The organism is Nostoc sp., assembly GCF_036919815.1.
Lineage (GTDB): Bacteria > Cyanobacteriota > Cyanobacteriia > Cyanobacteriales > Nostocaceae > Nostoc.
The window spans coordinates 1-57,671 of the sequence record NZ_JBALCE010000015.1 but is presented as its reverse complement, the minus strand read 5'-3'; the positions used below and the strand labels follow the sequence as shown (position 1 = coordinate 57,671).

At 43.5% G+C, this 57,671-nt stretch carries 47 protein-coding genes, 1 tRNA gene and 2 pseudogenes; 28 read left to right on the top strand and 22 right to left on the bottom strand.

The features are described from left to right. Positions 1-153: 153 nt before the first annotated feature. The 3 genes from V7K15_RS05330 (at position 154) to V7K15_RS05320 (ending at position 3,962) form a co-directional block, all read left to right on the top strand. A complete protein-coding gene (locus tag V7K15_RS05330; protein ID WP_334903673.1) occupies positions 154-549 on the top strand; it encodes a hypothetical protein in 396 nt (131 codons plus the stop codon). 405 nt (positions 550-954) lie between these two features. Beyond that, on the top strand, positions 955-1,527 hold the full coding sequence (locus tag V7K15_RS05325; protein ID WP_334903671.1) for an HdeD family acid-resistance protein: 573 nt from the start codon (positions 955-957) through the stop codon (positions 1,525-1,527). A gap of 380 nt (positions 1,528-1,907) precedes the next feature. Then, positions 1,908-3,962, top strand: a complete 2,055-nt coding sequence (locus V7K15_RS05320) for a glycoside hydrolase family 10 protein (protein ID WP_334903669.1) — start codon at positions 1,908-1,910, stop codon at positions 3,960-3,962. A gap of 95 nt (positions 3,963-4,057) precedes the next feature. Here V7K15_RS05320 and V7K15_RS05315 read toward each other — a convergent pair. The 4 genes and pseudogenes from V7K15_RS05315 to V7K15_RS05300 form a co-directional block, all read right to left on the bottom strand. After that, a pseudogene (locus tag V7K15_RS05315) lies at positions 4,058-4,210 on the bottom strand (tyrosine-type recombinase/integrase); the annotation flags it as partial. 82 nt (positions 4,211-4,292) lie between these two features. Then, positions 4,293-4,835: a DM9 repeat-containing protein gene (locus V7K15_RS05310; RefSeq protein ID WP_334903667.1), complete on the bottom strand. Its 543-nt coding sequence runs from the start codon at positions 4,833-4,835 to the stop codon at positions 4,293-4,295. Positions 4,836-5,149: 314 nt separating this feature from the next. After that, on the bottom strand, positions 5,150-5,287 hold the full coding sequence (locus tag V7K15_RS05305; protein ID WP_334903665.1) for a hypothetical protein: 138 nt from the start codon (positions 5,285-5,287) through the stop codon (positions 5,150-5,152). A 283-nt stretch (positions 5,288-5,570) separates the two neighbouring features. Then, positions 5,571-6,395, bottom strand: coding sequence for a SirB1 family protein (locus V7K15_RS05300; RefSeq protein ID WP_334903663.1), 825 nt, complete (start codon positions 6,393-6,395; stop codon positions 5,571-5,573). 534 nt (positions 6,396-6,929) lie between these two features. Here V7K15_RS05300 and V7K15_RS05295 point away from each other — a divergent pair. The 5 genes and pseudogenes from V7K15_RS05295 (at position 6,930) to V7K15_RS05275 (ending at position 12,302) form a co-directional block, all read left to right on the top strand. Further along, complete coding sequence (locus tag V7K15_RS05295; protein WP_334903661.1) at positions 6,930-7,664, top strand: hypothetical protein; 735 nt, start codon at positions 6,930-6,932, stop codon at positions 7,662-7,664. A 14-nt stretch (positions 7,665-7,678) separates the two neighbouring features. Further along, positions 7,679-7,789: pseudogene (locus tag V7K15_RS05290) on the top strand (PEP-CTERM sorting domain-containing protein); the annotation flags it as partial. Between the two features lie 248 nt (positions 7,790-8,037). Beyond that, positions 8,038-9,486 carry a F0F1 ATP synthase subunit beta gene (atpD, locus tag V7K15_RS05285; protein WP_334903657.1) on the top strand — a complete coding sequence of 483 codons (1,449 nt, stop codon included), beginning with the start codon at positions 8,038-8,040 and terminating at the stop codon, positions 9,484-9,486. Positions 9,487-9,588: 102 nt separating this feature from the next. Then, complete coding sequence (gene atpC, locus V7K15_RS05280; protein ID WP_334903655.1) at positions 9,589-10,002, top strand: ATP synthase F1 subunit epsilon; 414 nt, start codon at positions 9,589-9,591, stop codon at positions 10,000-10,002. A 149-nt stretch (positions 10,003-10,151) separates the two neighbouring features. Continuing rightward, on the top strand, positions 10,152-12,302 hold the full coding sequence (locus V7K15_RS05275; protein WP_334903752.1) for an SPFH domain-containing protein: 2,151 nt from the start codon (positions 10,152-10,154) through the stop codon (positions 12,300-12,302). Positions 12,303-12,416: 114 nt separating this feature from the next. On the opposite strand, the gene V7K15_RS05270 is transcribed toward V7K15_RS05275, so the two are convergent. Next, on the bottom strand, positions 12,417-13,199 hold the full coding sequence (locus V7K15_RS05270; protein ID WP_334903653.1) for a DUF554 domain-containing protein: 783 nt from the start codon (positions 13,197-13,199) through the stop codon (positions 12,417-12,419). A 41-nt stretch (positions 13,200-13,240) separates the two neighbouring features. Here V7K15_RS05270 and V7K15_RS05265 point away from each other — a divergent pair, with 41 nt between their 5' ends. After that, a complete protein-coding gene (locus V7K15_RS05265; protein WP_334903651.1) occupies positions 13,241-15,073 on the top strand; it encodes a serine/threonine-protein kinase in 1,833 nt (610 codons plus the stop codon). A 36-nt stretch (positions 15,074-15,109) separates the two neighbouring features. Here the strand turns inward: V7K15_RS05265 and V7K15_RS05260 are convergent, their stop codons facing one another. Beyond that, on the bottom strand, positions 15,110-15,409 hold the full coding sequence (locus V7K15_RS05260; RefSeq protein ID WP_334787598.1) for a 30S ribosomal protein PSRP-3: 300 nt from the start codon (positions 15,407-15,409) through the stop codon (positions 15,110-15,112). A 137-nt stretch (positions 15,410-15,546) separates the two neighbouring features. On the opposite strand from V7K15_RS05260, the gene V7K15_RS05255 reads away from it, so the two are divergent. The 4 genes from V7K15_RS05255 (at position 15,547) to V7K15_RS05240 (ending at position 19,244) form a co-directional block, all read left to right on the top strand. Continuing rightward, on the top strand, positions 15,547-16,017 hold the full coding sequence (locus V7K15_RS05255) for a DUF29 domain-containing protein (RefSeq protein ID WP_334903649.1): 471 nt from the start codon (positions 15,547-15,549) through the stop codon (positions 16,015-16,017). A 76-nt stretch (positions 16,018-16,093) separates the two neighbouring features. Then, a complete protein-coding gene (locus tag V7K15_RS05250; protein ID WP_334903648.1) occupies positions 16,094-16,564 on the top strand; it encodes a DUF29 domain-containing protein in 471 nt (156 codons plus the stop codon). Between the two features lie 40 nt (positions 16,565-16,604). After that, positions 16,605-17,408 (top strand): TIGR01548 family HAD-type hydrolase, encoded by an 804-nt coding sequence (locus tag V7K15_RS05245; RefSeq protein WP_334903645.1) that lies wholly within the window; start codon positions 16,605-16,607, stop codon positions 17,406-17,408. 492 nt (positions 17,409-17,900) lie between these two features. After that, positions 17,901-19,244 (top strand): phthiocerol/phthiodiolone dimycocerosyl transferase family protein, encoded by a 1,344-nt coding sequence (locus tag V7K15_RS05240; protein WP_334903644.1) that lies wholly within the window; start codon positions 17,901-17,903, stop codon positions 19,242-19,244. A 19-nt stretch (positions 19,245-19,263) separates the two neighbouring features. Here V7K15_RS05240 and V7K15_RS05235 read toward each other — a convergent pair whose 3' ends face one another. Both V7K15_RS05235 and ruvB read right to left on the bottom strand, forming a co-directional pair. Continuing rightward, complete coding sequence (locus tag V7K15_RS05235; RefSeq protein ID WP_334903642.1) at positions 19,264-20,067, bottom strand: tetratricopeptide repeat protein; 804 nt, start codon at positions 20,065-20,067, stop codon at positions 19,264-19,266. A gap of 133 nt (positions 20,068-20,200) precedes the next feature. Then, positions 20,201-21,301, bottom strand: coding sequence for a Holliday junction branch migration DNA helicase RuvB (ruvB, locus tag V7K15_RS05230; protein ID WP_334903640.1), 1,101 nt, complete (start codon positions 21,299-21,301; stop codon positions 20,201-20,203). 335 nt (positions 21,302-21,636) lie between these two features. Between ruvB and hisF the strand changes: the two genes are divergently transcribed. From hisF to recG, 7 genes are all read left to right on the top strand, one after another. Beyond that, on the top strand, positions 21,637-22,410 hold the full coding sequence (gene hisF / locus V7K15_RS05225) for an imidazole glycerol phosphate synthase subunit HisF (RefSeq protein WP_334903638.1): 774 nt from the start codon (positions 21,637-21,639) through the stop codon (positions 22,408-22,410). A 99-nt stretch (positions 22,411-22,509) separates the two neighbouring features. Next, entirely contained in the window at positions 22,510-22,701 is a 192-nt protein-coding gene (locus V7K15_RS05220; RefSeq protein ID WP_334903636.1) for a hypothetical protein, read from the top strand. Between the two features lie 97 nt (positions 22,702-22,798). Next, positions 22,799-22,871, top strand: a tRNA-Ala gene (locus V7K15_RS05215). 194 nt (positions 22,872-23,065) lie between these two features. Next, positions 23,066-23,860 carry a 30S ribosomal protein S2 gene (gene rpsB, locus V7K15_RS05210; RefSeq protein WP_334903634.1) on the top strand — a complete coding sequence of 265 codons (795 nt, stop codon included), beginning with the start codon at positions 23,066-23,068 and terminating at the stop codon, positions 23,858-23,860. A 217-nt stretch (positions 23,861-24,077) separates the two neighbouring features. Beyond that, on the top strand, positions 24,078-25,022 hold the full coding sequence (tsf, locus tag V7K15_RS05205; protein ID WP_334903632.1) for a translation elongation factor Ts: 945 nt from the start codon (positions 24,078-24,080) through the stop codon (positions 25,020-25,022). Positions 25,023-25,560: 538 nt separating this feature from the next. Further along, positions 25,561-26,370, top strand: coding sequence for a hypothetical protein (locus tag V7K15_RS05200; protein ID WP_334903630.1), 810 nt, complete (start codon positions 25,561-25,563; stop codon positions 26,368-26,370). A gap of 91 nt (positions 26,371-26,461) precedes the next feature. Continuing rightward, positions 26,462-28,945: an ATP-dependent DNA helicase RecG gene (gene recG, locus V7K15_RS05195; RefSeq protein ID WP_334903628.1), complete on the top strand. Its 2,484-nt coding sequence runs from the start codon at positions 26,462-26,464 to the stop codon at positions 28,943-28,945. A 23-nt stretch (positions 28,946-28,968) separates the two neighbouring features. Here the strand turns inward: recG and V7K15_RS05190 are convergent, their stop codons facing one another. From V7K15_RS05190 to V7K15_RS05175, 4 genes are all read right to left on the bottom strand, one after another. Then, positions 28,969-29,910 carry a glycosyltransferase family 2 protein gene (locus V7K15_RS05190; RefSeq protein ID WP_334903626.1) on the bottom strand — a complete coding sequence of 314 codons (942 nt, stop codon included), beginning with the start codon at positions 29,908-29,910 and terminating at the stop codon, positions 28,969-28,971. 538 nt (positions 29,911-30,448) lie between these two features. Further along, entirely contained in the window at positions 30,449-31,795 is a 1,347-nt protein-coding gene (locus V7K15_RS05185) for a glutamate-cysteine ligase family protein (protein ID WP_334903624.1), read from the bottom strand. Positions 31,796-32,354: 559 nt separating this feature from the next. Next, the gene (locus V7K15_RS05180) at positions 32,355-33,734 is read right to left on the bottom strand and encodes an aminopeptidase P family protein (RefSeq protein WP_334903622.1); all 1,380 of its coding nucleotides are present in this window, start codon (positions 33,732-33,734) and stop codon (positions 32,355-32,357) included. A gap of 40 nt (positions 33,735-33,774) precedes the next feature. Beyond that, on the bottom strand, positions 33,775-34,035 hold the full coding sequence (locus tag V7K15_RS05175; protein ID WP_334903621.1) for a hypothetical protein: 261 nt from the start codon (positions 34,033-34,035) through the stop codon (positions 33,775-33,777). 427 nt (positions 34,036-34,462) lie between these two features. Between V7K15_RS05175 and V7K15_RS05170 the strand changes: the two genes are divergently transcribed. Further along, positions 34,463-35,263, top strand: a complete 801-nt coding sequence (locus tag V7K15_RS05170) for a PhzF family phenazine biosynthesis protein (RefSeq protein WP_334903619.1) — start codon at positions 34,463-34,465, stop codon at positions 35,261-35,263. Positions 35,264-35,271: 8 nt separating this feature from the next. Here V7K15_RS05170 and V7K15_RS05165 read toward each other — a convergent pair whose 3' ends face one another. After that, positions 35,272-35,736, bottom strand: a complete 465-nt coding sequence (locus V7K15_RS05165; RefSeq protein WP_334903618.1) for a DUF29 domain-containing protein — start codon at positions 35,734-35,736, stop codon at positions 35,272-35,274. 645 nt (positions 35,737-36,381) lie between these two features. Here V7K15_RS05165 and V7K15_RS05160 point away from each other — a divergent pair. Both V7K15_RS05160 and V7K15_RS05155 read left to right on the top strand, forming a co-directional pair. Further along, entirely contained in the window at positions 36,382-36,753 is a 372-nt protein-coding gene (locus V7K15_RS05160; RefSeq protein ID WP_334903616.1) for a hypothetical protein, read from the top strand. Further along, positions 36,743-37,183: a DUF4332 domain-containing protein gene (locus tag V7K15_RS05155; protein ID WP_334903614.1), complete on the top strand. Its 441-nt coding sequence runs from the start codon at positions 36,743-36,745 to the stop codon at positions 37,181-37,183. The genes V7K15_RS05160 and V7K15_RS05155 overlap by 11 nt, the downstream gene beginning before the upstream one ends. A 34-nt stretch (positions 37,184-37,217) precedes the next feature. Here the strand turns inward: V7K15_RS05155 and V7K15_RS05150 are convergent, their stop codons facing one another. Next, a complete protein-coding gene (locus tag V7K15_RS05150; RefSeq protein WP_334903612.1) occupies positions 37,218-37,832 on the bottom strand; it encodes a TetR/AcrR family transcriptional regulator in 615 nt (204 codons plus the stop codon). A 151-nt stretch (positions 37,833-37,983) separates the two neighbouring features. Between V7K15_RS05150 and V7K15_RS05145 the strand changes: the two genes are divergently transcribed. The 3 genes from V7K15_RS05145 to V7K15_RS05135 all read left to right on the top strand — a co-directional run bounded on the left by V7K15_RS05145 (position 37,984) and on the right by V7K15_RS05135 (position 42,284). Then, positions 37,984-39,693: a M16 family metallopeptidase gene (locus tag V7K15_RS05145; protein WP_334903610.1), complete on the top strand. Its 1,710-nt coding sequence runs from the start codon at positions 37,984-37,986 to the stop codon at positions 39,691-39,693. Positions 39,694-39,740: 47 nt separating this feature from the next. Continuing rightward, positions 39,741-41,249, top strand: coding sequence for a M16 family metallopeptidase (locus V7K15_RS05140; protein ID WP_334903608.1), 1,509 nt, complete (start codon positions 39,741-39,743; stop codon positions 41,247-41,249). 414 nt (positions 41,250-41,663) lie between these two features. Further along, positions 41,664-42,284 carry a Uma2 family endonuclease gene (locus V7K15_RS05135; RefSeq protein WP_334903750.1) on the top strand — a complete coding sequence of 207 codons (621 nt, stop codon included), beginning with the start codon at positions 41,664-41,666 and terminating at the stop codon, positions 42,282-42,284. Between the two features lie 206 nt (positions 42,285-42,490). On the opposite strand, the gene rpmB is transcribed toward V7K15_RS05135, so the two are convergent. The 4 genes from rpmB to gloA form a co-directional block, all read right to left on the bottom strand. Further along, a complete protein-coding gene (rpmB, locus tag V7K15_RS05130) occupies positions 42,491-42,727 on the bottom strand; it encodes a 50S ribosomal protein L28 (RefSeq protein WP_334903606.1) in 237 nt (78 codons plus the stop codon). Positions 42,728-42,905: 178 nt separating this feature from the next. Continuing rightward, positions 42,906-44,897 carry a molecular chaperone HtpG gene (htpG, locus tag V7K15_RS05125; RefSeq protein WP_334903604.1) on the bottom strand — a complete coding sequence of 664 codons (1,992 nt, stop codon included), beginning with the start codon at positions 44,895-44,897 and terminating at the stop codon, positions 42,906-42,908. Between the two features lie 728 nt (positions 44,898-45,625). Next, on the bottom strand, positions 45,626-48,292 hold the full coding sequence (clpB, locus tag V7K15_RS05120) for an ATP-dependent chaperone ClpB (RefSeq protein ID WP_334903602.1): 2,667 nt from the start codon (positions 48,290-48,292) through the stop codon (positions 45,626-45,628). A 720-nt stretch (positions 48,293-49,012) separates the two neighbouring features. Then, entirely contained in the window at positions 49,013-49,447 is a 435-nt protein-coding gene (gene gloA, locus V7K15_RS05115) for a lactoylglutathione lyase (protein WP_334903600.1), read from the bottom strand. A gap of 253 nt (positions 49,448-49,700) precedes the next feature. Between gloA and eno the strand changes: the two genes are divergently transcribed. Next, complete coding sequence (gene eno / locus V7K15_RS05110; RefSeq protein ID WP_334903598.1) at positions 49,701-50,990, top strand: phosphopyruvate hydratase; 1,290 nt, start codon at positions 49,701-49,703, stop codon at positions 50,988-50,990. 523 nt (positions 50,991-51,513) lie between these two features. Here eno and V7K15_RS05105 read toward each other — a convergent pair. Together V7K15_RS05105 and argC are read right to left on the bottom strand one after the other, a co-directional pair. Then, positions 51,514-51,990, bottom strand: coding sequence for a hypothetical protein (locus tag V7K15_RS05105; protein WP_334903597.1), 477 nt, complete (start codon positions 51,988-51,990; stop codon positions 51,514-51,516). 78 nt (positions 51,991-52,068) lie between these two features. After that, positions 52,069-53,127 (bottom strand): N-acetyl-gamma-glutamyl-phosphate reductase, encoded by a 1,059-nt coding sequence (argC, locus tag V7K15_RS05100; protein WP_334903595.1) that lies wholly within the window; start codon positions 53,125-53,127, stop codon positions 52,069-52,071. A 374-nt stretch (positions 53,128-53,501) separates the two neighbouring features. Between argC and ribBA the strand changes: the two genes are divergently transcribed. Then, positions 53,502-55,181: a bifunctional 3,4-dihydroxy-2-butanone-4-phosphate synthase/GTP cyclohydrolase II gene (ribBA, locus tag V7K15_RS05095; protein WP_334903593.1), complete on the top strand. Its 1,680-nt coding sequence runs from the start codon at positions 53,502-53,504 to the stop codon at positions 55,179-55,181. A 201-nt stretch (positions 55,182-55,382) separates the two neighbouring features. On the opposite strand, the gene V7K15_RS05090 is transcribed toward ribBA, so the two are convergent. Continuing rightward, complete coding sequence (locus V7K15_RS05090) at positions 55,383-56,261, bottom strand: peptidoglycan recognition family protein (protein ID WP_334903591.1); 879 nt, start codon at positions 56,259-56,261, stop codon at positions 55,383-55,385. Positions 56,262-56,941: 680 nt separating this feature from the next. Continuing rightward, complete coding sequence (locus tag V7K15_RS05085; protein WP_334903589.1) at positions 56,942-57,388, bottom strand: leucine-rich repeat domain-containing protein; 447 nt, start codon at positions 57,386-57,388, stop codon at positions 56,942-56,944. Positions 57,389-57,671: the final 283 nt, after the last annotated feature.

The window sequence follows — 57,671 nt, the reverse complement described above, 5'->3', positions numbered from 1 at the left end:
AATTCCAAATATTCATGCATCTAACAAGTCACCTCTTCCCCAAGATTTAAAAAGTCTTTCTTTTTTATAAGTGAGATATGCCTTTTGTTAGAAGGATAATTATCTTTTTATAGTTAATCTTTACTTGTACATCCAAAAAACAAGCTAATTGGCATGATAAATTTGATTTCTAGGACGATTGGTCATATCAGTTCCCTGCTTAAAGGACTTCAGGTAAAACCTTTTTTGGCTGTTGTCCTAGTTGGTTTTCTAGTGCTGACGACGAATGTTACTAATGGGCGCAATGACAAAGGATTAGCTGAGAGAGTTCGAGAACAGGTAGAGCAAAATGATGCTCAAAGACCGAAAACAGTCGGTCAGTGGAATAAAGAAGCTCGTGAAACCAAAGGTTCTCCTGGTGAACGACTTCAAAAGATTGGACAGCAGTCAGGAGAAGCCCTTAAAGAATTTGGAGGTGGGTACGTAGAAGGTGCTCAGAAAACTGCTAGTGATGTAGGCGAAAGTGCAGCACAGACAGGCAAAGATATCTCTAACAAAGTTGGACTCTAAATACGTTAGGATGTTCTATTGGCAGCGAGTATTAATAACTTTTCGCCAATAAATGAGTAACAATAGTTACGCTGGTGTCTAAGCACCGAATTCTAATACTTGGGTAACGCGCTTACCCTTCCTGATCACAGATTGTAGCGTTTCTCAGTTGCATAAAATATAGGCATTTAATAGGGTAGCATAGTTAGCTGTGCTACCCTACTGCGTCTTGGATCCAAAGCAGAATTGCTAATGACAATACAGTTGTGATCAGATGATTGGTTTAGTGTCTCAATAGTCGTAAATTTAAGTCATGAGCAGGATTAAGTTAATACTGATGAGTCTATCTTAGGGTTCATGCCCTGTTACCTAGAAATTCCCTAATCTAAATGTAGAGTTGAGTCTAAGAATAGGGAAAAGATTTGTATGACAACGGATGTTTCTAAAGATATTAACAAAAATGTTAATGGGTCACTGATAACTGGTGTTCTCCTGAGTATTTTGGGGATTATTGCGATCGCAGCGCCTAATTTCACTACTCTATTCACCGAAACTTGGATTGCGGCGATTTTAATTTTTGCCGGATTTACCAAGCTAGTTTATGCCACTCAAACCCGTCACCAAGGCGGTTTTATTTGGAAACTTCTATTGAGCGGACTCTATATTGCAACGGGTATAATGCTGTTTGTTTACCCTTATACGGGTGTTCTCACACTAACTCTGTTGCTTGGCACCTTTTTGCTGACTGAAGGCACATTTGAGTTAATTCTGGCATTCCAATTACGTCCACAAGCAAACTGGACATGGATACTAAGTAATGGGATTATTACGCTAGTCTTAGGTGCAATGATTTGGTTTCAGTGGCCTTTCAATGCGCCCTGGTTGCTGGGGACACTAGTTGGTATAAGTATTATTTTCACCGGCGTTTCACGCGTAATGCTGTCATTGAATGCGCGTTCTATCTTGAATCCTGCTGACCAAACTGCAAAAGCCAATTAGTAGAAGGGAGTGGGAAATGGGGAATAGAAAAAAGCAATTACCAATGCCCCATGCCCCATGCCCAAACTTCAAGAGTGAAAGTTTACAAGAGATTGCAGTAGACATATAGCGTTTCCTAATGACATGAAGTACATCATAGCCCCCTCCTCGCTTGCGGGGAGGGGGTTGGGGGTGGGGTTCTTGTACTTCACTCAACTGAGAACCGCTATAGGAGTGAAAAAGAATTGTTTTGACGTAGCAGTGCTACGTCTCTACAAGGGTTCTGGGTAACGCATATTTAATTTCTGGAAATGTCTAGCAGCGATGCCTACGCTGGAGCCAACAAAATTGCTAAATTAACTAAGGAAATTAAAATCAAGGCCAGCTAGCTGCAATCAACAATGGTATCTCTTGCTACTCGCTTCTCGGATATTCAAAACCATTGGGCACGCTTATTTATTACAGCCTTAGCCCAACGTGGTATTGTCAGTGGGTTGCCTAACAGCACCTATCGTCCCGATAACTCACTCACCCGCGCTGAGTTTGCCGCCATCATTGCCAAGGCATTTCCCACAGTTTCCCAGAAGCGGCAGTATGTCCCCTTTGTTGATGTACCCACTAATTATTGGGCAGCAGGTGCCATTCAAGCAGCTTACGAAAAAGCATTTATTAGCGGATTTCCTGATAATACCTTCCGTTCGGCTAACCGAATTACTAAAGCGGAAGTCTTAGTTTCCTTGGTAGCAGGCTTAGAAATTGCCACCAAGGTAAAACCTAATCTCCTCTCACTACTCCCACAAATTTATCAAGATTCTGTTCAGATTCCTGGATATAGTAGAAATCACATAGCTATTGCCACCAGTGCTGGATTAGTGGTTAGTTTCCCAAATGTAAAATTACTTAATCCCAATCTTGCAGCTACCCGCGCAGATGTGGCAGTGATTATTTATCAAGCTTTGGTGTATTTAGGTCAGGCAGAAAAAATTGCCTCTAGTTACGTAGTACAGCCGCCAATACCGACACCAATACCAACGCCAATACCAATACCAACGCCCACACCTGTTGGTAGTGTTAGGGTAAATCATAACCGGGAATTCAGGGGGGCGTGGGTAGTATCAGTGTGGAATGGTGATTGGCCTTCCAAAGCCGGACTTTCTGTTGACCAACAAAAAGCTGAACTTACCGAGATTATTACTAAATTACAAGCGCTAAACTTCAATGCCCTAATCTTCCAGGTGCGACCGGAGGGAGACGCTTTGTATGAATCCCAATTAGAGCCTTGGAGTGCTTGGATTACCGGAACTCAGGGTAAAGCACCAGAACCATTTTATGATCCTTTAGCGTTTGCGATCGCAGAATGTCACAAGCGCAATATTGAACTTCATGCTTGGTTTAATCCCTACCGCGCCAGCACTTCCACCGACCCAGCCAAAACTGTCCGTCCCCACATAGCAGCTACCAATCCAGAAAGCGTTTATTTATGGAAAACTCAACGCTGGATGGACCCAGGACTGAAAATAGTTCAGGACAGAGCTTACAACGTAATTATCGACGTAGTGAAGCGCTACAATGTTGATGGCATTCACTTAGATGATTATTTCTATCCATATCCCATCGAGGGACAGTCTTTTCCCGATGACAAAACCTACGCTGCATATAAAGCAGTTGGTGGTACACTCACCCTTGGCGACTGGCGACGGGACAATGTGAACAAAATGGTACAGCGCCTTTGGCAAGGAATTAAAGCAACCAAACCCGACGTTAAATTTGGTATTAGTCCCTTTGGGATTTATCGCCCTGGACAACCGGCTGGTATTACTGGGTTGGATGCTTACAACGTGCTGTATGCTGACTCGAAGAAATGGTTAGAACAAGGCTGGATTGATTATATTGCTCCTCAACTTTACTGGCGCACAGATCAAACCCAACAAAGTTATTCGGCGTTGCTAAAGTGGTGGACACAGGTAAATACAAAGCAAAGACACGTTTACGCTGGTAACAATTTGACAGAACCAAGCAACAAGAGTCGGGAGAGTGATGAGATTGAAAAGCAGGTGAAAATTAGTCGTAGCCAAGCTGGACAGTTGTCACTAGGGAATATCTTCTTTAATGTCGGTGTTTTGACAGAAAATAGTCAGGGCATTGCTGATAAATTCCAAAGTCTGCTTTATAACAGACCTGCGCTACCGCCAACATTGTCTTGGCAGGATACAACACCACCCCCTCCGCCCATTGGATTACAAGTCAATAACCGCAAACTGAGTTGGCAGCCCGGAGATAATCAGCCAGTTCGTTCTTGGACACTTTATCGGCAGAGTGGCGATACTTGGACAATTGGGCGAATTTTGTCTGCTGGCACAACTTTCGCTACTGTCCAACAAGCGGGAACTTATGCCGTGTGTGCGGTGGATAGATTGGCGAATGAGAGTATGGGAACAGTTATTACAGTTAGTTGAACCAAACTCGGATTTCTCACAAGCCATAAAAAATCTTATTTCCCGACATTTTCCCCCATAGGTGACAGCATCGACAACGCCACCGCTCCCAACACCTAATTGTCAGACACTTCTAAATATCTCTTTTTCTGTTCTAAATTCCGATGTCCTGAGATTTTCTGAATAAATCTCAGTGGGATGCCAGCGTTACTCATCTGGGTTAAAACAGTACACCTGTAGCTATGCGTACTGAGCCGACGATTCTTGCTGGCATGAGCTTTGTAGTTGACCTTTTCACAATCCGCTCATGCCATTTTTCTCCATCTTCACCAAAATTTGCCAACTACCAGTTTAGTTTGCAAATAAAATCTGGAAATTGCTCGTGTATATGTATTCTCGTCCACCCCAAGGAACGTAGCAGGTTTTATTTGGTGGATAGTATTTCCCTGGTGTGTACTCGCCATCAACAACGGCTCGGCAAAAATATAATGTGTTAGTACCATTATCCTCAGTGCCACCTGCAACATTATTACCAACGATGTACCCAGGAAAATTTCCCCATGTCCAGCTATTAGCTTTGTAGAATATGATTGGTGATGTATACGAATATTCTTTACCTCCCCATGAAACGTAGCATCTTTGATTTGGTGGATAGTATTTTCCAGGTGTATACTCCCCATCAACAATGGTTGAACAAATATACAATGTGTTCCTACCATTATCCTCAGTACCACCTGTAATATAACGACTAGAATTACTAGTATTGAGTTTCACATTAGTGCTTGAAACAGCCGCTAATGCAGGTATTCCCATAGAAACTGCTATTCCAACTGCTAGGAGTGTACCGATCCGATTAAATTTTATTAAATTTGTTGCGATCGCTTTCAATTGCATATTTGATAAACTCCTAATTTTATAGTTGTCACTGAATTTAGAAAATCGTAAAATAACCTAAGAATATGAAAAATCAAGCTTTTGAAAAAATGGTAAATAATAAATTAATATTTAAAAATAATCAACTTATTAAAAACCAAATTTAATATTTTCATGTTTTATTATGCGTTCCTAAAAGAAAAATAAAAAGTTACATTATTACAAAATTCAGTAAACCAAAAAGTTTTTAGAAGCCTTACCATCTGGACATTTCAGCTAAAGCCACCTACCTCTCCAATTTAAGAGCAAATCACCTCGCCACTGACTACGCCAATTTAAGAGCCAGCCATTGACCACGCCAGATGGCCACTGCCATACCACTGTTGCAGCGATCGCTGTGGGGAATTGTCTTTTGTGGGAGTGTTGCAGATATTAATCCCAGCAACGGTATAATTTAAGAGCGCGATGCTCAAAAAATCAATTTAGCGAAACTTATCTGATAGAAGAAGATGCCGCGTTTGCTTTTGATAAAATGCAACTCTTCCTGCCTCTGGCTTCATTGCCTGAATAATTCTTCTATGTCCCTGTGTCCCTCAATAATCGAAATAATTTCAATCAAAGAATCGCGGTAGTGGTCTTTTCGCTAGATTTACACAGAATCATCAAAACTGTATATTTGGATTGGTTAACACATAAATTTGCCACAAAACCTCATGCCAAATCAGTAATTTCAATATCAACAGCTAAAATTTTGATTCAACTATTCTTACCCAACTTAGTAAGTAACTGCCGAATCACAGATGCATCCTCGGCATCAGGAACTTTTGCTAAATAATTTTGTAAGTCGTCTACAGCTTGGGGGTAGTAACCAAGTTGATAGTAGATCAAACCGCGATCGCGCAATTCTACAGTTAAACCCGGAAACAGTAACAAAATTCGTTCAATCGCTCCTAGCGTTTTTTCTAAATCTTGTTGTTTGATATAAATAAATTTTAAATTTGTCAGCATCCGTGCCAAAAATTGCCGATGACTGACTACGGCTAAAAATTCTGGTTGTAGCGTCACAGGTTGCTGATAAAGTTGAGACAGTCGTTCCTCGCAATCTTGGGCAAATATTATTTCACCACCATTGAAAGCATCCACAAAAATTTCTATATCTGGAATATCCGGGCGAATCAGAAAATGTCCTGGCATCCCCACACCAACCATCGGAAAATCAATCCGTCGGGCGACCTCCAGGTAAACCAGCGCTAAGGTAATGGGAATCCCCACTCGTCGGTCAATTACATCATTGAAAAAGCTGTTACGCGGGTCGTAATAGTCAATTTTATTACCAGAAAACTTTAAATCTTCGTAGAGATACTGATTAATGCTTTGAACTATCCGCAAAGGATATCGTGAAGAAGGCAGACGTTCTTGAAGCTCCCATGCCATTGTCTGGAGAGCATTGAGGTATTCTTCTGGATCTAGGTTGGGATATTCTTCTTGTGCAATATACAAAGCTGCCTTTGCTAGGTCAATGTGTTCGTCAGACTGCTGAATCTCCTGGTAAAAATATTGTCGTGCTGACGAGAAATTCATAAGGTGTTGCTCGGTGGAAGTGTGAAGATGAAGCGAGAGCGGCTGGGCTGAACTGAAAACAGTTTTTTGTACCTATTTTTATATTAGGGACATTCAGAAAATGTTGATAAACCTATTTTAAAGCAACAACTTAATTTTACAAAGTTTTAGTCAATTATTCACTTCCAATTGCGTATATAAGTCGCCTTACATTTAGCTTTCGGCTACTATTTAATCTAATTTGGAATATATTTGTTATGTGAATATACGCGAGTATTTTCAATACTAAATAAATTTACTAGTAATCTAAGTTAATAAACAAGTGAGGAAAACACTGATAAAAACCTCCTGAAATAACTAGAAGACAAAAGCTAAGTTCTAAGCTTTAGTCATTTTCACTAGTGCTTATATCTGCGATCGCAGCGACAGGCTAAACCCTTACTGATCACAGAGGTAGTTTATGCCTAATTTTGCTGAAAAATTCGAGTGCAATCACAACGGAGTTTCTCAGCATTAATCGACGGTGATTAATTGTCGTTTGGAAGAATATACACCTTGAGAATTTTTGAAGAAACTAGAATTATGAATAAAACCATTGTTTTAAAAATCTTAAATACAATCGGTATAGCATTAACAGCCTTAACCGCAATCGGATTTGCTAGTACAAATTCTGTTAAGGCAGCATCAGTTACAACCCTCTTACAGGATAATTTTAATCAAGAAAATAGGAGTGTCGGCCTTTTAAATTACAATCAGTTTGCCAACTGGAATGTTATAAAACAATCTGTGGACTTGATTGGAAATGGTTATTTTGATTTCCTTCCTGGCAACGGACTATATGTAGATCTGGATGGATCAAGAGGTCAAGCTGGTACACTTCAATCTAAAACAATATTTGACTTTCAAGCAGGAGACACAGTTAACCTCAACTTCCAGCTTGCTGGGAACCAACGAAATGATGTGATTGACCCTACTACCGTATCTCTGGGTAGTTTGTTTAGCGAAACATTCCGACTACCCAAACTTCAAGAGTTTACAAGCTTTACCCGAAGTTTTACAGTTGCTTCTGCAACAAGTGCCAAATTAGAGATCAGCGAGACTGGCGGGGATTATTTTGGATTGCTGCTTGATAATGTCACGTTGACTAAATCAGTTCCTGAATCTGGTTCAATTATCGATTTAGCCCATTCGTTCCTATTGGCATATCGTTTTCAGGTATTGCCAAATCAGTATATTTTGGAGGAACAGAGAATGAGATTGCCTTTGATAATATCACCTTGGGTTCCGTAATCCCTGGTGGGTCTAAATCTGTCCCTGAACCAGGTTCTATATTAGGTCTGTTGGCAGTAGGTGTTTTCAGTGCTAATACGCTACTGAAGCGCAAACAGCAACAAAAAGTCACAGCCAAAATATAAAAGCATAACAAATTTACTTTAGTAACTGCCGTGTCTGCCATTGAAGGATACGGCAGTTTTTTATCTGGAGTTTTCCCCAATCGTGATTATGTCATACAACCTAGCCTAATTTCTAATCCCAAGCTGATTTTTAAGGAATTACTAAGGGAGTTATGTCCCCGTCCGGTGCTAGAGTGAAAGGTGACATTGCTTAAATTTATGTCTTCTCCGACCGTATCTGAAATATAGCTTCAATCATTAGGCGCAGCATGGTCACAACCGCAGAAAAAACAAACATTGGCTACATTACCCAAATCATTGGCCCAGTTGTAGACGTTAAATTTCCCGGCGGGAAATTGCCAAAAATCTACAACGCTTTGAAAATCACTGGCACTAACGAAGCTGGACAGGAAATCAACCTGACTGTTGAAGTACAGCAACTGCTGGGCGACAACCAGGTGCGGACTGTTGCGATGAGTTCCACCGAAGGCTTAATGCGCGGTCTGGAAGTCAGCGATACAGGCGCTTCTATCAGCGTACCAGTTGGTAAAGCCACTTTGGGTCGGATTTTGAACGTCCTTGGCGAACCTGTGGACAACAGGGGACCTGTAAATGCTGAGGCAACTTTACCCATTCACCGCTCTGCTCCCAAATTTACTGACCTGGAAACCAAACCTTCGGTGTTTGAGACTGGGATTAAAGTTGTTGACCTTCTCACTCCCTATCGACGCGGCGGTAAGATTGGTCTGTTTGGCGGTGCTGGTGTTGGTAAGACCGTGATCATGATGGAGTTGATCAACAATATTGCTACCCAGCACGGTGGAGTATCGGTTTTTGCTGGCGTGGGTGAGCGCACCCGTGAAGGTAATGACCTCTACAATGAAATGATTGAATCTGGGGTGATCAATAATGATAACCTCAACGAATCAAAAATTACTCTCGTCTACGGTCAAATGAACGAGCCACCCGGAGCGAGAATGCGGGTTGGTCTTTCGGGCTTGACAGTAGCAGAATACTTCCGCGATGTGAACAAGCAGGATGTGCTGCTGTTTATTGACAACATTTTCCGGTTTGTCCAAGCAGGTTCGGAAGTGTCGGCGCTACTGGGTCGGATGCCCTCAGCAGTAGGATATCAGCCCACATTGGGAACCGACGTGGGTGAACTGCAAGAGCGGATTACCTCGACTACAGAGGGTTCGATTACCTCCATTCAGGCAGTGTACGTACCTGCGGATGACTTCACCGACCCCGCACCTGCTACCACCTTCGCCCACTTGGACGGAACAACAGTACTGTCTCGCGGTTTGGCAGCTAAGGGAATTTATCCCGCAGTTGACCCCCTTGGTTCGACTTCGACGATGCTTCAGGCTAACATTGTCGGTGATGAACACTACAATACTGCCCGGGCGGTGCAATCAACTCTGCAACGTTATAAAGAACTCCAAGACATTATCGCCATTCTCGGTCTAGATGAATTGTCTGAAGAAGACCGTCTGATCGTAGCGCGGGCCCGGAAAGTTGAGCGTTTCTTGTCGCAGCCGTTCTTTGTAGCAGAAGTATTCACCGGTTCTCCTGGGAAGTACGTGAAGCTGGAAGATACGATCAAAGGGTTCAAAAAGATTCTGTCTGGTGAGTTGGATGCTTTACCAGAACAGGCTTTCTACTTAGTTGGCGATATTAACGAAGCGATCGCTAAAGCTGAAAAAATCAAAGGTTAATTATTAGTCATTGGTCATTGGTCATTGGTCATTAGTTCAAGTGCTAATGGCTAATCACTAATGGCAAGTGACAAATGAGGAAGGACAAAGGACAAAAGACAAATGACATTAACCGTTCGTGTAATTTCCCCAGATAAAACAGTCTGGGATGCCCCAGCTGAAGAAGTCGTTTTGCCTAGCACTACTGGTCAACTAGGCATCCTAAGTGGACACGCACCACTTTTAACCGCCCTGGATATTGGTGTAATGCGAGTCCGGGCGGCTAAAAATCAGAATTGGCAAGCGATCGCTCTTTTGGGTGGCTTTGCCGAAGTCGAAGACAATGAAGTGACAATTCTGGTTAACGGCGCTGAACGTGGCGACAAAATTAACCTCGAAGAAGCCCGTGGTGCTTACAACCAAGCACAAGCGCGTCTGAATCAAGTCACAGCAGGCGATCGCCAAGCCCAAATCCAGGCAACCCAAGCCTTCAAACGCGCCCGCACTCGGTTTCAAGCGGCTGGCGGTTTGGTTTAATTTAATTTCTATTTCAAGTTTGTAGGTTGGGCAATGTCCAACCTACAAAATATTTATTAATTTTAAAAAATTACGCCAAGTTTAAGAAATCGAGACAAGTCCTGGTGAAGTGTTAAGTTAACTAATTAGTTGCCCAAATGGCACAAGTTATGAAAAGCTTTTCATCTTCCCTTGGTAAACGTAAACAAAATAAGGTAGCTGCTTTTGCAGCATCTATCGTAGCAACGCTAGCGATGGCTTCGCCAATGTCTTCTCTACGAGAGGCTACGCGAATGACGAACGCTGGTAGTATTCATTCTGCCAATGCTACTCCCGTAAAAATAACTACTGCAAAAGAAATTACTTCCGCGACTATCCAGCTAAATCAGACCAAACCAAATATTGCCCAGTTACAAATTAGCGGGACTCAATATCAAGCTGCTGGGATTGATCCTTTTGTACTAGTTCCCATCCTACTTGTCGGCGGTTTAGTCATATTCGTCCCCCTATTCTGTGGTGGACTGGTGGTGATTGGCGAACGTGAAGTTGGGATTGTGGTAAGAAAATTTACCCTTTCCGGGCGTGGACTCCCCGCGGGCAGTTTGATTGCCCTCAACGGGGAAGCTGGCTTGCAGGCAGATACTTTAGCTCCTGGTTGGCACTGGGGTTATTGGCCTTGGCAATATTCTGTAAAGAAAGAGTCAGTAATTGTCGTTCCCCAAGGGGAAATCGCTTTGATTGTGGCGGCAGATGGAGCATCCAACCCACCAGAGCGGATTTTGGGTAAAATTGTGACTTGTGACAACTTCCAAGATGCCCGGAAATTCCTTACCCAAGGCGGGGAAAAAGGGCGGCAAATGGGTTTTCTCACGGCTGGTACGTACCGGATGAATACTGCCCTGTTTAAAGTCATCATGGCAGCAAATGCCAGCGCTCATGGCATGACTCCAGAACAGTTGCGGGTGTACAGTCTGGCAGCTGACAAAGTTGGCATCGTCACTACCTTAGATGGTGTGCCAATTTCTGCTGGTGAACTCGCAGGCCCGATAATTGAGGAACACAATAACTTTCAAAATGGTCAGAAATTTATTAATGGAGGTGGGCGGCGAGGCTTACAAGAGCAGACCTTGCTTTCTGGTTCTTGGAACTTGAATCCTTGGTTTGTTCAAGTTGAGCAAGTGCCGATGACGGAAATTCCCATTGGGTATGTGGGTGTGGTGATTTCTTTCGTGGGTAAGGCGCATCAAGATGTCAGTGGTGCAGCTTTCACCCACGGTAACTTGGTTAATCAGGGACATAAGGGTGTGTGGGTCGAACCGCTATATCCTGGTAAGCACCCGATTAATTCCCGGATTATGAAGATGGAACTGGTGCCAACGACCAACATAGTATTAAACTGGTCAGGTCGGACTGAACGCCACAGCTATGATGCTCAACTAGCTTCCTTGACAGTGCGATCGCGTGATGGGTTTGCTTTTGATTTGGAAGTAGCACAAATTATCCATGTCGGTGCTTTAGATGCCCCGAAGGTAATTTCTCGCGTTGGGGCAATGCAAAATCTGGTAGACCATGTATTAGAACCGACTATCGGGAATTATTTCCGCAACTCAGCCCAAAACTGTACTGTACTAGACTTTCTGACTGCTCGGAGTGAGCGACAAACTGAGGCTGCTGAGTATATTAAAACAGCATTACGGGCTTATGACGTGCAAGCGATCGACACCCTGATTGGTGATATTCAGCCACCAGCATCATTAATGCAGACACAGACAGACCGGAAAATTGCCGAAGAAGAACGTAAGACTTATGAAGTTCAGCAAATGGCACAAACCCAACGGCAGCAACTTGTCCGGGAAACGGCACTCGCTAATATTCAGCAAGAAATGGTGAAATCGGAGCAGAGTGTGCATATAGCTGACTTGAAAGCGCAAGCTCAAATCAAAGAGGCAAACGGTGAAGCTGAGGGTACAAAACTCCGGGCAATTGCTGAGGCTGAAGGTATTCGTGCTACGGGTAACGCCAAAGCTGAAACATACAGTGCTGGTGTGGAAGCTTTGGGTTCCCAAGGTTATACAGCAATGCAACTAATGCAAATTATCGGCGATCGCAATGTCCGTCTGATTCCAGATGTCTTAGTTAGCGGTAACGGCGCCAATAACGGCTTAGTCGATGGGCTACTATCCCTGATTTTATGGAATCAAACTGGTAAGGGTGAATTGACACCAACGCCTTTGCATACCCAACCAGTAGTTAGCAAAGCACAACCTACTTCAGAAAACGGTCTTCCACCGATAATTGTAAATTTTCCGGGGGATAAGTAACAAAACCTCACCCTGGTTCTGCTATGCAAAACCTGTCCCTCTCCTTGGTAAGGAGAGGGATTAAAGTCAGGACAGGGTGAAGTTTTTGTTATGTTGCTGGCAAGTGGAACTGTGTTAGCGGTTTTTCAAGAATTTAATAATGTTATTTTTCAATAAACTAATCCAATAAATAGATGAGTAAAGAAGAGGAGCAATTACTAAGGCTGGTAGGAAAGAAGCTACTCTAATGTGAGTTATTTCCAACAGATTAATTCCTAGTCCTACAACCATTAGCCCTCCCACACCCGTTAATAATAATAAGCGGGGATCATTTTCTGTATTAGGAAAAATTTGAACCATAAATCCAGCTATTATAGAAATAAACCCTTGATAAAAAAGAATAACAAAAGTTGAAAAACCCACCCCTATACCTAAGCTACTACTAAGAGCGATCGCTGCTAAACCATCCATTGTAGCTTTGAGTAATAGTAAACTATTATTTCCAGTTAAACCATTGTTGAGACTGCCAATTACAGCTAGTGGGCCTATACAAAATAATAAACTTCCAGTAACAAAACCCTCTGTAAAATTTCCATTTCCTTGAAAATATAGTTTTAACAAGTCTCCGAAAAAATGAAGTTTCCCTTCAATTTGTAGCCAATCTCCTAAAACCCCTCCTAATACAATAGCGAGTAAGCCTAACACTACTCCATCAATCCGACCATTTTGAACTTGAGCAAGATTATTAGTCATTCGTGACCCAATGAAAAGAGTCATTAATGCTACGCCTTGTGTTATAGTAATCTGCATTTGTAAGGAAAAACTATTCTTTAGAAGAATACCAACACTTGTACCGAAAACAACACTGATAGCATTTATCCAAATACCATTTGTCTTAGACCAGAAGTTGAGTGTCATAATTTTATAGATGTAATCAGAATTTATATTGTGAGTACCCTGTGAGCAAAGAAATTTTGCTTTTACAAGAACGTTATCGTTTATTTAAACAGATTGGTAAAGGGGGATTCTGTAAAACCTTCCTCGCTGTAGATGAGGGTCAGTTTCCGCCAGTTCCTTGCGTCGTTCAAGAATTATCGCCCGAATCTGAAACTTATATTACTTTTCAGCAAAAGGCGCAACAGCTAGAAGAATTAGGAAAGCATCCGCAAATTCCCGCTTTGTTGGCTTCTTTTCAGCAGAACGGGCATTTTTATTTAGTACAGGAGTTTATTGCAGGTACTAATTTAGCTCAGGTAGTTGAAGAGGAGGGCGCTTTTAATGAAGCTCAGATTTGGCAACTTTTAGAAGATGTGTTGCCAGTTTTTCAGTTGATTAGCGATCGCAACATCATCCACCGCGATATTAAACCCCAGAATATCATTCGTAGATCCCCAATTACCAAGAAGGGGGATTTAGTCATAGTCGATTTTACCACTGCGAAAATCGTTACAGAAATTGATCGGCTAACATCGGAAACCAGTATCGGCAGTCCAGAATACGCCGCACCAGAACAAGCGAGGGGAAAAGCGGTTTTTGCTAGTGATTTATATAGCTTAGGTGTAACTTGCATTTACTTACTTACCCAGATTCCGCCCTTTGATTTATTTGATATTGCAAATGATTGTTGGGTTTGGCAACAATATCTGACTACGAAGGTAAGCGATGTCTGGCGACAAGACCCAAGGCATCTACGCTTGGCACAAATCCTCGACAAGCTGCTGCAAAATACTGTTAACCGTCGGTATCAATCGGCTGATGAAGTTATGCAAGCAATGGGTATGGAATGTAAAACTGAAGTTGCGCTGGAAGCGCACCAAAGGTGCGACCCAAAATCCAAAATTCAAAAGCCTCATTGGCAATGCTTCCATACCCTAACTGGGCATTCTGGGACATTAAGTAGTGTGAACGCCCTTGCCATCAGTCTTGACAGTAATACTTTAGCCAGTGCTAGTGATGATAAAATCGTCAAATTGTGGGATTTAAAAACCCAAAAAGTTTTAGCTAACTTATTAGGACATTCCCAAGCTGTAAAATCAGTTACCTTCAGTCCTGATGGTCAAATTCTGGCAACTGCTAGCGACGATAAAACGATCAAATTGTGGCAGGTTGAGACATTAGAGGAAATCTCCACCCTATTGGGACACTCACACGCTGTCAAATCAGTTGCTTTCAGTCCAGATGGGCAGATTCTCGCTAGTGGTAGCTGGGATAAAACAATCAAACTCTGGGATGTAAATAGTGGCAGAGAAATTTGCAGCATAACTGGACACCAATTACAGGTAAATGCAGTGGCATTTAGTCCCCAAGGACAGCTTTTAGCCAGCGCTAGTTATGACAGAACAATTCGCCTGTGGCAGATATCTGCATTAGAAGATTTCAAAAGAGAACTTCAAAACCGCCCATGCTATAGCTTGTTAGGCACCCTTTCGGGTCATGCATGGGCGGTTTTGACAGTCGCTTTTAGTCCCGATGGGAAAATTTTGGCGACGGGTAGTGATGATAACACTATTAAATTGTGGGAGGTAAACACTGGTCAGCTAATTTGCACACTTGTAGGCCATTCTTGGTCAGTGGTGGCTGTGGCTTTTAGTGCCGATGGCGAAACGCTCCTAAGTGCAAGTTGCGACAAAACAGTTAAACTTTGGAGGGTAAGCACAGCAGAAGAGATTGTTACTCTCTCTGGTCATGTAGACTCAGTATCTGCTGTTGCTGTGAGCAAAGTTAGACAATTAATTGCAAGTGGCAGCCGGGACAAGACTATCAAACTGTGGCAGCTTGTAGAACAGGCGTAGGCGTAGCCCGTCGTAGACATCGCTAATCTTGTAGTATCAAGCGCTACCTGTGAAGGCAACTTCTGGAAATTTTAATTGAGCTTCTGCCATTGGACGGTTTCTGCCTTCCTCTTGCCAGTAGTTAATCACTTCTGTCGCTTTATTAAGCAACTCGACACGATCCAGGTCAGCAATCCAATGTTTGGATTCTAGTTCCTTTTTTAACTCTTCCCAGGCATCATTTCGGGGCCAGAAAAAGTACTTCGTTAAAGGACTTGTGCCTTTGCCGACAATTTGATCGACTGCTAGAGCAACGTTTTCGTCTAACCACAGAATTTTCAAAATAAACTTGGTCAATCACACCTCCGGGAATTTCCAGGCATTACTTAACTAGGATAGCGATCGTTTATTTTAACGCAATAGTCCATCAAATGACCAAACATTGATTGAGAATCGGCTAGCATAAGGTTTAGTCGGCGCTAACTAAGATGCTTTTGACTGCCCAACTGCCCCAATCTCAAACTACATCTGGTTCTTCTTTGTATGAGCAAGACTTTTACCTGTGGATTCAAACCACGGCAGAACTGCTCAAACAAGGTCGGCTCACAGAACTGGATTTAGAGAATTTGATTGATGAAATTGAAACAATCGGCAGAAGTGAAAAGAAAGCACTCAGAAGCAATTTGGAAGTGATGCTAATGCATCTATTGAAGTATAAATATCAAGCCGAGAAGCGCTCTGGTAGCTGGCGAGCGACAATTCGGGAGCATCGTAAACGCCTCAGACAAGCTCTAGAAGAAAGTCCTAGCCTGAAGCCCTATTTTGATGAGGTTTTCGGGCTGTGTTATGACGAGGCTAGGCTCTTAGCTGCCGATGAAACTGAATTGCATCCGGCTATCTTCCCCGAACAATCTCCCTTTACGCCAGAGCAAGCCCTCGACCCCGATTTTTTACCTGAGTTATAATCTCACCCAGTTCTCAAAGATTTTGCTGTTAATTTTGAATTTTTAATTTTTAATTTTGAATTCGGAGCGAAGCGACGTGACTGCCCAACTGCCCCAATCTCAAACGACATCTGGTTCTTCTTTGTATGAGCAAGACTTTTACCTGTGGATTCAAACCACGGCAGAACTGCTCAAACAAGGTCGGCTCACAGAACTGGATTTAGACAACCTGATTGAAGAAATTGAAACGATGGGCAGAAGTGAAAAGCGGTCATTGGAAAGCAATCTGGAAGTGTTGCTGATGCATCTGCTCAAATACCAAATTCAAACTGAAAGACGCTCAAAAAGTTGGCAGTACACAATTTTAGAACACCGCAGGCGAGTCCAAAAGGCACTCAAAGAAAGTCCGAGTTTGAAGCCTTACTTTGATCAGGTTTTCGATGAAAGCTATCAAACCGCTAGACGACTGGCTGTGATTGAAACGGGATTAGACATCGCTACCTTCCCCGAACAATCTCCCTTTACACTAGAGCAAGTCCTCGACCCTGATTTTTTACCTGAGCCATGAGCGCATTATGATGGTGTAAAACTTTTTTGCTTCCTACCCCATGACTCAACAAACTTCAGCAAAAGCGATCGTTGTTTTCGATATTGATGGCGTTGTCCGCGATGTTAGCGGTTCCTATCGTCGAGCGATCGCAGATACGGTAGAATATTTCACTACCCAAGCATATCGTCCAACCCCATTAGAAATTGACCAACTCAAGTTTGAAGGTGTGTGGAATAACGATTGGGAAGCATCACAGGAATTAATTTACCGCTACTTTGCAACTCAAGGACAGACGCGTGAACAACTGCAACTAGATTACAGTGCGATCGTGGCTTTTTTTCAATCCCGTTATCGAGGCTCAGACCCAAATAATTTTACTGGGTATATCTGTAATGAACCTTTATTGTTGCAACCTAGCTATTTAGAGCAACTTACCCAAGCTGGGATTGATTGGGGCTTTTTTAGCGGTGCAACTCGTGCTTCCGCTAACTATGTATTGGAAAAACGGTTGGGTTTACAATCTCCGGTATTGATTGCGATGGAAGATGCCCCAGGTAAACCAGACCCCACAGGGCTTTTTGCGACAGTTCGTCAATTAGAAAATGGAATTGAGCAAAAATCAGCGATCGTCTATGTGGGAGATACGGTAGCAGATATGTATACTGTAGAAAAAGCGCGGAGTCTAGATTCTGCTCACACTTGGCTTGGTGTAGGGGTTTTACCGCCCCATGTCCAGGAAACAGCAGCGCGTAGTGATGCATACAGTGAGACACTAATAGCAGCAGGAGCAGCAGTAGTTTTGCGTAATGTCGAGCAGTTAAGTCCAGTTAAAATACAGGAACTATTACAGTTAAAACAGTAGAACTTGAGTGATTAAATTTTTGATCAGCTAATGGGTTGGCTGCAATTAGGGAAATCCAAAAAATAAAATGCCTAGCCGTTCCCAGGAAATTGTTGCCAAAATTACGATCATTTGGCGCTTTCGTCCGAAGGGCGAAAGCTAAGTTATATCATGTCCGCTTGATTACTTACTAAACCCCAAGAACCCCACCCCGCCAAAGCTGCGCTTTGTCTCCCCGATGCTTTGGGGAGGGGCTGGGGGTGAGGTGCAATGACTGTGGGAATCATAACTAATTATGCGGACATGATACTAATAGCATTTTATTACTTGTAGGAGCCTTATCCATTACTGACTTCGGAAGTTACCTATTCAAGCCTGAGCTAAGGTAAAACTTGGATGTCTGATGAAAAATATTTTGATTTATTTACTTAATAATCAATATTTTAATTAATACATCTTAGAAGATGGTACTCTGTGGAACTAGCTCAATAGTAAAGCCAATCAGAGTTACTTATGACAGGAAATAGAAAACTTGTTCCTATTGAAGAAGCATTTGAAATCTTAAATCAGAGTGCTAACTCTTTCAATATAGCGACAATTAGTCGGATTATCGGCCCTCTTAATGAAGAAATTCTCAGACAGGCTATCGATTTAATCCAGTATCATCACCCACGTCTGAATTCTCGTATTCTTGGTACATTGGATAATTTTCGCTTTGAAATGGGATCGAGCAAACTTCCTCTACGTGTTGTTAATAATCTTTACAAAGAGCAATGGCAAGAAGTTCTTGTAGAAGAGCTGAACCAGAAAATCGAGAGCGACAAAAGTTTAGTACGATTTATATTAGTCAGTTCGGAAAGTGAAAAGAATGTCAATTATTTAATCACAATATTACATCATGCCATATCAGATGGCTTATCATCAGTCAGGCTGCACTCGGAAATTTTGACTTACTGCCAAAAAATTGCCTCTGGTGAATCAATCAGTCAAGTGTTTAGTTTGCCTCCATTACCACCCATACAAGAACTGTTACCTAAATCGATACAGGGATGGCGAGGTCAAATGAATGGCATCTTATTATTATTGCGACTGAAGTTACAGCAGATTTGGTATCAACCAAAAACCTTGGATTTTGAAAAAATTGTACCTATAGAGTCACGTCATTGTAGCGTTGTTCACAGACAGCTAGATGAACAGGTAACTGAAAAACTGATAAGCTTTTGTAAGAAGGAAAAGACAACAGTACAAGCTGCTTTGTGTGCAGCGTTTATGTTTGCAGTAGCGAAAAAAATAAATGGTGAGGAGATAACAGAAATTTGTCTTAGTTGTCGTTCTTGTGTGAGTTTGCGTAACCGCCTGCAACCAGTGGTCAGCAATGAAAATATGGGTGTTTTGGTTTCATCTATTACTTCATTTCATACTTTAGGAAAAAATACATCCTTCTGGAATTTAGCACAGGCTGTCAAACAATATCTGGAAGAAGGATTAAGATGTGACGATATCTTCAGTATTCTGCTAATGTTTAAGAAAATTGTCCAATCATTACTCGCCCATCCCGATGAAGCACCTGATAGTGTAGCGATTACTAATATTGGTCAAGTAAATATTCCTAATACTTATGGTCTGTTTGAACTAGAAGAAATCAGCTTTGTTCCAGGACAGGCAGCTTTTGGAGGTACTTTCGGAGCTGCTGTTGCAATTTTTCAAGGAAAGATGCTGTTGAATTTTATGTTTTCTGAGCCTTCAATCAGTAAGGATTTAATAGAAGAACTGGCAAACAATGCTATTTCCTATATTGTGGATGCTTGCTGCCAAGAGTTGAAACAGACAGGTGTTTCACCTGTCCTACAGCTATAGGAAAAATTTGCAGATGCACTTACTGGAGTTTCAAGAATTTATCTAAAGCCACTACCATGCTGGGCGGCCAACGGCGGATATTTGTTACCCAGTTGATGTCCTTATAACGGCTATCGAGTCCATAGGCTGCTACCCAGTTACTTTCAGCTTCGCCTTGTTCCCCATTTACCCAATATGCAGCTGTGAGGGCGGCACGCATATCAGCAAATTGGGGGTATTTACGGATAATATTTCGCATCTCGCGGATTGCTTGCTCTTTTTGACCTGTTTCATAAAGAGCAAGGGCGTAGTTAGCACGGGCGAAGGCAAAATTTGGAGCTATCTGATTAGATTTTTTGTAGTCCGCGATCGCATCATCCCATTTCCCCAAACCTGTTTTCGCATTACCGCGATTATTATACGCCATCGCATCATTAGGATCGAGTTCTAAGACATGATTATAATCTGCGATCGCATCTGACCATTTTCCCAACCCTTCCAACGCCGCACCCCGATTCAAATAAGGATCGGTGACATTCGGCGCTAGTTCTATCGCTTTGTTATAATCTGTCAGCGCTTCTTGTAACTTATTCTGACTCACCCGCGAATTTCCCCGGTTACTCCACGCCCCCGCATTAGTGGGAAATTGCTCAATAATCTTTGTCCAGTAAGTTTCAGCCGTCGCAAAATCACCTTGATTCGTCGCTGCAAAAGCTTGAGTTGCCCACTCATCACCTTGTTTTAACTGTTCTTGAGTAATCGGCGGTTGAGATTGTGCCATGACTGGAGTACCCCAGCCAAATATAAGTAACAGACTGAGAAAAATACCAATCAACTTAATCATCTCGGTTTACCTGTGTCGATTTTGAAAATGGGGAGGGGGTAGTTAGGAGTTAGGAGTTAGGAATTAGGAGTTAAGTGATTAATGTCCAATGCCCAATGACCAATGCCCAATGCCCAATGCCCCATTCCCATAATTACAATAATGACAACTGTTCATTAGGCGGCATGAATCCCAAATGCTTGTATGCAGCCTTTGTCGCCATTCTCCCACGATGAGTTCTAGTTAAATACCCAATCTGCATCAGGTAAGGTTCATACACCTCTTCAATTGTTTGAGTATCTTCACCTGTTGCTGCTGCCATTGTTTCTAACCCCACTGGACCGCCGTTAAATTGTTCAATTATCACACTCAGCATCTGGCGGTCTGTCCAATCTAAACCGCAGGGATCTACTTGAAATAGTTGCAATGCTTCCGATGCAACGCTTTCATTAATATCCCCAGATAACTTTACCTCCGCATAATCCCGGACTCGCCTAAGTAGTCTGTTAGCGATACGTGGCGTTCCGCGTGAACGACGGGCAATTTCTGTGGCACCATCATCTGTAACCGGGGTTTTGAGTAATTGAGCGGTTCGCAGTACAATTTTAGTCAGTTCGTCAACTTCGTAAAATCGGAGTTTTTGAATCAAACCAAAGCGATCGCGCAGTGGTGAACTTAAAGCACCTACACGGGTTGTAGCTCCCACTAAGGTAAACTTTGATAGCGGCAAACTTCTGATCCGAGCGCCCGAACCCTTACCAATAGTAATATCTAAGCGATAATCTTCCATCGCCGGATAGAGAATTTCCTCCGTCATCCGCGAGAGGCGATGAATTTCATCCACAAATAAAATATCCCCTGGCTTCAGGTTCACCAGTAGCCCAACAATATCTCGTGGACGTTCTAGGGCTGGCGCACTGGTAATTTTATAATTTACTCCCATTTCCGATGCTAAAATCATGGCCATTGTAGTTTTACCCAATCCCGGCGGCCCATACAGCAGTAGGTGATCCAACACCTCACTACGAGACTTAGCTGCTTTGATGGCAATATCTAGCACATCCTTTAAATCTTTTTGCCCAATGTAATCAGCAAATCGCTGCGGCCGAATCCCCTCTTCCTGCTTATCTTGTTCATCAATAGCAGCTTCAGGTTGCAAAATATTGTCTGTGGATGGTGCTTTCGCCGACTCTCGACGCTGCTTTGGTTCTCCGTTGGGTTCTGGAGGCTGTTTTTTCGAGGAGATTATCGCCATAATTCAGCTATCTACTTTTAAGGGAACAGAATAATTCGTAATTCGTAATTAGGAGTGGGGAGAGCCAGGAGGATAAAGAATAACCCATGCCCACTACTTCTCTACGAGAGGCTGCACTTCGGCAAGGCTACCTCTCTACGAGACGCTCCGCGAACGACTGCGCTCGGCACAAGTCAGTGACCACGCCAACTGCAACGCCTAGTACAAGCGCCCCATGCCCCATGCCCAATGCCCAATGCTCCATAAATAATGCCCGTGAAAATTTTCGTTTGAGAATACCCGCGCCAATTTAAAATTTAAATTCCGGTCAATTACCCAGAAGTACAAAAATTATTATGTTATCTAAAAGAATCTTACCGTGCTTAGATGTGAAGGCGGGACGGGTTGTGAAAGGAGTTAACTTTGTCAATCTCCAAGATGCAGGCGATCCGGTAGAACTGGCGAAGGTTTATAACGAAGCCGGTGCTGATGAGTTAGTATTTCTGGATATTACAGCTACTCATGAAGACCGAGCTACTATTTTAGATGTGGTCTACCGAACTGCTGAACAGGTCTTTATTCCATTGACTGTGGGTGGTGGCATTCAATCCTTAGAAAATGTTAAAGCTTTGTTACGAGCGGGCGCAGATAAGGTTAGTATTAATTCGGCGGCGGTACGGGAACCAGACTTGATTAATCGGGCAAGCGATCGCTTTGGTAATCAGTGCATAGTTGTTGCAATTGATGCCAGACGCAGAAATAACCCGGAAAATCCCGGTTGGGATGTGTATGTGCGCGGTGGCAGGGAAAATACAGGCTTAGATGCCCTACTGTGGGCACAAGAAGTTGAAAAACGCGGGGCCGGAGAACTGCTAGTCACAAGTATGGATGCTGATGGAACCCAAGCCGGGTATGACATTGAAATCACACGGGCAATTGCCGATGCTGTACAAATTCCAGTTATTGCTTCTGGTGGTGCAGGTAATTGTGAACATATCTACACAGCCCTAACTGAAGGCAAAGCTCAAGCGGCATTACTCGCATCTCTATTACATTACGGACAATTAAGTGTGGCAGAAATCAAAAATTATTTGCGCGATCGCAATGTGCCAATAAGAACATTGTCCTAAATCACTATTTACCAGTTAATAACATCCATCTGAGGTTAGACCCACTTCCTTAAAAGGGTGTTAATATACTTTTACAAGTATTAATAAATATTAAAAAATATGTTAATTCCTATTTTACTTTTTGATGTAGCCCTGGTGGCGTGGTCGCTGCACTTAATGGAAAGAGCCTACGAGAGTAAAGAATTTTCTCTCATGTTGGCTGGTATATTAGTTGCTCTGGCTGCTGCTGCCATGTTAGTAGTTTATTTTTTGATGGGGCACTGTATGACTTATTTGTTGCGAGTGTCGTAGAGAGTCCTGAGTGCCAGAGGAGATATTTAAAATTTAATTTCGATAAAAAGGTTGACAAAGTACTAATAATTAAGGGATTATATATAATGGATTTCAAGGGGTTATAGCGCAGTTGGTAGCGCACCTCAATGGCATTGAGGGGGTCAGCGGTTCGAATCCGCTTAGCTCCATCCTTAAAACCTACTTACTCAAAACTTGGCAAGGTTATATTTTCTCGCCCTTACTCTATCAACCAACAACAACTCTTGCGAATGTGCTAGCCTAGTATAGTTAACTAATCTCGCACATCTAAGAATTCGGGTGTTTCCTAATTGGGAAATGCACTTGGATGGAGGTTTAACCCGAATCGGAGTTAAGAATTTATATGCCAGTCGTTTCATTGGCTCAAATGATGGAGTCAGGGGTTCACTTTGGGCATCAGACCCGGCGTTGGAACCCAAAAATGTCTCCTTACATTTACACCTCCCGCAATGGTGTACATATTATCGACTTGGTGCAAACTGCCCAGTTGATGGATAATGCCTACAACTATATGCGATCGCACGCTGAACAAGGAAAGAAATTTCTTTTCGTCGGCACCAAGCGGCAAGCAGCTGGAATTATTGCTCAAGAAGCCACCCGTTGCGGTTCCCATTACATTAACCAACGCTGGTTGGGCGGAATGTTGACCAACTGGGCAACCATCAAAACCCGCGTAGACCGACTGAAAGATTTAGAACGCCGTGAGGAAACTGGCGCACTAGATTTATTACCGAAAAAAGAAGCATCAATGCTACGTCGGGAAATGACGAAGCTTCAGAAATACTTGGGCGGCATTAAAACAATGCGGAAAGTCCCCGATATTGTGGTAATTGTAGACCAACGGCGGGAATATAACGCAGTTCAAGAATGTCAAAAGCTGAATATTCCGATTGTGTCAATGCTGGATACAAACTGTGACCCAGATGTAGTAGATATCCCCATCCCAGCAAACGACGATGCGATCAGGTCAATTAAGCTGATAGTCGGAAAATTGGCGGATGCCATTTATGAAGGTCGTCACGGTCAGCTGGATGCTGAAGAGTATGACGAAGATTACGACGGTGGTGAGTATGACGAAGATTACGAAGAAACCGAATATACTGACGCCGTAATTCCCGACGAGGAAGTACAGGAATAAGTAAAGCAGGGGTGCAGCAAATGTCCGAGGCAGGGCGGTAGCTGGCAAAATAGCAGCAAGCCGCCCTAGCCTGCGGCAAATCAGAGGCTAAGGTAGAGGCGAAAAAACTCATACCTGATAACTTGATTATTTTTTCTCCCCCAGCCCTGAGTAAGATAGAAATACTCAACACCCGTGAGCGATTACAACTCCAGGTCAAGTTAGAAATTGAGGCAACATGGCGGAAATATCTGCAAAACTCGTCCAAGAGCTACGCCAAAAAACTGGTGCCGGCATGATGGACTGCAAAAAGGCGCTGCAAGAGAATGATGGCAACATAGATGAAGCCGTAGATTGGCTACGGAAAAAGGGCATCGCTTCGGCGGGTAAAAAAAGCGATCGCATTGCGGCAGAAGGTCTAGTGGACACCTACATTCAGCCTGGTGGTCGGGTGGGTGTACTTATAGAAGTCAACTGCCAAACCGACTTTGTTGCTCGTAACGAGGCTTTTAAGGCTTTAGTTAAGAACCTAGCAAAGCTTGCAGCGACGGCTGATAGTGTTGAGTCTTTGTTGGCTCAACCTTATATTGATCATGAAAGTGTGATTGTAGAAGAATTCATCAAGCAAACCATTGCCACCCTTGGTGAAAATATTCAAGTGCGCCGCTTTGTCACCTTTCCCTTAGCAGAAGGCACACAAGGTATAGTAGACAGCTACATTCACACTGGCGGTCGAGTTGGTGTATTGGTAGAACTGGGTTCACAAACAGAGTCAGTGGCTACTAATTCAGAGTTCCAAAGCTTGGCACGGAACACTGCAATGCAAGTTGCAGCTTGCCCAAATGTCGAGTATGTGAGCGTAGACCAAATCCCTAGGGAAATTGCCCAAAAGGAAAAAGACATTGAAATGGGCAAGGATGATTTGGCGAATAAGCCAGATAACATCAAAGAAAAGATTGTTCAGGGACGGATTGAAAAACGCCTGAAAGAATTGGCTTTGCTCGATCAGCCTTACATTCGCGATCAAAGTATTTCCGTGGAAGACTTGGTAAAGCAAGTGAAGGCGCAATTAGGCGAAGACATTCAAATTAGTCGCTTTGTCCGCTATATACTGGGCGAAGGCATTGAAAAGCAAGAAAGTAACTTTGCTGATGAAGTCGCTGCACAAATGGGCAGTAAGTAATATTAGAGACGCGATTATTCGCGTCTGTACAGGAGTTAGGAGTTAATAGGAATTTGACTTCATAACCCTTCTCTACGAGACGCTGGGTGTAGCTTGCTTCCACGTACTCCTGCGGAGGACTAGCTACGCGTAGCGTCCCGCAGGGAAGTGGTACGGCAAGCTCAGGGCATCGCTCACAATTCTTAATTCCTAACTTATTTCTGGACAGGTCAAGCAAATAGCCTGACCTGTATTTTATTAATAGAGACGCGAAATATCGCATTTAAACCACGTCTATCTTGAAACCTGTAGTTCTTCTGTGATCAAAAGGATTTGCCCTCATCCCCCAACCCCTTCTCCCAGATTTAGGATTCGGGGAGCCAGAATTTCAAAGTCCCTCTCCCATATCTGGGAGAGGGATTTAGGGTGAGGGCGAAAACTACGATTCTCAACTTAGATGAGGTTTAATTTAAAATCTAAAATCCTTTGGAAAGTTATCCTAAAATAAATTTGTACATTTGTACTATGTAAAAGTTGATATGGACAAGAACCAAAAGATATGGCAAGAGCAATCGAGCGAATTGAACGGGATATTGCAGGACTCAAAGAAGCGATTCGCGCGATCGCAGTAGAATTACAAACCGCTTATGCTAGTTATCTAAACACCTTGGGACTAGCTGTACGAAAACAGTTGATTCTGGCGAGTTACCACCTTTGTACTCAGGGATATCCTGAAAGCTTTCTGCATTTATCATTGAATCAGCGCCAACAATTGCAACAAGCCATCCGCAAGTTGGGTCAACTGGCATCTGAGGAATTGCTTACTTATATTAAAAGTGAGGAAATAGGGGGAGATGAGGGACATGAGGGACATGAGGGAGATAGGGGGGATGAGGAAGTAACTCCTGTGATTATGGACACCTCTAATCCTATAGAACTGGCAAAATGGCAACAGAACTTAGAAGAGGTTACGCAAGAGATACTGAAAAAACTTTCGCATGATGCTAATATTTTATTACAAAAAGCTGGGGTATTACCCAAAAAATTACCAGAACCGATTTTAGCGGCGGCGGCGGCGGCATCAGAAGCATCTGCCGAGGTAATGCCAGGACCACCCAACTTATTAAACTTAGTAATTGAAATTGAAAATGAGCAGCAGTCAGAAGATTCTGGACTGACGCAAATTATGGCTATTAACCTGCGGCTAGGGGAAATTGAATTTGCTGATGTGACACTCTCCTCTGAACGTAGGCAAATCCGCAGTATTTTAGTTCAGCTAAACAAGCTAGGACGAGAGTATCAAAAAACACATCGGGAAATAGCGATCGCGGAAGCTGAAGCTGCATGGCGTGCTAGTTGGTTTGAATAAAGTTATGAGTTATGAATTATGAGTTATGAGTTATTTATTCCTAACTCCTAAATCCTCACTCCTAACTCCTAACTCCTCACTCTGCTGACCAATGACTAATGAAAAACCAGATTGGATACGATTGCACAAAGCCTTGGCAATAGAAGCTGAACGTGGCTTTACAGACTTGGTGGGCAAACAATACCGCTTCAGTGAATTTCTGAGCCTAACTTTGGGCAAATTCCCCACAGGCTTGCCGCAAACTGAACGCCGCCGTTGGCAAGGACTAGCGGTGCAATTTGCTAGTTATCCACATCTAGCACTGGAAGAAAGACAAAACTTAGTAGCAGAGACTCGCAGGTATCTTTCCCAAGTACAGCAAGAGGAGCAGGGGGAGCAAGAGGAGCAGGGGAAAAAAATCCCAAATCGTTCGACTGAGCGTAGTCGAAGTCCCAAATCTCCAATCGTTGCTGAGTTAAGTCGGAGGCTTGCACCGAACATTGAGCAAAAACTCAGTGATTTACCAGAAATAGGCTTCAAAAAAGCTAGTAGTTTGGCACGGCTTGGTTTACATACCGTCCGTGACTTGCTTTTCTACTATCCTCGTGACCACATCGATTATGCCCGTCAGGTGAATATCCGCGAGTTACAGGCGGGTGAGACGGTGACAATAGTCGCTACAGTCAAGCGTTGCAACTGCTTTAATAGCCCCAAAAATCAGAAATTATCAATTTTAGAACTGATTGTAAAAGATAATAGTGGTCAAATCAAAATTGGTCGTTTTTACGCAGGTACGCGCTTTAGCAGTCGGGCTTGGCAAGAAAGTTTAAAACGCCGTTATCCAGTAGGTAGTATTTTGGCGGCGTGTGGGTTGGTGAAAGAAAGTAAATATGGCTTGACATTGGATAATCCCGAACTAGAGGTTTTGGCAAATCCCGGAGATTCGATTGAGTCGCTGAATATTGGGCGGGTAGTGCCAATTTATGGATTGACTGAGGGTGTGGTGGCGAATACTGTGCGACAGGCGGTAATTGCTGCTTTGCCGGCTGCGGCTCAGATGAAAGACCCTCTGCCAAGTGGTTTGCGAGAGAAGTATGGTTTGATGGAATTGAAAGATGCGATCGCTAATATTCATTTTCCTAGTGATAGCGACGCTCTGAAAGTTGCCCGTCGTCGCCTAGTCTTTGATGAATTTTTCTACCTGCAACTTGGGTTACTGCAACGTCAGCAGCAAGCAAGGGCGATTCAAACTAGCGCCATCCTCGTCCCACGAGGCCAACTTGTAGAGAAATTCCATGAAATACTGCCTTTTCAACTCACTGGCGCACAGCAACGAGTTCTCAACGACATTCTCAACGATTTACAAAAACCCGTACCAATGAATCGTTTGGTGCAAGGCGATGTCGGTTCAGGTAAAACGGTCGTCGCCGTGCTGGCTATCCTCGCAGCAATTCAATCTGGCTATCAAGCGGCGCTGATGGCTCCCACAGAAGTTTTGGCAGAACAACATTATCGCAAGTTAGTTAGCTGGTTTAACCTCTTGCATTTACCAGTGGAATTACTGACAGGTTCTACTAAAACTGCTAAACGAAGACAAATACATTCTCAGTTAGCAACTGGTGAATTACCTCTGTTAGTGGGAACCCATGCTTTGATTCAAGACCCCGTAAATTTCCAGCAACTAGGGTTAGTGGTGATTGATGAACAGCATCGCTTTGGTGTAGAACAACGCGCGCGTTTGCAGCAAAAAGGCGAGCAACCCCATGTGTTAACTATGACAGCTACCCCGATTCCCCGAACCTTGGCACTGACGATACACGGGGATTTGGATGTGAGCCAAATTGATGAGTTACCACCAGGGCGACAAAAGATTCAGACAACAGTATTGTCGGGTCAGCAACGCAACCATGCTTACGACCTGATCCGCCGAGAAACTGCCCAAGGTAGACAAGTTTATGTGGTTTTGCCGTTAGTGGAAGAATCAGAAAAACTGGATCTGCGATCGGCTGTGGAGGAGCATCAAAAGCTACAAGAAAGTGTTTTTCCCGACTTTCAAGTGGGGCTGCTGCATGGTCGCATGAGTTCAGCCGATAAGGATGAAGCGATTACCAAATTTCGTGATAACCAAACGCAAATTTTGGTTTCTACTACCGTTATTGAGGTTGGTGTAGACGTACCTAATGCTACAGTAATGCTCATTGAAAATGCCGAGCGATTTGGCTTATCACAATTGCACCAACTGCGGGGGCGTGTCGGTCGTGGGGCGGCTCAGTCTTACTGTTTGTTGATGAGCAGTTCTAGGAGTCCTGATGCTCAACAACGGCTGAAGGTGTTGGAACAATCTCAGGATGGTTTTTTCATCTCTGAGATGGATATGCGTTTTCGTGGGCCAGGGCAAGTACTGGGAACTCGTCAATCTGGAGTGCCAGATTTTACCTTAGCAAGCTTGGTTGAGGATGAGGAAGTTTTACTTTTAGCACGGCAAGCAGCCGAGAAAATTATAGAAATGGATGCAACCCTAGAGCGTTGGTATTTGATGAAAGAAGAGTTGAAGTATCGGTATGAGCGCTTGATGGGTGGGGCAATTTTAACATAATTACGAATTACGAATTATTTTAATCACGATGCTTGTTGCATTTCAGCATAGGCTTCATAAACACCTTTCACGTTGTACCAATTTAGGAAAATTCGGGCGATTTCTAAAGCCAATTGCGGTTTACCTAAATTAATTAGCCATTGCAAAAAGGGAGCCATTGTCCGTTCATTTAGCGCACCATTGAGCGAAAGAATTCCCCAAAGTAAGCGATGCAGCCAAGTCATTTGAATCATCATTCGCACTTCCCATGTGGGATGCTTTTGATAAAACAAAACTCCCATACGTCCGCGTTGAATTTCTTGGTCAATTAATCGGGGAATTTGCTCTAATTTAAATGCTGGATGCCAGTGGTATCCTACGGCTTCTGGACATTTAATTAGTGTCAAACCTAGTTTTTTTAGCCGCACACCTAATTCTAAATCTTCCCAGCCATAGAGTTGAAAGCTGGTATCAAAAAGTCCGGCTTTCTCTAGCCAATGTTTAGAGATTGCGACATTTCCCGTAGCAAAAAAAGCTGCGGAAAAATCTGTTACTTTGTAGGGTTCAGCAGTTGGGTTGTCGAAATTGCAAGTATTAATAACTGCTCCGTAAGTGAAAAGGCGATCGCTCCCCAATTTCTCCTGTCCCTGCATTAGTGCATTAGCATGAGCTTGCAGAAAATTTTCCAGCACCACTAGATCGCTATCAATAAAGATAATTGTGTCTCCCAGCGCCTGTTCTACTCCCAAATTTCGAGCCGCAGCAGGGCCAGCATGGTCTTGCTGAAACCATTGCACATGGGGAAACTCTTCTTTGTGTGCTGTCAACCAATCCAATGTGCCATCAGTAGAACCATCATCCACTAAGACAATCTCGTAACCAGAAACTGCACTTGGCTGACTCAACTCCTGCATCTCCAAGGCGCGGAGGCACTTTTCTAAAATTGGTTGGCGATTATAAGTCGGTATCACAACGCTGAAAAACACAGTCTCACCCACAACACTATTTACCCATCTCCAGGATAGGACAGATAGGACGCTGACACTGTTCCTTACTTGATTCTGGTTACAGAAATTGCCGCTAGAGTCCGAACGTTATCTAATTGTCAGTTAGGGCGATCGCCTGTTTCCCAACAAGGATGATTATATTTGGGCTACAGAGGTTTGCGTGTAGTCTATTCATTTGAAAACTAACGCTGTTTCTGGAATTGAGATTGCATTAATAGTTGCTAACAATATAGACAAATATCCAGATTATTAGTTTAGAAGTTTTACCTTCATGGCTGAACTACACAGCCTCTATCCTATCTACAAATGTATTAAGGACTGCTTTGTGACCATTCCTGATTTGATTACCTCGCTAATTTAGGTTAGGTTTTTTTCTAGACTATAGGTTAACTACTGAGAGATTATAGGCTTATGCCTTCCGAAACTAGACAAAATTTTCACCTGACTAAATTAGGTCATCGGCTCTGGGAATTTGGCTATATCTTACCACGATTGACCATGAAATCAGCAAAGTTTTTCAATACTGCTGTAGCAACAATCGTTCATCAGTATCCAACGCTGCTAGGGGATTTTCTGTATCTATCCATGAAACCTCTGCTTCTAGATTGTCACAACATTCACGCACTAAACGCAAACCGACATCTAATGGAAGTTGAGTAGTTGTCTGTGTAAACTCTTGCAATATCCCAGCTTCTATTGTCTGATAGTGATCAAGGTGTTTGCTCAGTTTTGTTAGAAAATTTGCTCCTTCGCCACCCTCTGCGCTGGCAAACTGCAAAATTGAATCGACGTAAGCCTTAACTTTAGGATTTTTAAGTCCCTCTGTAGCTGAAGTATAGAGCAGTTCACCATTTAGATATTCAAAATCTGGTACATATAGGCGATCGCCAACTAGTTCAAATATCTGCATTTCTTTAGCTGGTCTAACTGTTAACTTCTCCCGCCTGACTCGATTAGCCGCTTTCTCAAGCAATGTAATTACAGCTAAAGTTACCGAGGGATAGTTACTATCTATACATCTAATTTCAACAGTGCCGAGTTTGTTGAGTCTAACCGGATTCCAAGCTGACTTGAGTAAGCTGACTTCTGCTTCTTTGATCAGATTCGGTTCAATTCCGGCTTTTTCCATCGCTTGCAACCAAGCATGGTAACGAGCAAAGTGCTGTTCAACTAAACCCTCTACACTCAATGCATAAGGCATGAGTCCGCCCACAGGCTGTAAATGAGTGTAAACTCCTTCCCAGCCAAAGGTTTCACTACCTCGATAACGAATTGTATGCGCGGCTAGCCCGATGGCCTGTCCTTCATAAAAGGGACACGCCCGCGTCAGGGAAATGAGTGCTGAGTCGCAAGCTGTAGCTAAATTATAGATATTTAGTAGTTCTTCTCGCTCTGCTGATGTCGAGTTGTAGGAGACTACAACATTAGGGTCAATTACCCCAGGCGGGACTTCCAAATGCAGGTGTGTACCTGTACATTTGGCGGCGTGCAAGAATTTCTCATAGCCAACAGTCCGCGCTTGGATATGGTAATTAGGGTGATCGCGCATAACTGGTGTAATATGCAAAGGGTAGCTAGACAGAGGGTAAAGACGTAAACCCATCTGTTGCGCCACACTAAGCGCCAATTTGAGATTTTTGAGATAAACTTTTGCTAGTTCTGTACCAGTGTCGGCAGGAGGTGTGTTAATTTCTACCATGCTTTTGACAAACTCTGGCACAAAGTACTTTGGGTCTAAACCTTGTGTTTGCGCCATTATGTGGCAACCGTTCAAAAAATCATCGGCGCGATCGCTTAGATAACCAGCCTCATCTACCAGAAAAAATTCTTGCTCAAGACCGATACGACGCTTTACTAGATTCATTTAGACCTCCGCAAGGATAATTACATCACCATTCCTACACAAATAACAAATTTAGACTCGCCCACAAAGTTAATCGGAATCATCCAGTTACCCAGATATCCGTTCCATACTGGCTCTGTGTCAACCGGAGGCGATCAGGCGTAGAACTTGCCAGCATTTTCTAAACTTTGCTGCAACAAAACCGCCTCAATTCTTTCTCCGCTTAGGGGATTGACTGTGGTGGTGCTGTGTCCAGAATCTCTAGTGATAAATTTATATTAGTGGTAGTGGACACACAATCAAATTGTGTTTCCTGCCGATTTAACCAAGACGATAAAATCATATCACGTCCCGCGTCAGCTTCAAGTATGAAAATGATTTTGCGTGATTTCAAAACCTTTGTAGAAACGTTGCATTGCAACGTCTCTACATCTAAGGTGATTTCCGTTAATAAATCTACCGTCGCTGTTGGTTTCGACTTCGCTCAACCAACTAAGGGATCGAGAGTTGAGCGTTCGCGTAGCGTCTCGTAGAGAAGTCGAAACTCGTCAACCTGGGTATATTCTTTGTCAGAAATCATCTAATTAACTAAATCTTCTACAGCAGTGGCACTATTTGGTAATGCGGCTGTCAATACTTCGCTACCTTCGGTTGTAACTAAAACATCATCTTCGATGCGGATTCCGCGCACATCAGCAAATTCAGATAAACGCTGCCAATTCACGACATTCTCATATTTTGAGCGCAGATTGACATCATTTAAAATTGCTGGTACTTGATAAAAACCAGGTTCAATTGTAACTAACATCCCTGGACGCAGGGGACGATTTAACCGGAGGAAGCCTAAGCCAAAGCGATCGCTCCTTTCACGTCCCTCTTCATACCCTGCTAAATCGCCTAAATCTTCCAGATCATGGACATCTAAACCCAATAGATGACCGATACCATGAGGGAAAAACAGCGCGTGAGCATCCATTTCTACTAAATCTTGGGGATTTCCTTGGAAAATGCCTAATTCTACTAAACCTTCAGCGATCACCGTAGCAGCTAGCAAATGAATATCCCCATACTCTACACCAGGATGGATTTTGGCAATGCAAGCATCATGGGCTGCTAATACCACATTATAAATATCTCTCTGGGTTGATGAAAATTTACCGGAAACTGGCCATGTGCGCGTAACGTCACCTGCCCAACCCATCTGGGTTTCAGCGCCAACATCTGCAAGCAGTAAATCTCCTGGTTGTAGAGGGTGGTGATACTGCTCGTTATGCAAAACTTCACCGTGAACTGTGACAATACTGTTGTAAGAAGTGGTCATATTGTGGGCAATAATTACCCCTTCCATCGCTGCACGAACTTCTGCTTCCAGCTTCGCTTGAGGTGTTGCAGCCATCCCAGCTTTGTGCGCCTCAACAGTGACAGCCGCAGCTTTTCGTAACTCGGTTAATGCAGCTTGATCATGAGTCAGGCGGATAGAAACGATCGCCTTGGCTAACTCTAAATCAATTCCTTCGGGAGGACTTTGTGGTAAAACCCATCTATTTAATAGTTGCGTCTGCTGTGTCCAAGTAACAGCATCTTGTATAGCAATTGTGGCGGCATCTTCTACCCAAGACTCTAATTCTGCCATTGGTCGAGCCACATCCGCCCCAATCTTCTGGGCTATTTCCTCGCGCGTTGGCATTTCTCCATGCCAAAGGGCGCTGCTGGGTGATGGATCGTCGATGAATAGTTCTAGCTTGCCCGCTTCTAAACGAATTGCCGCGTTTGATAATGGCAGTCCGGCAAAATAGAGAAAATGACTGCTAGCGCGAAACGGAAAAGTATTTGCGGGAAAGTTGCGCGGACTGTTGCTACCTGACCAGAGAATTGCTGGAAAATCAATCAGTTTGGCTAGTTGTTGGCGTCGAAGGCGTAAAGTATCGATTAGGGAAGTAGAAGTTTGTTGGATCAGCATAAATGGAAACTCAAAGAAAAAGTTATAGTTTTGCTTTTATTTAGTCGTTATCATCCTTATCGTCATCTTTTTTATCATTCTTGCGATCGCTATGTTTGTCGTCACCATTTTTATCATTCTGCTTTACCTGCTTAGGCTGTTGCGTTGGTTGTAGGACTGGTTTTTGTTGCTCAGGTGGACCAACTGGCTGCGGTACTTTAACAGTACAACTAACTAATCCTCCAGAAATTACTGCGAAGTTGACAGCAGCAAAGATGCTTCTGAAGATTTTTATCCTGATGTTTCCGTTTTGCTTTAACATTGACTCTAGATTTTGAAGATTGTATTACTAATTTATAAATCAATACAGTTCAGTTAAGCATTTCTTCCCTCTCTTTGCGTCTACGTTAAAAAAATTGACTTTGACAAAGGATTTGAGCCTTAACCCAAGCCTATTGAGACATAAATCTCTAACGCACTCTTGATAAATATATAGCGGTTCTCAGTTGAGTGAGGTACAAGAACCCCACCCCCAACCCCCTCCCCGCAAGCGAAGAGGGGGCTATGATGCACCTCATTTGATTAGGAAACGCTATATTACTTAGGATTTACGCACAAGAGATCCCCCAATCCCCTTAAAAAGTTGGCTCTTTGATTTTCCCCCCTTTTGAAGGGGGGTTAGGGGGGATCGAGGTTTCAAGTTTTTAGTGCGTAAATCCTGTTACTGTCTAACTTTCAAGGTAACTCTAATGGGACAAATCATTACTCAGGTTGATGCTTTTACCAATACACTTTTTGCAGGTAATCCTGCTGCTGTCTGTGTTTTGCCTACTCCCCAAGACGAACGTTGGATGCAGAACGTAGCGCAGGAAATGAATTTATCTGAGACGGCTTTTCTCGTTAAACAGGATGATGGCTTTAATCTGCGTTGGTTTACGCCAACGGTGGAAGTACCGCTTTGTGGCCATGCAACTTTAGCTAGTGCCCATGTACTTTGGTCAGAGGGACATCTGTCACCTGATGAAGTTGCACGTTTCTATACCAAAAGCGGAGTGCTGATTGCAAAGTTGCAAGGTGAGTGGATTGAATTAGATTTTCCTGTGAATCACTCACAAGCAACGATCGCTCCTCCAGAACTCAGGGTTGCTTTGGGTGTACCATACAAATCTGTCTGCCAAAATTCCCTTGGCTATTTAGTGGAATTAGAATCGGAAGACTTGGTGCGGCAAATGCAGCCGAATTTTCAACTATTAAAAACGTTGCCTGTTTCTGATGTCATTGTCACCAGCCTTACACAATCTGATTCCCAATATGATTTTGTCTCTCGCTTCTTTGCACCCGGAGTAGGTATTAATGAAGACCCTGTAACTGGGGCTGCCCATTGTTGCCTTGCTGCCTTCTGGCGCGATCGCTTGCACAAAAATGAGTTTTTAGCTTATCAAGCATCCAGTCGCGGTGGAGTGGTAAAAGTAGGCTATACAGGAGGCGATCGCGTTTTTCTCGGCGGACAAGCGCTAACTGTAATGCGAGGCGAATTATTTACCGGATAAACCTAATATTACAAATTAATTGCATCCGGCAAAAACTCAGCATCAATAACTTGGGCAATGGAATAAGGACATTCCACTGGAAACGTATCTATTGGTAGTTCAGTTTCATTACTAGCAGCTTTCAATCCCCGATAATAGCACTGGGTTAAAACTTCTTCTGGATAAGACTTGAGGCTAGGACTTTCTTGTAGCAAATCTGCAATTCGGTTGCGTTGCTCATTAATCGTATTTCGCCAGGAGCCACTTTGCAAATTAGACTGATATTGCCACTTGAGCAAATGCTGTAATAATACTTCCAAGCGGCTTTTTAACTCCCGTCGATCTGACCGTCCTAAGCTTTCAATCTCCTCAATCACAACATCCCAGTCTACTTGTGCAAATTCTCCCGCACGAATAAGTTGTACAGTTTTTTCTGTCCATGCTACAAAGTCTGTTTCATATAACTGGGCTGCGCTTTTTGGAATCGGGATCATAAGCTTCTTGCAATCCACCGTAGACGAGCAAAAGTTGAGATATTTTACAACCCATTTTAACGTCAGGGGCTACGCGAGGCGATCCAATACGGTTCGGATAAGAGTTGATCCCCCCAACCCCCCTTCAAAAGGGGGGCTATGAATAATTCTATTTCCCCCTTTTTAAGGGGGACTAAGGGGGATCAATAAGTGCCTATGCACTTTAACTGAAGCGTCTTGCGAGGCGATCGCGTCTTTCTCGCCAGACAAGCAGTAACTATTATCCAAGAAGAGTAGGGGCACAGCAATGCTCATTGGTGTCAACTTCAGAAAAAATCTGCTTTGAGAAAACGTTTTGCCCTCATCCCCTAACCCCTTCTCCCAACTTGGGAGAAGGGGAACTAGATAATTTGCTCCCCTCTCCCAACTTGGGAGAAGGGGAACTAGATAATTTGCTCCCCTCTCCCAATTTTGGGAGAGGGGCTGGGGGTGAGGGTCAAACCTCGAAAGCTTGCCAAGCCTAACTTCTACGTTAAGTTGACACCAATGAGCTTTTTCTGTGCCCCTACCCGCGTGGTCAATTTACTTTTCAGTCTCCAAACCTCTAGAAAAGTGCGGTGGAAAATATTAACCATTGACTTTACCTAATTTTTGCAAGCCGATGCAATGGCAGTGCAACCCGATGCAATGGCAGTGCAAGCCAATGCAATGGCAGTGCAAGCCGATGCAATGGCAGTGCAACTCGATGCAATGGCAGTGCAAGCCAATGCAATGGCAGTGCAAGCCGATGCAATGGCAGTGCAACCCAATGCAATGGCATTGCCACCCGATACAATGGCATTAGACCTCTTGCAAAAGTCCCTAATACCCCACCCGCAGGCTCTTGGGGGAGAATTTGACGTAAGTCAAAGGCGGGGTGGGGTTCTTTTTTTGATTTATGCAAGAAGTCTATTGTCTGCAAAAGCGTACTTTTGCAAAGCAGCGACTGTCACAATATTTAAACAAACCTATATGTTTAATTTCAAAAATGTCTGCTAAACACACAAATAGTAGAAGTCCTAGCCAATCTCGTGACTGGCCAATTAAGGAATTACCTGGACTAAGCCACGAAGAACAATCTCAACTGCAAAATTGCGGGATTAATAGCACAGTAGCGCTAATTAAACAAGGAAAAACTCTAGAGGAAAGACTAGCGTTAGCAAATAAACTACAAATTCATCTTCAATATGTAAATAAATGGCTCGCTTTGGCTGACTTGGCGCGTATTCCCAGTGTGGGGACACAATATTGTGGTTTATTGCTCCATGCGGGTATTGGTTCTGTAGCGCAGTTAGCTCAAACTCCAACTCACAGATTACACCAACAAATTATGCGCTTGCAGGTAGCAACAATGCAGCGACGAGATTTGTGTCCAGCAATTGAGCTAGTACAACAGTGGAGTCAGCAAGCGCAAGCAATTAGTAATTAAAATTCATAATTCATCATTCATAATTCATCATTATTCACTCTTTGGCTAAAACTCCATTCAGGAAGATATCAGCAAGTCCTTCTGCCATTTCCTGCATTTGTTGGGGGGAAGCGTCAGGTTCGATAATGGTGTTGTTGGAAAAACCTGCGATCGCAAACATTCCCAAGAAAACTTTAGCAACTAGCTTGGCATCCATTTGACGATAAATGCCTTTATCCATCGCTGTTTGAAAGAAGGCTTCGCCCACATCGGTCATTTTGGTTATCACTTCTAATTGAATGCGATCGCGCAAATCCGGGTGAAACTGCACTTCCATAAAACAAACACGCATCAAATCGGCATTTTTTTGGAAATTCCACATTCGGCGGCGCATCACCTGAGCTACGGCTTTATAGTTACCCATTTCACTTAATTCTGTGAGTAAATCTGTCAGAATCTCCACCCAGCCATTAGTCGCAACTTCCACCAAAATTGCCTTTTTATTAGGAAAATAACGAAATAGAGTGCCTTCAGCTACCCCTGCTGTTTGTGCTAAATCGCGGGTGGTAGTGCCGTCAAATCCCTTAGAGGCAAACAATCGTTGTGCTGTTTCTAAAATCCGGGTGCGTGTCTGAGCCTCTGAGGGCGGGGAAGAATTAAAAATACGCATAAGAGTTATGGTGAAATATCTGGAACAGGATTTGTAGCATTATTGTCTACTTCAAGTAGAAAAAACCCTGAAAACTTAATACAAGATTAACGCTCTTTGGCTAAGTGTCCTGTTTTGTAGTTAGTGTAACTTTATCTTAATTTTTTTGCTTATGAACCAGATCAGTCGGTTAATTTGGGACTTCAACTTCTCTCCGTTCGCGCAGCGTGTCGAAGACAGACGCTACGCAAACGCTCAGTCGAACGATTTTAAATTTGGGATTTTCGATTGGTCAGATCAAGTATCTGTCACATTGCGGCGGTTGTTTGTCACTTTGTTAACTTTAATCATCCTTTGGTGCGGATTGCTGCCAGAAATTGCTCTGGCTCAAACTCAGACGGCATCTCCTCCTCAAGAAATCAAAACTCAAACTCCACCAGTTGAAAATTCGATCCAACCTTATTTGGATCGAGTCATCAAGCAGTTAAAGGAATTTCGCCTCGACAATGGTCTAAAATTCATTGTCTTGGAACGACATCAAGCCCCTGTAGTTTCTTTTCTTACCTATGCAAATGTCGGTGGTGTGGATGAGGTACAGGGCAAAACTGGTGTAGCTCACTTTCTGGAACATTTGGCGTTTAAAGGCACAACACGCATTGGGACAAAAGACTACAAAGCCGAAAAACCTCTACTAGAAGCTTTAGAACGGTTGAATGCTCAAATTCAAACAGCGAAAACCGATGGCAAAAAAGCTGAGGTTGCTCGGTTAGAAACTGAGTTTAAGCAAGTGGAATCACAAGCGGGTAAGCTAGTCTTGCAAAACCAATTGGGGCAAATTGTCGAACAAGCCGGAGGTGTGGGTTTAAATGCCAATACTTCAACCGAAGCCACCCGTTATTTTTACAGCTTTCCTGCCAATAAGCTGGAACTTTGGATGTCGTTGGAGTCGGAGCGATTTCTCGATCCGGTAATTAGTCGTGAGTTTTATAAAGAGAAAGATGTAATTTTAGAAGAACGGCGGATGCGGGTGGAAAATTCACCCATTGGACTGATGCTAGAGAAATTTGTTGATACTGCTTACAAAGTCCATCCCTACAAGCGTCCGGTGATTGGTTATGACGAAGATATCCGCAATCTGACACCAGATGATGTCCAAAAGTTTTTTGATACTCACTACGTACCAAGTAATTTAGCGATCGCCATTGTCGGAGATGTGAACGCAGCTGAGGTAAAAAAACTGGCGCAAACTTATTTTGGCCGCTATCAGCCAAAAACCAAAGCTGTTGAACAAATCCCCACAGAACCGTCACAACAACAAACACGGGAAGTTACTTTACGGCTACCTTCTCAACCCTGGTATTTAGAAGGTTATCATCGTCCGGCAATTACCCATCCAGATAATGCAATCTATGAAATCATTGGCAGTTTATTAAGTGATGGGCGCACGTCGCGGCTATATAAGTCTTTGGTAGAAAAGCAGCGTTTGGCGCTTAATGCTGAAGGTTTTAGCGGATTTCCTGGAGATAAGTACCCAAACCTGATGTTATTTTATGCTCTCACGGCTCCTGGTCATACAGTTGATCAATTGGCGGTGGCTTTGCGCCAAGAAATTGACAAATTAAAAACTGAGCCGATAGCGGCGGCTGATTTGCAACGGGTGAAAACCCAAGCCCGGGCGGGTTTGTTACGTACTCTTGATTCAAATATGGGCATGGCTCAACAATTGTTGGAATATGAGGTGAAAACTGGCTCTTGGCGGAATTTGTTTAAGCAGTTGGATGATATTGCGGCGGTGACGACGGCTGATATTGAGCGGGTGGCAAAAAAGACGTTTACGCCGGAAAATCGCACGATTGGTAAGTTATTGTCGAAAGAAATTTAAGAGAAGCGGAACCGCAAAGGACGCAGAGGGCGCAAAGGAAGAGAGATATGCAGAGGTTTAAGGTGAAGGGTAAACAATTTAAAATCGAAAATGGGAAGGGGCTGATTTATGCTTTGGTTGCTGTTTTTACGTGTTTGCTTCTAACTTGTAATTTTTCTCTGGCGGCGACGACTGAGGCAAAGCATTACACGGAGTTACAGCTTCCACCGCTACCTGAGATCAAGTTACCTAAGTATGAGCGGTTTGTACTTCAAAATGGCTTGGTTGTCTATTTGATGGAGGATCACGAGTTACCGTTGGTGAACGGGACGGCGTTTGTGCGGACAGGAAATCGTTTAGAACCACTACAGAAAGTCGGTTTAGCTGGTTTTACAGGCGCGGTGATGCGAACTGGAGGAACTAAGCAGCATTCGGCTGATCAACTAAATGAGATATTGGAACAACGGGCGGCGGCTGTGGAAGCTAATATTGGTGAAGCTTCTGGTAGTGCTAGCTTTGACGCCCTTAGTGAAGATTTAGAAACGGTGTTTGGGCTGTTTGCTGAGGTGGTGCGATCGCCTGTATTTGCTCAAGAAAAGCTAGACTTGGCTAAGACACAAGCTAAGGGTGGCATTGCCCGTCGTAATGACAATCCAGATGGGATTGCTAGTCGAGAATTTAAGAAACTGATTTATGGGAAAGATAGCCCATACGCTCGCACAATCGAGTATGCAACGGTGGATCAGGTTGAGCGTGAGGATTTACTCAATTTCTATCAGCAATATTTTCACCCCAATAATCTGATTTTGGGGATTGTCGGGGATTTTGAAGCGAAGAAAATGCGATCGCTCGTTCAAGCTAAGTTTGGTGACTGGAACCGCAACCCAGGTATTGCTAAACCCAAATTACCAACGGTTTCGCCAGCTAATACAGGTGGAGTCTTTTTTGTCAATCAGCCACAATTAACCCAAAGTAGTGTACTTATGGGGCATTTAGGCGGACGGTTCGACAATCCCGATTATGCAGCGCTGGATGTATTAAATGGGGTGTTAAATGGATTTGGTGGACGCTTATTTAATGAAGTGCGATCGCGTCAAGGTTTAGCTTACTCTGTCTATGGCCAGTGGAGTCCCCGCTACGATTATCCTGGGATGTTTATTGCTGGTGGACAAACGCGATCGGATGCTACTGTCCAGTTTGTCAAAGCTTTACAAGAGCAAATCAAGCGTATCCAAACTCAAAGAGTCACAGCAAAAGAACTGGCTTTTGCCAAAGAGTCTACACTCAACTCCTTTGTATTCAACTTTCAAGACCCCAGCCAAACCTTATCACGATTGATGCGATACGAATATTACGGCTATCCTGCTGATTTTCTCTTTCGCTATCAAAAAGCCGTCGCCGCCACCACAGCCGCCGATGTGCAACGGGTAGCACGAGAATACCTGAAGCCAGAAAAGCTGGTGACTCTAGTAGTGGGGAATCAAACCGCCATTCAACCGCCATTGACGCAGCTAGCAGCACAGGTGACACCAATAGATGTGACAATTCCTGGTTCGCAGCCACAGGCAAAAAATTAATCGCATCGGTAGGTAGACACTCAATAGACTTGTTGCATAAATCAAAAAAAGAACCCCACCCCGCCTTTGACTTACGTCAAATTCTCCCCTCCCCGCAGGCGGGGAGGGGCTGGGGGTGGGGTGTTAGGGAGTTTTGCAAGAGGCAAGAGGTCTAATATATAAATCAAACTCACAAGACTCAGATCCCCAACTTCTTAAAGAAGTTGGGGATCTTGTTGTTCAAATATCGGGAAATGACTCAGGACAAATTGTAGTAACCAATAGAAACTAAATCAGGAACCAAAACCTCTGCGAACTCCAGAGGTTTTTTCTTCACTCTAAACAATTTTAGTGAAGAACTAGCAAAAATTATCGCAGCGTATTAGTCAACTAGAGTAAGCTAAATTTAGGTTTAAGCTACTGGGAGTGCAGATGATGTTGTTGGAATTAAAACGCATCCATGTTCCACCAGGACAAAGAGTGATATTGCAAGATGTAACCTGGCAGGAATTGGAAACAATTCTAGAGGATTTAGGAGAACATCGGGCTGCACGAATTGCTTATGACAGGGGAATGCTGGAGATTATGGCACCACTGCCAGAACATGAATATGATAAAGAAATTATTAGCGATTTAGTCAAAGCGCTTTTGGAAGAATTAGATATTGAGTTTAGATGCCTTGGTTCTACCACTTTCAAAAACCAAGCAATGGCTCAAGGTATAGAACCTGATCAGTGTTTATATATAAAAAATGAATCCGAGATTCGCGGCAAGAAGCGATTAGATTTAACAGTAGATCCGCCTCCAGATTTAGCTTTAGAAATTGATATTACTTCTCGCACTCATCCTAATATTTATGAAGCTTTAAAAGTACCTGAGCTTTGGCGTTTTGATCAAGGAAATTTACAAATTAATGTTCTGCGAGATGGGTATTATGTAGAGTCTCAGCAAAGCCTAAATTTTCCTCTATTTACACTAATTGAGGCGATTCCCCAATATCTTAAGCAAAGTACAACAGCAGGCAGAAATGCAACACTCAAGGCTTTTCGTCTTTGAATACAAAAGCAGATACAACAGCAATGATTGAATAATTCGTAATTTTAGAAATTAATATTAATTAATTTTATATTGGGTAACATAGCTTGATTTATTTTTACCCCCTTACTTACTCAAGATGTAATAAGAAGTAGAGTAGCACAGCTACTCTACGAATCACCTGTATTCCACCTTACGAAAGTCTCAGGTAATGAAATCTACATTACTTAGTAATGATTCAGGTTAATGCCAGCTTCTTTTGCCATTACTTCTAAGCCTTTGGTTCCTATGGTTTTGATTGCTTTAGTAGACAGCTTTAATCTCACCCAGCGATTTCCGGCTTCCCACCAAACACGCTTGTTTTGCAGATTGACGTGCTGAAGGCGTTTAGTACGGCGGTGAGAGTGGGAAACAGCAAAGGCGTTATTTGCCTTTTTACCAGTTAGTTCACAGCGACGGGACATAGCAAATATCTCCAGATTTTTATTTTAATACAGCCTTTCCATTTTAGGTCTTAGGCAACAGAAGTGGGGAGTGGGGAGTGGAGAGTGGGGGGAGAAATAACTCCTAACTCCTGTACGCGATTAATCGCGTCTCCAAACTTTTGTACAGACGCGATTAATCGCGTCTCCAAACTCAGCACTATTTACTAGCTTGTTCCGTCAGCTTGGTGAGTACCTCATTCGATCGCTCGACGAAGGATTTCATCCCCTCAGCGTCAAATCCTTTCTGAGACATCAGCGCTAAATCATAGACGTGTTGGCAAATCAAGTTCACTAACTGATTTGTAGGCGATTCACCCTCACCTTGAATAATACTACTTTGGTTAAGATTTGCCAGATTTTGAATCAGTGGGTGAGCAGTATTCACCACCAAAATGTGATCTTCGGGAAACTCTGTTGTCTGCTGCTGCATCATGGCGTTCATTTCCCGCAGGCGGCGGAGAATCTCTGGTAAAAGCACGATCGCAGGTGGTGTCCCTTGAGGATCATCTGATTTCAACGCTTCGGTACGGATGTTGAGTTTCGGTTTGTTGAGAGATTTTTGAAATAACTCTTTGATCGTCTCACTCCGAGTTTTGTTGGTGTTGGGATCAATAATTTCCGTGGCTTTGTCTTGTTCCAGCAGCGTATTATCTAACTCGGAGTCTACCCGCGTAAATTTGACATCCTGATATTCCCGCTCTAAGAAGTTGATAAAGTGGGTGTCAATGAAGGAGTCCATAAACAAGACTTCCAAGCCTTGATTTTTGTGCAATTCTATGTAGGTAGCTTGGGTTGCTTCATCGGTGCTGTAGAAAACCCGGTTTTCGTGGTGTTCTTTGTTACGTTCGAGATACTCTTTCAGCGTCGTATAAGGAGCGCTGGGTGCTGAAAAATCAGGACTGGTTGAGGCAGGAGTCACATCTTGCCAAGCATCCCCTTCTGAAGACTGTACCTCAACTGCTGGAGTTTCAGCAGCAGGTTTTTCTGTCAGCTTGGCGGTGGTGCGGAAGACAATGATATCTTCGATTTGTTTTTTGAATTTCTCATCGTTGAGAACGCCGAATTTGACAAAAGTCCCAAGATCCTTCCAGGCGCTAATGTATTGTTCCCGGTTGTCGCGGAAAAGTTCTTTGAGGCGATCGCCTACTTTTTTGGCAATGTAATCACCGATTCGCTTCACAGTGCGATCGCCTTGCAAGGCACTGCGCGATACATTCAGAGGAATATCGCTGCTATCAATCACACCCCGCATTGGAGTCAGAAATTGCGGAATAATTTCTTCGCAGTTGTCACTAACAAAAACTTGATTACAAAATAGCTTGATCTGCCCTTTAGTAACATCTACATCCGGTCTCATTTTGGGAAAATACAAAATCCCGTTGATGATAAAGGGATAGTCTGTATTTAGATGTACCCATAACAGAGGTTCCTCCTGAAAAGGATACAGGTAGCGGTAAAACTCTAAATAATCTTCTTGACTCAGATTACTCGGAGATTCTCGCCACGGTGCTTTTTGCTTATTTAATACTTCACCATCGAGTTTTATTGGTACTGGCAAGAAGTCGCAGTAGGTCTTGACAAGATTCTTAATCCGTGCTATTTCTAAAAATTCCTCCTCTTCTCCTTGTAAGCTAAGAGTAATAGTAGTGCCGCGAGTTGTGCGGGGCGAATCTTCTAGGGTGAAAGCTGGGGAACCATCGCAAGTCCAGTGAACCGCCTGCGCCTCTTCTTGGTATGAGAGAGTATCAATTTCTACCTTTTGCGCCACCATGAAGGAGGAGTAGAAGCCAAGACCGAAGTGGCCGATTATGGGTTGATCTGATTTGTCTTCATACTTATGAATAAATTCTTCAGCACTAGAGAAGGCAACCTGATTGATATATTTCTTAACTTCATCTGCGGTCATGCCGATACCGTTATCGGAAATGGATAGGGTTTTGTTATTTTTGTCAATGGCAATTTCAATTTCCGGTTCGCCGATATCTCCAGCGTAATCTCCGGCGCGGGATACCATCTTCAGCTTTTGGATGGCATCTACAGCGTTAGATACCAGTTCCCGTAAGAAGATTTGGTGATCTGAGTAAAGCGACTTCTTAATGATCGGGAAAATATTTTCAGTATGAATACTGATTGTTCCTTGTTCCAGCATGGTTTGTAATTAAATAAAAGTTTCCAGTAAAGATTTTAACGGCTGTTTGCGAGGTAATCACTCATGAGTAGTCGAGGATATCTGCACATAAGAGATTCGGATTTCCCTACTTATTACTAACACAGATGTAACATAAGTTTAGACAACTCCTGTCATTAATATTGGAAAAGGCTGTTAAGGATAAATATATCGGTTTCTGCATCGGTAAGATACAAAAAAAAATAATTAGCCATAGATGAATACAAATGCTCTGGCGATCGCACATCTATGCGCCCCTATCCCTGTACACTCATTCAAATGGGAATTACTATAATTCTCTTTGCCTCTTTCGCAAAAATGTGAGTTTTTGAAGCTACTAATCTGAAAAATTATCTTCTAAAATTTATGGAGCATAACACTATGAGTAATCCTAATATTAATAAAGTATATGAACGTGTGAAAAAATTTTATTATTCAGTTATCAACTATAATTACGATCTGCCAATCATCCCAACTTTTGTGAATAAGTAAGTGGGTCAAATTAAATATAAAACCTCACCCTGCCTCCGGCTTCCCTCTCCGAACTCACGGAGAGGGATTGAGGGTGAGGTTTGCTCTTATCTTTAATTACGCCTACCTACTTAAATACTCTAATAATTCTCAGAGAGGGGCAAAAAAGACGGCTGGGTTGGTATTTTTAGAAAAATCTAAATGTAGAGACGCACCGGAAAGGTACGTCTCTAGTTTGATTATTCAGGTGTTGATTTCAGCAACTGGACACTAGCTGAATTTACTGAAATTTTCACAGGTGCTTTTTTGCTAAAAGACAAACCGGTTTCATTTTTATCAATGATAATTGTGTCTCCAGAGATAAAAGTATTTTCCAATAGTTTGGTGGCCAGGGGGTTTTCTATTTCTCGCTGAATTGCTCGTTTCAGGGGGCGTGCGCCGTAAACGGGATCATAGCCTGATTCTACAAGGTGATCACAGGCAGATTGGGATATTTCAAAGAAGATTTTTTGCTCGCGCAGGAGATTTTCTACGCGCTTGAGTTGAATGCGGATGATCTGCCGCATTTCGGTGCGATTTAAGGTATGGAAGAGAATAATGTCATCGACGCGGTTGAGAAATTCCGGGCGGAAATGCGATCGCAAGTTTTCCATTACCCTAACCCGCATCATTTCATACTTGGAATCATCACCAGATACATCTAAAATATGTTCGCTACCAATGTTACTAGTCATCACAATAACGCTATTACGAAAATCTACCGTTCTTCCCTGAGAGTCCGTAATTCTCCCATCATCTAACACCTGCAATAAAATATTGAACACATCGGGGTGCGCCTTTTCGACTTCATCCAGCAGCACCACTGAATAAGGACGGCGGCGAACCGCCTCGGAAAGTTGACCGCCTTCTTCATATCCTACATATCCTGGAGGCGCTCCTACAAGGCGAGAAACTGAGTGTTTTTCCATATACTCAGACATATCCAAGCGCACCAAGGCATCATCAGAATCAAAGAGAAACTGAGCTAAAGCACGCGCAAGTTCAGTTTTACCCACACCTGTCGGTCCCATGAACAAAAATGAACCAATGGGACGAGAGGGGTCTTTCATACCCGCACGGGCGCGGCGAATTGCGGCTGATACGGCTTCTACAGCCTCTTCTTGCCCAATTACTCGCTCATGTAAATGACTTTCTAGTTGCAGTAATTTTTGCCGTTCCGATTCCAACAGGCGATTGACGGGGATTCCTGTCCATTTGGCGACGATTTCGGCAATATCGGCTTCAGTAACTTGTTCTCGCAGTAACGTGGAACCTTGATTTTGAATTGCTGAAAGTTCCGCTTCTTTAGCTTCGCGATCGTGCTGTACTCCTTCCAATTTGCCATACTTCAATTGTGCAGCCTTATTTAGGTCATAAGCACGTTCCGCCTGTTCAATTTGCACTCGTAGCGCATCTTCTTCTTTCTTTAAGGCGCTTATCGCCTCCAATATCTGCTTTTCACCTTGCCATTGCTCATTAAATATTTGCTGTTTTTCCGTCAACTTGGCGATTTCTTGCTCAATTCGCTGCAAACGTTCTTTTGTTTGGGGAGTACCCTTTTCTTCACCAGCTAATGATAGCTTTTCCATTTCTAACTGCATGAGGCGGCGATCAATGGTTTCTAATTCGGCTGGTTTGGAGGTAATCTCCATTTTCAACTGTGCTGCGGCCTCATCTACTAAATCAATCGCTTTATCTGGTAAGAAGCGATCGCTAATATAACGTGCTGACAGGGTTGCTGCTGCTACTAAAGCCGAATCAGAAATTTTGACGTTGTGATGAACTTCATAACGTTCTTTCAATCCCCGCAAAATCGAAATAGTATTTTCCACACTTGGCTGATCGACAAATACTTGCTGAAAGCGGCGTTCTAGGGCGGCGTCTTTCTCAATGTGTTTGCGGAACTCATCTAAGGTAGTAGCGCCAATGCAACGCAGTTCTCCCCGCGCCAGCATTGGTTTAAGCAGATTTCCGGCATCCATTGCCCCTTGTTGGTTGGAACCGGTGCCGACTACGGTATGTAATTCATCAATAAACAGGACGATTTGCCCGTTAGATTCTGTAACTTCCTTGAGGACTGCTTTTAGGCGTTCTTCAAATTCTCCCCGTAATTTAGCTCCAGCGATCAAACTGCCCATATCTAAAGAGATCAGTTGGCGGTTTTTCAGAGATTCGGGAACATCACCATTTACCATCCTCTGTGCCAAAGCTTCCGCGATCGCAGTTTTACCTACCCCAGGTTCACCAATCAATACAGGGTTATTTTTGCTACGTCGAGACAAGACTTGAATCACCCGCCGAATTTCGTCATCCCGCCCAATTACTGGATCGAGTTTTCCAGCTTTTGCCTGTTCTGTCAAATCTCTGCCAAATTTTTGTAAGGCTTCATAGCGGGATTCTGGGGTTTGATCTGTCACCTTTTGGCTACCGCGAACGGTTTTAATCGTAGTTTCTAGTTTAGCTGTATCCGCGTTAAAGCCTTTGAGTAGCTTTCGTCCAATGCGATCGTCTTCAGCAAATGCCAAAAGTATGTGTTCTACAGAAATGTAAGAGTCTTTCATCCTGACTCTAGCTTCCTCAGCTCGGTCTAGTAAAACATCTAAATTGCGGCTAAGGTAAAGCTGATCACTTTTACCAACTTTGGGCTGACGTTGCATAAAGGCTTCGATCTGCTGTTGCAAGCGAATTGGATCGACCTCAGATCGAGCCAGGATACGTATTGCCAGACTAGTGGGTTCTTCTAACAGGGCAATAATTAAATGTTCAACATCTAGTTGCTGTTGTTGATAAGCACGGACTATATCCTGAGATTTAACAATTGCTTCCCAGGCTTTATCAGTAAATTTATTCGGATCTGTAGGTTGCATCTTTAGAATTTTGGATTTTGAATTTTTAGTTTAGGGATTGGGGATTATTAAAGCGAATGGGGAGAGACGCGATTAATCGCGTCTGTACTAGGGAATGGGGAGTGGTTGTAACCCTACTCCTTAGTACCCAGATAATTATCCGAACATTCTCAGCGTATATCCGTGTGTATCTCCAGTGGCAATTTGGGATTGGTAATTGTTGATAGTTTAATCGATTACCTATTTTCTAATTTAAAACGAAAATAGTGTTCTGAGGGGACTTTGCCAAATGGTGTTATTGGAGTGATGTCTACGATGGTCACTGACTTGTGCCGAGTGCAGCCGTACTCCTGGCGGAGGACAAGCTACGCGGAGCGTCTCGTAGAGAGGTAGCTTGCTGTTGGCGCAGCCTCTCGTAGAGAAGTGCGGGTTACGCCTACGCTATTATTGTTGCTTATCAACGACACTATGGGGGTAATCTTAATCGGATTTACGCAGAAAAGATCCCCTAACCCGCCTAAAAAGGGGAGGTAAAAAGCGAAAAGTATCGCACCTTCGGGTAACAGTAGTGTGAAACGCGAGTCTGGGGGAAGAATCAATCTCCGGGTATCTAGCTGAACTTTTCTAGATATCAGTGTGGATTTTGCGATCGCTCTGAAGCAAAACTTGCTGCCCAGATCCCCGACTTCTTGAAGAAGTCGGGGATCTAAATCCAGCGATTTAGTAAGTGATATTTAAGAATTACTGACTTACAAGTTGCTCTTGTGATTCCTGTTTGACTGCTGACCCTTGAGTTCCCAGTTGAATCAGTTCAATTTTATACCCATCTGGATCTTCTACAAAAGCAATTACCGTCGAACCATGTTTCATCGCCCCTGGTTCGCGCACGATTTTAGCGCCTTGATTACGGATTTCTTCACACGTAGCGTAAATATCATCAACGCCAAGGGCAATGTGACCGTAAGCATTACCCAATTCGTAATTTTCCACGCCCCAGTTGTAAGTAAGTTCGATTACCGAGTTGTCGCTTTCATCACCGTAGCCAACAAAAGCCAGGGTAAATTCTCCCCCAGGATAATCTTTTCGGCTCAGTAATTTCATTCCTAGAACTTCACAGTAGAACTTTAAGGACTCTTCAAGGTTGCCCACCCGCAGCATTGTATGTAGTAATCGCATATTGACCTTTTCTCTGGAATTGATTTAGTGTTATTGTCTGCCAACATTTTACCTAGCTGAAAGTCTTAAGGTAAAAATGCTATCGGAGAAAGAATTAAAAGCTAAAAGACAGAATAAATATTTCCTGATCGATATAAATAATGGAAATCTTCTTTAATGTCAGCCAACAAAGTCTCTTAACCGCCTATGCTAGCGATTGGGTTAGGCAACTGGACTGGATGCGTAACAGACTCGAATAAAGGATAAAGTACAGATGAGTAGATTTGTAGATACTGCCATTGAGGCGATCGCAGCTCGTGAAATTCTTGATTCACGCGGTAGACCGACAATTGAAGCCGAAGTGCATTTAGCCAACGGTGTTGTCGGACTAGCGCAGGTTCCCAGTGGTGCCTCTACTGGCACTTTTGAGGCTCACGAACTGCGTGATGGCGATAAAAGCCGTTATGGGGGCAAAGGCGTACTCAAGGCAGTGCAAAACGTCAGAGAAGCACTTGCACCCCAATTGTTAGGCTTGGATGCCCTCAACCAAGAACTGCTAGACCGCACAATGATCGCTATAGATGGTTCTCCTAATAAATCCAATTTGGGGGCTAATGCGATTTTGGCGGTTTCCCTAGCAGCAGCCAAAGCTGGTGCTGAATCTTTGGCAATTCCTCTATATCGCTATTTGGGTAGTCCTTTAGCGAATTTGCTCCCAGTGCCGTTGATGAACGTGATTAACGGTGGCGCACACGCCTCAAACAACGTAGATTTTCAAGAGTTTATGATTGTCCCAATTGGCGCAACTTCCTTTCGGGAAGCATTACGTTGGGGCGCAGAGGTGTTTGCTACCCTCAGTCAAGTATTAGATGAGAAGGGTTTGCTAACTGGTGTGGGTGATGAAGGCGGTTTTGCCCCTAACCTAGAATCTAATCAGGTGGCTTTGGAATTGCTGGTTGCTGCCATTGAGAAAGCTGGTTATAAGCCAGGGGAAGAAGTAGCTTTAGCCTTGGATGTGGCGGCTAGTGAGTTTTACAAGAATGGGCAATATGTCTATGATGGTAAACCTCACGCTCCTACAGTGTTTATTGATTACCTGGCTCAATTGGTTGATCAATATCCAATTGTGTCAATTGAGGATGGCTTGCATGAAGAAGATTGGCAAAGTTGGCAATTGCTGACCCAGAAATTAGGTTCGCGGGTGCAATTGGTAGGGGATGATTTGTTTGTTACTAATGCCACGCGCTTGCAAAGAGGCATCCAGGAAAAAGCCGCTAATTCCATTTTGATTAAACTTAATCAAATTGGTTCTCTGACTGAAACCTTAGAAACGATTGATTTGGCGACTCGTAACGGTTTCCGTTCAGTAATTAGCCATCGTTCTGGTGAAACCGAAGATACAACGATCGCTGATTTAGCCGTAGCAACCCGTGCCGGTCAAATTAAAACAGGTTCCCTCTGTCGCAGCGAACGCGTCGCAAAATATAACCGCTTGCTGCGAATTGAAGATGAACTAGGCGATCGCGCTGTTTATGCCGGTACTGTAGGAATGGGACCGAGATAAGAGCAAGGGGAGCACCGGGGAAGGGGGAAATGAGGGAGATAGGGGAGATGAGGGGGCACAACTTCTCCCATAGGTGTCAACTTAAGGTGAAACCCTTGTCATTACCTCATATCATGCCTTATTGTACTCATCGGTAATTGTCGCCTAACCCCACCTCGGTTTTGTCTTACGCCAAAACCTCCCCTCCCCGAACTCGCGCTATGGTGTACACACAAGTCTGAAATAGCTGATTAACCAGGGTTTTACCCCACCCTAACCCGGACCTTGGAAAGGGGAGGGAACTAGATTTCCAGTCTCCCCCCTTTCCAAGGGGGGATTAAGGGGGGTAATTTGACTGTCATGCTGAATGGAGCGTGCCTCCTGCAAAAAAGCTACGAATCGGCGCAGCGTGTGCCCTTGGAACTCAGCGCAATGTAGACACGAAGTGGCTTCTTCCCGCAAGCGCCGATCTCAATGAGAGCGAGGAGGTTTTCGATTCGATGTCTTTCAGACACGCTTCGCTCTTTGCTGCACTTCGTTTCGCTCAGAATGACAATAGTGCAAAATTGAGATACTTGTAACGTTTGCGTAGGCGAAGCCCGCCGTAGGCATCGCCGAAATAACAAATGAGTTCGCTGAAATAACAAATGAGTTCGCTGAAATAACAAATGCGTTCGCTGAAATAACAAATGCGTTCGCTGAAATAACAAATGCGTTCGCTGAAATAACAAATGCGTTCGCCGAAATAACAAATGCGTTCGCCGAAATAACAAATGAGTTCGCCGAAATAACAAATGCGATCGCTGAAATAACAAATGAGTTCGCCGAAATAACAAATGAGTTCGCCGAAATAACAAATGAGTTCGCCGAAATAACAAATGCGATCGCCGAAATAACAAATGCGATCGCTGAAATAACAAATGAGTTCGCCGAAATAACAAATGCGATCGCCGAAATAACAAATGCGTAGGCGTAGCCCAACCCAGGCATCGGCATGATTGCAACAATTTAGCTTTGTCACGCCAGCGTAACGCACTGCAAATCTTAGGTAGATGTACTTTTTGAGACTTGTGTGTACACCGTAGTCCCATCTCTCCAATTACGGATAAAATCCCAATTTGGGTAATCCCAAGGTTTCATCCCAGCCCATCATCAGGTTCATACATTGGATAGCTTGCCCCGCCTGTCCTTTAATTAGATTGTCAATTGCTGACATGACAATCACGCGACCTGTACGCGGGTCAACTTCTACACCGATGTAACAAAGATTGCTGCCGTTAGCCCATTTAGTTTGGGGGTAAATGCCACTACCGCAAACTTTTACCCAAGGAGAGTTGCGGTAGAAGGCTGAAAAAATTGTGGTTAAGTCATCTCGTACTAAACCCGGATCGCTTAGTGTGGCGTATACTGTTGCCAAAATACCGCGTACCATTGGTACCAGGTGCGGTGTAAATTGAATCATGAGTTCGTGACCAGCTAAGTCACTGCAAATTTGCTCAATTTCTGGGGTGTGGCGGTGACGGCCGATATTGAAAGCGGCAATGGAATTATCTGCTTCAGCTAATAATAAGTTGGTTTGAGGTTGCCGTCCACCGCTAGATGTGCCAGCCTTGGCATCGATAATAGCTGTTTCTGGTACGATTAAACCTTGCTTTAAAAGTGGCAAAAGTGCCAGGAGACTCGCAGTGGGATAGGAACCAGGACAGCCAATGAGTTGAGCTTCGGCAATGCGATCGCGATAAAGTTCTGGTAATCCATAAACTGCTGTAGCTGCAATTGTGCGATCGCTTCTGTGTGTCCCATACCAATTTGTATAAGTTGTCAAATCACTAAACCGATAATCTGCACTCAAATCTAATACTTTACACCCTTTTTCTAATAGTTTGGGCGCGATTTGGCAAGCCAGACCATTTGGTAAAGACAGGAAAACTACTTCACAGCGATGAGCAATTATTTCTGGTTCTACCGCCTCTATTAACAGGTTAGTTGCATGAGCCAAATACGGGTAGAGATCCCCCAAGGATTTCCCGATACTACTCTCACCGCCTAAATAAACCAGTTCGACTTCTGGATGATCCATCAATAATCGTACTAACTGTACTCCGCCATAGCCGGACGCGCCAACAATCCCAACGGGTACGCGTCTAAATTTGCCCATGATCTGAAATCCTTATCCCATGAATAGTTAATTCGTTCTCAGCTATAAACAATATCAGCGACTAGACGCACAGCACACAAAACACCCCAAACCCCTTATCCCCCTTATCCCCCTTATCCTTTACTGTGGCTGCACTTTATAATGGCAAAAGTTTTTGCCACGTTATCAAATCATCAGAATATTCGGTAAATTGGTAATTGTTTTGAGCGTTTAAAGCGATAGTCAAATATCCTTTTTAAGCAAGACTTAGACAATCGAGCCTGTCTTTATACCTGAGAGTGTCAATGCTAGTCTAATTCTTGCCTCATAAAGGAGCTACAATCTAAAATAAGAAATTGTTAAAAAAATTTACGTTGGTAGCTGGAAATCTTTCTGTGTCACAGCCTAATACTATCCAAGCTTTTAAATTTAAATTTGATTCGATTGATGCCGCCTTAGCAGACCTAAAAGCTGGTCGCGTTATTGTAGTCGTAGATGATGAAAATAGAGAAAATGAAGGCGACTTAATCTGTGCTGCCCAATTTGCCACACCCGACACGATTAATTTTATGGCGGTGGAAGCTAGAGGACTGATTTGTTTGGCAATGACAGGCGATCGCCTAGATGAGCTAGACTTACCCTTGATGGTCAGCAATATTACAGATACTAACCAAACTGCCTTCACTGTAAGTATTGATGCCGGGCCAGAATTGGGCGTGAGTACAGGCATTTCAGCCGAAGACCGCGCCCGCACTATTCAGGTTACTCTCAACCCAGCCACAAAACCTACTGATTTACGTCGTCCTGGTCACATTTTCCCGATTCGGGCTAAAGAGGGAGGCGTACTCAAACGCGCCGGACATACAGAAGCTGCTGTAGACTTATCTCGACTCGCAGGGCTATACCCATCTGGGGTAATTTGTGAAATTCAAAACCCCGACGGTTCAATGGCGCGGTTGCAGCAGTTAGTTGAATATGCTAAACGTCACAATTTAAAAATTATTAGTATTGCCGATTTAATCAGTTATCGGCTAAAACACGATCGCTTAGTCTATCGGGAAGTTGTTACTAAGCTGCCTAGTCAGTTTGGCCAGTTTGAAATTTACGCCTACCGCCATACTGTGGATAACACAGAACACGTTGCAATTGTCAAGGGCGATCCCGCTAACTTCAAAGATGAGCCTGTTTTGGTGCGGATGCACTCAGAATGTTTAACTGGTGACGCTTTGGGTTCTTTGCGTTGCGATTGTCGGATGCAGTTAGAAGCCGCACTGAAAATGATTGAGGCAGCAGGTCAAGGTGTAGTTGTATACCTGCGCCAAGAAGGACGCGGAATCGGCTTGATTAACAAGCTGAAAGCCTACTCATTGCAGGATATGGGACTGGATACAGTAGAGGCAAATGAGCGTTTGGGATTTCCGGCTGACTTACGAGACTATGGCATGGGGGCACAAATGCTCATGGACTTGGGCATCCAAAAGATCCGGTTGATTACGAATAATCCCCGTAAAATTGCTGGAGTCAAGGGTTATGGATTGGAAGTAGTCGATCGCTTGCCATTGTTGATAGAGGCAACCGACTACAATTCCTATTATCTGGCGACAAAGGCGAAAAAGCTCGGTCATCTGCTGTTACAGACTTATCTAGTGACAGTAGCAATCCACTGGCAAGATGACCCGGAAGCTGTTACCGAACGTTATGAACGCTTAGAGAAACTGCGACACTTAGCGGCAAGTAATGATTTATTGTTGCAGGAAGAAGCGCGTCCCTTAGCGATCGCTATATTTGACCAGCCATCTTTAACAGTACACTTGGGTTTTGACCAGCCAAAAGTTGCTAGCTCTGATTGGTATCAGCAAAGTGGTCATCCTTATATACAAGCTATCTTCCAAATTTTGGACAACCTCGCAACTTTGCCTTACATCCAGAAACTAGAATTTCTGATTTCTTCTGGTTGCGATCCTTTGAGTAATTTACAAGTCCAATTAGATCGACAGACATTCCCAGATGGTACACTGCCTTCATCGATTAGCGATCGCCTAGAAAAGCAGCAAATCTATAGCTTTAGCAAATAGCTTCGATAATGTTATAGCGGTTCTCGCTTGAGTGAGGTACAAGAACCCCACCCCCAACCCCCTCCCCGCAAGCGATGAGGGGGCTATGATGTACCTCACCCCGAAAAAGCTGTGCTTCATCTCCCCTCTCCTTAATAAGGAGAGGGGTTGGGGGTGAGGTTTTAATCTGATGTACTTCATGCACCTGGGAACCGCTATAAATTAATTACTTACTTTATAGATTGGTCTGATGTGACGATAAGTATTAAGTAAGTTCAGAAATTTATTACCATCAAAATTTATCGGGTCAATTTTTTTACCAGAACGGTCTACTAGACGGTGCGTAGTAATGCGATCGTCTCTTACTTGACTTTGAGCAATTAACCAAGCAAGAGAATGATATTGAGCTTCCGTGTAACCGCTATGGGTTTGTTGGCTGCTACTGTCATAACTATCTGGCGGTGTTTCCAAAGAAACGTGATAAGCAAAATTATTCACAGATGCCGGCAAATTCGGATTAGTCTGCACAGTTTCCACTCCCTCGGAACCATCAAACACTGAGTTAGCTGCACCAAAAGCCCGCTTTTCTGGCGGTACTAGATAAACCACCGTTCCCTCTAACTTGATTAAAGCGTGGTAACTTGCTTGCACACTTTCATCGTTATGGGCTACTTGAAAGAAATTAACCGCGCTGGAAGCAGAATAACCAGTTTCATGGAGGACGATAATTGGTTGATTGTTGACAGGAATACCGTTAACATCTTGGGCGTATCGTTCTCCATAGTTACTTGGGTCAACCGAAGCAACTTGATAATTAGGTCTGTAACGTGCAAAAGCTTGAGTGGTTATGTAGCTTGCTACAGGTTTGTAAATCTTGACTGGGGACTTGATAACACGTTGAGATTTCTTCTCTGGGTATTTCGCTGATTGGAATTGCACCTGGGGATATTGACTCCAGGCTGTAGTCTGTGGATAGGATGTATGGGATGTTATCGGACTATGTTGTAATTTTGTTGCTCGTCCAATTAGCAGCACTACAATTAAAGCCATGAAGATCAGCGAGATTAGTAGCACCCTAGTCGCCCAGTCTGTAAACCTCATTTTTCTAATACCAGTAAAACGGTAGATATTAACTTACGCGATGTGCAACTTATTCTTAGAACCCCGCTTCCATTCCTCTCCTCCACAGGAAGCTACGGTGTACACACAAGTTATCCGATTACCCAAAAGTCCTCCAAAACCTCACCATGTCCTATCGGACATCCTTCTCCTTACTAAGGAGAGGGACAGGTTTTGCGTAGCAGAACCTTTCTTGAGGTTTGTTTGGGCTATTCGAGAAAGCGTAAATTGCGTCTCGATAGACTTGTGTCTACACCGTAGCCCAGAGTCCGAGAGGCTTTGATTCTTGCTCCCCAACGCTGGTAGAGAAGGGGTTCGAGGTTAGGTTTGAAAGAAAGTTGCAGATGGCGTTAACTTATAGCTAAACTGGCGTGTCCCTGGTAGAGGCGCACTTCTGTAAAGCCTTACCGTAGATGGTATCCAAACAATAATCGCTATAATACCTTAATTCTAGTCAAATATACCTTTATAATCCCTGCAATAGTGCTGTTACGAGCCATTTAATAATGATGTTTTACCCACACCCCCTTCACCAACTACTAGCAGCTTAGAAAGATATAGCGGTTCTCACTTGAGTGAGGTACAAGAACCCCACCCCCAACCCCCTCCCCGCAAGCGAGGAGGGGGCTATGATGTACTTCATGTCATTAGGAAACGCTATATTATCCTTTAGCTTCTAACCTGGCTCGAAGATAGGTCAAAATTGCCTGCGTTCGCTGCTTGACAATTTCAGGCGGCGGCGAGCTTAATTGTGGATTGTTAGCGAGGGATAGCCACGTCAAATTTGAGAGTTGACCGATTTCTGGCGGTAAGCTGCTTAGTTTATTGTTAGCGAGGAATAGCACCTCCAACTTGGAGAGTTGGCAAATTTCTGGCGGTAGGCTGCTTAGTTGATTGTAATGGAGGTATAGCGTTACCAAGTTGGAGAGTTGGCAAATTTCTGGCGGCAGACTGCTTAGTTGATTGTTAAGGAGGAATAGCTCCCTCAAGTTAGAGAGTTGGCCGATTTCTGACGGCAGGCTTTTTAGTCTATTGTTAGAGAGGTTTAGCTTTGTTGCTTTTTCCCTGGCAGCTTTTTCAATAATCTTCAGCAGTTCTTCGTTTGTCACCTGCAAACCTCACAAACTCTGTAGTGATATTTACCAGAATAGTGCATCGCAGGTTATGGAGAGTGGGGCTAGATTAATGTGTTCTATCTGCGTAGCAAGGGCTGTAATGTTCAAATTAGCTGGGTGGGTAGGAGGCAGTACTTGACGTAGGCGATCGCCTCGCAATAAGATTCACTCATTCACAAAGCTCTAGGGCGTGTCATCAATTAAGCCAGATAACAGTAGCAGCAAGATAAATTGCACCAAGAAAGTTTATTGCTCGCTTATCATAACGTGTAGCGAT

What these genes read in the sequence shown, in the direction of transcription:
- atpC (WP_334903655.1), top strand. Translation starts at nt 9,589, where the DNA reads ATGACATTAACCGTTCGTGTAATTTCCCCAGATAAAACAGTCTGGGAT.
- V7K15_RS05185 (WP_334903624.1), bottom strand. Translation starts at nt 31,795, where the DNA reads ATGAATCTAGTAAAGCGTCGTATCGGTCTTGAGCAAGAATTTTTTCTG.
- V7K15_RS05300 (WP_334903663.1), bottom strand. Translation starts at nt 6,395, where the DNA reads ATGAATTTCTCGTCAGCACGACAATATTTTTACCAGGAGATTCAGCAG.
- htpG (WP_334903604.1), bottom strand. Translation starts at nt 44,897, where the DNA reads ATGCTGGAACAAGGAACAATCAGTATTCATACTGAAAATATTTTCCCG.
- rpmB (WP_334903606.1), bottom strand. Translation starts at nt 42,727, where the DNA reads ATGTCCCGTCGCTGTGAACTAACTGGTAAAAAGGCAAATAACGCCTTT.
- V7K15_RS05175 (WP_334903621.1), bottom strand. Translation starts at nt 34,035, where the DNA reads ATGTTAAAGCAAAACGGAAACATCAGGATAAAAATCTTCAGAAGCATC.
- V7K15_RS05240 (WP_334903644.1), top strand. Translation starts at nt 17,901, where the DNA reads ATGACAGGAAATAGAAAACTTGTTCCTATTGAAGAAGCATTTGAAATC.
- V7K15_RS05325 (WP_334903671.1), top strand. Translation starts at nt 955, where the DNA reads ATGACAACGGATGTTTCTAAAGATATTAACAAAAATGTTAATGGGTCA.
- V7K15_RS05235 (WP_334903642.1), bottom strand. Translation starts at nt 20,067, where the DNA reads ATGATTAAGTTGATTGGTATTTTTCTCAGTCTGTTACTTATATTTGGC.
- V7K15_RS05165 (WP_334903618.1), bottom strand. Translation starts at nt 35,736, where the DNA reads ATGATCCCGATTCCAAAAAGCGCAGCCCAGTTATATGAAACAGACTTT.
- atpD (WP_334903657.1), top strand. Translation starts at nt 8,038, where the DNA reads ATGGTCACAACCGCAGAAAAAACAAACATTGGCTACATTACCCAAATC.
- V7K15_RS05220 (WP_334903636.1), top strand. Translation starts at nt 22,510, where the DNA reads ATGTTAATTCCTATTTTACTTTTTGATGTAGCCCTGGTGGCGTGGTCG.
- tsf (WP_334903632.1), top strand. Translation starts at nt 24,078, where the DNA reads ATGGCGGAAATATCTGCAAAACTCGTCCAAGAGCTACGCCAAAAAACT.
- V7K15_RS05270 (WP_334903653.1), bottom strand. Translation starts at nt 13,199, where the DNA reads ATGACACTCAACTTCTGGTCTAAGACAAATGGTATTTGGATAAATGCT.
- V7K15_RS05160 (WP_334903616.1), top strand. Translation starts at nt 36,382, where the DNA reads ATGGCAGTGCAACCCGATGCAATGGCAGTGCAAGCCAATGCAATGGCA.
- clpB (WP_334903602.1), bottom strand. Translation starts at nt 48,292, where the DNA reads ATGCAACCTACAGATCCGAATAAATTTACTGATAAAGCCTGGGAAGCA.
- ruvB (WP_334903640.1), bottom strand. Translation starts at nt 21,301, where the DNA reads ATGGCGATAATCTCCTCGAAAAAACAGCCTCCAGAACCCAACGGAGAA.
- V7K15_RS05320 (WP_334903669.1), top strand. Translation starts at nt 1,908, where the DNA reads ATGGTATCTCTTGCTACTCGCTTCTCGGATATTCAAAACCATTGGGCA.
- argC (WP_334903595.1), bottom strand. Translation starts at nt 53,127, where the DNA reads ATGGGCAAATTTAGACGCGTACCCGTTGGGATTGTTGGCGCGTCCGGC.
- V7K15_RS05150 (WP_334903612.1), bottom strand. Translation starts at nt 37,832, where the DNA reads ATGCGTATTTTTAATTCTTCCCCGCCCTCAGAGGCTCAGACACGCACC.
- eno (WP_334903598.1), top strand. Translation starts at nt 49,701, where the DNA reads ATGAGTAGATTTGTAGATACTGCCATTGAGGCGATCGCAGCTCGTGAA.
- V7K15_RS05180 (WP_334903622.1), bottom strand. Translation starts at nt 33,734, where the DNA reads ATGCTGATCCAACAAACTTCTACTTCCCTAATCGATACTTTACGCCTT.
- V7K15_RS05200 (WP_334903630.1), top strand. Translation starts at nt 25,561, where the DNA reads ATGGCAAGAGCAATCGAGCGAATTGAACGGGATATTGCAGGACTCAAA.
- V7K15_RS05170 (WP_334903619.1), top strand. Translation starts at nt 34,463, where the DNA reads ATGGGACAAATCATTACTCAGGTTGATGCTTTTACCAATACACTTTTT.
- rpsB (WP_334903634.1), top strand. Translation starts at nt 23,066, where the DNA reads ATGCCAGTCGTTTCATTGGCTCAAATGATGGAGTCAGGGGTTCACTTT.
- V7K15_RS05275 (WP_334903752.1), top strand. Translation starts at nt 10,152, where the DNA reads ATGAAAAGCTTTTCATCTTCCCTTGGTAAACGTAAACAAAATAAGGTA.
- V7K15_RS05090 (WP_334903591.1), bottom strand. Translation starts at nt 56,261, where the DNA reads ATGAGGTTTACAGACTGGGCGACTAGGGTGCTACTAATCTCGCTGATC.
- V7K15_RS05140 (WP_334903608.1), top strand. Translation starts at nt 39,741, where the DNA reads ATGCAGAGGTTTAAGGTGAAGGGTAAACAATTTAAAATCGAAAATGGG.
- V7K15_RS05155 (WP_334903614.1), top strand. Translation starts at nt 36,743, where the DNA reads ATGTCTGCTAAACACACAAATAGTAGAAGTCCTAGCCAATCTCGTGAC.
- V7K15_RS05145 (WP_334903610.1), top strand. Translation starts at nt 37,984, where the DNA reads ATGAACCAGATCAGTCGGTTAATTTGGGACTTCAACTTCTCTCCGTTC.
- V7K15_RS05245 (WP_334903645.1), top strand. Translation starts at nt 16,605, where the DNA reads ATGACTCAACAAACTTCAGCAAAAGCGATCGTTGTTTTCGATATTGAT.
- V7K15_RS05310 (WP_334903667.1), bottom strand. Translation starts at nt 4,835, where the DNA reads ATGCAATTGAAAGCGATCGCAACAAATTTAATAAAATTTAATCGGATC.
- gloA (WP_334903600.1), bottom strand. Translation starts at nt 49,447, where the DNA reads ATGCGATTACTACATACAATGCTGCGGGTGGGCAACCTTGAAGAGTCC.
- recG (WP_334903628.1), top strand. Translation starts at nt 26,462, where the DNA reads ATGACTAATGAAAAACCAGATTGGATACGATTGCACAAAGCCTTGGCA.
- V7K15_RS05135 (WP_334903750.1), top strand. Translation starts at nt 41,664, where the DNA reads ATGTTGTTGGAATTAAAACGCATCCATGTTCCACCAGGACAAAGAGTG.
- hisF (WP_334903638.1), top strand. Translation starts at nt 21,637, where the DNA reads ATGTTATCTAAAAGAATCTTACCGTGCTTAGATGTGAAGGCGGGACGG.
- V7K15_RS05330 (WP_334903673.1), top strand. Translation starts at nt 154, where the DNA reads ATGATAAATTTGATTTCTAGGACGATTGGTCATATCAGTTCCCTGCTT.